This is a genomic window from Larkinella soli, from assembly GCF_003703975.1.
Lineage (GTDB): Bacteria > Bacteroidota > Bacteroidia > Cytophagales > Spirosomataceae > Larkinella > Larkinella soli.
In genome coordinates, this window is record NZ_QTJY01000001.1 from 632,885 (window position 1) to 690,555 (window position 57,671).

The 57,671-nt window shown below is 56.3% G+C and carries 53 protein-coding genes (2 of these 53 running past the window's edge); 26 read left to right on the plus strand and 27 right to left on the minus strand.

Going from position 1 to position 57,671, the window contains the following annotated elements; translation table 11 throughout:
• The 6 genes from DX909_RS04640 to DX909_RS04665 form a co-directional block, all read right to left on the minus strand.
• On the minus strand, positions 1–372 hold the 5' end (the start) of the coding sequence (locus DX909_RS04640; protein ID WP_128543939.1) for an aminotransferase class V-fold PLP-dependent enzyme. 849 nt of this gene lie to the left of the window's left edge; the window shows 372 of its 1,221 coding nt (coding positions 1–372); its start codon is at positions 370–372; its stop codon lies beyond the left edge, outside the window.
• A 19-nt stretch (positions 373–391) separates the two neighbouring features.
• The gene (locus DX909_RS04645) at positions 392–847 is read right to left on the minus strand and encodes a RidA family protein (RefSeq protein ID WP_128543940.1); all 456 of its coding nucleotides are present in this window, start codon (positions 845–847) and stop codon (positions 392–394) included.
• Positions 848–887: 40 nt separating this feature from the next.
• Entirely contained in the window at positions 888–2,423 is a 1,536-nt protein-coding gene (locus DX909_RS04650) for a SusD/RagB family nutrient-binding outer membrane lipoprotein (protein ID WP_229310952.1), read from the minus strand.
• Positions 2,423–5,812, minus strand: coding sequence for a SusC/RagA family TonB-linked outer membrane protein (locus tag DX909_RS04655; protein ID WP_229310953.1), 3,390 nt, complete (start codon positions 5,810–5,812; stop codon positions 2,423–2,425). Before DX909_RS04655 ends, DX909_RS04650 begins: the two co-directional genes overlap by 1 nt.
• 116 nt (positions 5,813–5,928) lie before the next feature.
• Positions 5,929–7,038 carry a FecR family protein gene (locus DX909_RS04660; protein ID WP_128543942.1) on the minus strand — a complete coding sequence of 370 codons (1,110 nt, stop codon included), beginning with the start codon at positions 7,036–7,038 and terminating at the stop codon, positions 5,929–5,931.
• 114 nt (positions 7,039–7,152) lie between these two features.
• Positions 7,153–7,779 (minus strand): RNA polymerase sigma factor, encoded by a 627-nt coding sequence (locus tag DX909_RS04665; protein WP_128543943.1) that lies wholly within the window; start codon positions 7,777–7,779, stop codon positions 7,153–7,155.
• 323 nt (positions 7,780–8,102) lie between these two features.
• Here DX909_RS04665 and DX909_RS04670 point away from each other — a divergent pair, with 323 nt between their 5' ends.
• A complete protein-coding gene (locus tag DX909_RS04670) occupies positions 8,103–8,504 on the plus strand; it encodes a DUF4260 domain-containing protein (protein WP_128543944.1) in 402 nt (133 codons plus the stop codon).
• Positions 8,505–8,507: 3 nt separating this feature from the next.
• On the opposite strand, the gene DX909_RS04675 is transcribed toward DX909_RS04670, so the two are convergent.
• The 4 genes from DX909_RS04675 to DX909_RS04690 all read right to left on the minus strand — a co-directional run bounded on the left by DX909_RS04675 (position 8,508) and on the right by DX909_RS04690 (position 11,633).
• Complete coding sequence (locus DX909_RS04675; protein ID WP_128543945.1) at positions 8,508–9,527, minus strand: AraC family transcriptional regulator; 1,020 nt, start codon at positions 9,525–9,527, stop codon at positions 8,508–8,510.
• Between the two features lie 34 nt (positions 9,528–9,561).
• Positions 9,562–10,146, minus strand: a complete 585-nt coding sequence (locus DX909_RS04680) for a 3-keto-alpha-glucoside-1,2-lyase-like domain-containing protein (RefSeq protein WP_164851192.1) — start codon at positions 10,144–10,146, stop codon at positions 9,562–9,564.
• A 101-nt stretch (positions 10,147–10,247) separates the two neighbouring features.
• Complete coding sequence (locus DX909_RS04685) at positions 10,248–10,763, minus strand: DUF2911 domain-containing protein (RefSeq protein WP_128543947.1); 516 nt, start codon at positions 10,761–10,763, stop codon at positions 10,248–10,250.
• A gap of 117 nt (positions 10,764–10,880) precedes the next feature.
• Positions 10,881–11,633, minus strand: coding sequence for a helical backbone metal receptor (locus tag DX909_RS04690; RefSeq protein ID WP_128543948.1), 753 nt, complete (start codon positions 11,631–11,633; stop codon positions 10,881–10,883).
• A gap of 96 nt (positions 11,634–11,729) precedes the next feature.
• On the opposite strand from DX909_RS04690, the gene DX909_RS04695 reads away from it, so the two are divergent.
• From DX909_RS04695 to DX909_RS04705, 3 genes are all read left to right on the plus strand, one after another.
• Positions 11,730–13,253, plus strand: a complete 1,524-nt coding sequence (locus tag DX909_RS04695; RefSeq protein ID WP_310589826.1) for a TolB family protein — start codon at positions 11,730–11,732, stop codon at positions 13,251–13,253.
• A gap of 196 nt (positions 13,254–13,449) precedes the next feature.
• Positions 13,450–13,677, plus strand: coding sequence for a type II toxin-antitoxin system RelE/ParE family toxin (locus DX909_RS04700; protein WP_229310954.1), 228 nt, complete (start codon positions 13,450–13,452; stop codon positions 13,675–13,677).
• Positions 13,652–13,957 (plus strand): helix-turn-helix domain-containing protein, encoded by a 306-nt coding sequence (locus DX909_RS04705; protein WP_128543950.1) that lies wholly within the window; start codon positions 13,652–13,654, stop codon positions 13,955–13,957. The genes DX909_RS04700 and DX909_RS04705 overlap by 26 nt, the downstream gene beginning before the upstream one ends.
• A 3-nt stretch (positions 13,958–13,960) precedes the next feature.
• Here the strand turns inward: DX909_RS04705 and DX909_RS04710 are convergent, their stop codons facing one another.
• The 3 genes from DX909_RS04710 to DX909_RS04720 form a co-directional block, all read right to left on the minus strand.
• On the minus strand, positions 13,961–14,638 hold the full coding sequence (locus DX909_RS04710) for a response regulator transcription factor (protein WP_128543951.1): 678 nt from the start codon (positions 14,636–14,638) through the stop codon (positions 13,961–13,963).
• A 34-nt stretch (positions 14,639–14,672) separates the two neighbouring features.
• Positions 14,673–16,148, minus strand: coding sequence for a sensor histidine kinase (locus tag DX909_RS04715; RefSeq protein WP_128543952.1), 1,476 nt, complete (start codon positions 16,146–16,148; stop codon positions 14,673–14,675).
• A 104-nt stretch (positions 16,149–16,252) separates the two neighbouring features.
• Positions 16,253–16,456: a hypothetical protein gene (locus DX909_RS04720; RefSeq protein ID WP_128543953.1), complete on the minus strand. Its 204-nt coding sequence runs from the start codon at positions 16,454–16,456 to the stop codon at positions 16,253–16,255.
• A 180-nt stretch (positions 16,457–16,636) separates the two neighbouring features.
• On the opposite strand from DX909_RS04720, the gene DX909_RS04725 reads away from it, so the two are divergent.
• Together DX909_RS04725 and DX909_RS04730 are read left to right on the plus strand one after the other, a co-directional pair.
• A complete protein-coding gene (locus tag DX909_RS04725; RefSeq protein ID WP_164851193.1) occupies positions 16,637–16,957 on the plus strand; it encodes a helix-turn-helix transcriptional regulator in 321 nt (106 codons plus the stop codon).
• A gap of 120 nt (positions 16,958–17,077) precedes the next feature.
• Positions 17,078–17,617: a cupin domain-containing protein gene (locus DX909_RS04730; RefSeq protein WP_128543955.1), complete on the plus strand. Its 540-nt coding sequence runs from the start codon at positions 17,078–17,080 to the stop codon at positions 17,615–17,617.
• 18 nt (positions 17,618–17,635) lie between these two features.
• Here the strand turns inward: DX909_RS04730 and DX909_RS04735 are convergent, their stop codons facing one another.
• From DX909_RS04735 to DX909_RS04745, 3 genes are all read right to left on the minus strand, one after another.
• A complete protein-coding gene (locus DX909_RS04735) occupies positions 17,636–18,190 on the minus strand; it encodes a hypothetical protein (RefSeq protein WP_128543956.1) in 555 nt (184 codons plus the stop codon).
• A 93-nt stretch (positions 18,191–18,283) separates the two neighbouring features.
• Positions 18,284–19,552, minus strand: coding sequence for a hypothetical protein (locus DX909_RS04740; protein WP_128543957.1), 1,269 nt, complete (start codon positions 19,550–19,552; stop codon positions 18,284–18,286).
• Between the two features lie 464 nt (positions 19,553–20,016).
• Entirely contained in the window at positions 20,017–20,238 is a 222-nt protein-coding gene (locus DX909_RS04745; protein WP_128543958.1) for a hypothetical protein, read from the minus strand.
• A 99-nt stretch (positions 20,239–20,337) separates the two neighbouring features.
• On the opposite strand from DX909_RS04745, the gene DX909_RS04750 reads away from it, so the two are divergent.
• From DX909_RS04750 to DX909_RS04765, 4 genes are all read left to right on the plus strand, one after another.
• A complete protein-coding gene (locus DX909_RS04750; RefSeq protein WP_164851194.1) occupies positions 20,338–20,985 on the plus strand; it encodes a DNRLRE domain-containing protein in 648 nt (215 codons plus the stop codon).
• 723 nt (positions 20,986–21,708) lie between these two features.
• Positions 21,709–22,140, plus strand: a complete 432-nt coding sequence (locus tag DX909_RS04755) for a hypothetical protein (protein WP_128543960.1) — start codon at positions 21,709–21,711, stop codon at positions 22,138–22,140.
• Between the two features lie 70 nt (positions 22,141–22,210).
• The gene (locus tag DX909_RS04760) at positions 22,211–23,008 is read left to right on the plus strand and encodes a GLPGLI family protein (protein ID WP_128543961.1); all 798 of its coding nucleotides are present in this window, start codon (positions 22,211–22,213) and stop codon (positions 23,006–23,008) included.
• Between the two features lie 150 nt (positions 23,009–23,158).
• Complete coding sequence (locus DX909_RS04765; protein ID WP_128543962.1) at positions 23,159–25,987, plus strand: outer membrane beta-barrel family protein; 2,829 nt, start codon at positions 23,159–23,161, stop codon at positions 25,985–25,987.
• On the opposite strand, the gene DX909_RS04770 is transcribed toward DX909_RS04765, so the two are convergent.
• The 8 genes from DX909_RS04770 to DX909_RS04805 all read right to left on the minus strand — a co-directional run bounded on the left by DX909_RS04770 (position 25,984) and on the right by DX909_RS04805 (position 36,135).
• Positions 25,984–26,601: a hypothetical protein gene (locus DX909_RS04770; RefSeq protein ID WP_128543963.1), complete on the minus strand. Its 618-nt coding sequence runs from the start codon at positions 26,599–26,601 to the stop codon at positions 25,984–25,986. The genes DX909_RS04765 and DX909_RS04770 overlap by 4 nt on opposite strands.
• 9 nt (positions 26,602–26,610) lie before the next feature.
• Complete coding sequence (locus DX909_RS04775; RefSeq protein WP_128543964.1) at positions 26,611–27,681, minus strand: M42 family metallopeptidase; 1,071 nt, start codon at positions 27,679–27,681, stop codon at positions 26,611–26,613.
• Between the two features lie 103 nt (positions 27,682–27,784).
• Positions 27,785–30,148, minus strand: a complete 2,364-nt coding sequence (locus tag DX909_RS04780) for a TonB-dependent receptor (protein ID WP_128543965.1) — start codon at positions 30,146–30,148, stop codon at positions 27,785–27,787.
• A gap of 192 nt (positions 30,149–30,340) precedes the next feature.
• On the minus strand, positions 30,341–32,329 hold the full coding sequence (locus tag DX909_RS04785) for an STN and carboxypeptidase regulatory-like domain-containing protein (protein WP_128543966.1): 1,989 nt from the start codon (positions 32,327–32,329) through the stop codon (positions 30,341–30,343).
• Positions 32,330–32,394: 65 nt separating this feature from the next.
• Positions 32,395–33,429 (minus strand): FecR family protein, encoded by a 1,035-nt coding sequence (locus tag DX909_RS04790; RefSeq protein ID WP_128543967.1) that lies wholly within the window; start codon positions 33,427–33,429, stop codon positions 32,395–32,397.
• Positions 33,430–33,479: 50 nt separating this feature from the next.
• A complete protein-coding gene (locus tag DX909_RS04795; RefSeq protein ID WP_128543968.1) occupies positions 33,480–33,860 on the minus strand; it encodes a DUF5618 family protein in 381 nt (126 codons plus the stop codon).
• A 9-nt stretch (positions 33,861–33,869) separates the two neighbouring features.
• A complete protein-coding gene (locus DX909_RS04800; protein ID WP_128543969.1) occupies positions 33,870–34,451 on the minus strand; it encodes an RNA polymerase sigma-70 factor in 582 nt (193 codons plus the stop codon).
• Positions 34,452–34,578: 127 nt separating this feature from the next.
• Positions 34,579–36,135: an acyl-CoA carboxylase subunit beta gene (locus DX909_RS04805; protein WP_128543970.1), complete on the minus strand. Its 1,557-nt coding sequence runs from the start codon at positions 36,133–36,135 to the stop codon at positions 34,579–34,581.
• Positions 36,136–36,240: 105 nt separating this feature from the next.
• On the opposite strand from DX909_RS04805, the gene DX909_RS04810 reads away from it, so the two are divergent.
• The 5 genes from DX909_RS04810 to hslU all read left to right on the plus strand — a co-directional run bounded on the left by DX909_RS04810 (position 36,241) and on the right by hslU (position 40,907).
• Complete coding sequence (locus tag DX909_RS04810; RefSeq protein ID WP_128543971.1) at positions 36,241–36,792, plus strand: LVIVD repeat-containing protein; 552 nt, start codon at positions 36,241–36,243, stop codon at positions 36,790–36,792.
• 11 nt (positions 36,793–36,803) lie between these two features.
• Positions 36,804–37,568: an LVIVD repeat-containing protein gene (locus tag DX909_RS04815; RefSeq protein ID WP_128543972.1), complete on the plus strand. Its 765-nt coding sequence runs from the start codon at positions 36,804–36,806 to the stop codon at positions 37,566–37,568.
• The gene (locus DX909_RS04820; protein ID WP_128543973.1) at positions 37,565–38,299 is read left to right on the plus strand and encodes a hypothetical protein; all 735 of its coding nucleotides are present in this window, start codon (positions 37,565–37,567) and stop codon (positions 38,297–38,299) included. The genes DX909_RS04815 and DX909_RS04820 overlap by 4 nt, the downstream gene beginning before the upstream one ends.
• A 57-nt stretch (positions 38,300–38,356) precedes the next feature.
• Positions 38,357–39,397 carry a type IX secretion system protein PorQ gene (gene porQ / locus DX909_RS04825; RefSeq protein WP_128543974.1) on the plus strand — a complete coding sequence of 347 codons (1,041 nt, stop codon included), beginning with the start codon at positions 38,357–38,359 and terminating at the stop codon, positions 39,395–39,397.
• A 115-nt stretch (positions 39,398–39,512) separates the two neighbouring features.
• A complete protein-coding gene (gene hslU, locus DX909_RS04830) occupies positions 39,513–40,907 on the plus strand; it encodes an ATP-dependent protease ATPase subunit HslU (protein WP_128543975.1) in 1,395 nt (464 codons plus the stop codon).
• An 82-nt stretch (positions 40,908–40,989) separates the two neighbouring features.
• Here hslU and DX909_RS04835 read toward each other — a convergent pair whose 3' ends face one another.
• Positions 40,990–42,546, minus strand: a complete 1,557-nt coding sequence (locus DX909_RS04835; RefSeq protein ID WP_128543976.1) for a DUF5723 family protein — start codon at positions 42,544–42,546, stop codon at positions 40,990–40,992.
• Between the two features lie 213 nt (positions 42,547–42,759).
• Between DX909_RS04835 and DX909_RS04840 the strand changes: the two genes are divergently transcribed.
• From DX909_RS04840 to DX909_RS04855, 4 genes are all read left to right on the plus strand, one after another.
• Positions 42,760–44,244 (plus strand): circularly permuted type 2 ATP-grasp protein, encoded by a 1,485-nt coding sequence (locus tag DX909_RS04840; RefSeq protein WP_128543977.1) that lies wholly within the window; start codon positions 42,760–42,762, stop codon positions 44,242–44,244.
• An 18-nt stretch (positions 44,245–44,262) separates the two neighbouring features.
• A complete protein-coding gene (locus DX909_RS04845; RefSeq protein ID WP_128543978.1) occupies positions 44,263–45,258 on the plus strand; it encodes a glycosyltransferase family 2 protein in 996 nt (331 codons plus the stop codon).
• A gap of 264 nt (positions 45,259–45,522) precedes the next feature.
• Positions 45,523–48,399 (plus strand): T9SS type B sorting domain-containing protein, encoded by a 2,877-nt coding sequence (locus DX909_RS04850; protein WP_128543979.1) that lies wholly within the window; start codon positions 45,523–45,525, stop codon positions 48,397–48,399.
• Between the two features lie 12 nt (positions 48,400–48,411).
• Positions 48,412–48,645 carry a hypothetical protein gene (locus DX909_RS04855; RefSeq protein ID WP_128543980.1) on the plus strand — a complete coding sequence of 78 codons (234 nt, stop codon included), beginning with the start codon at positions 48,412–48,414 and terminating at the stop codon, positions 48,643–48,645.
• Between the two features lie 71 nt (positions 48,646–48,716).
• On the opposite strand, the gene DX909_RS04860 is transcribed toward DX909_RS04855, so the two are convergent.
• Together DX909_RS04860 and lysA are read right to left on the minus strand one after the other, a co-directional pair.
• Positions 48,717–49,430 carry a YebC/PmpR family DNA-binding transcriptional regulator gene (locus DX909_RS04860; RefSeq protein WP_128543981.1) on the minus strand — a complete coding sequence of 238 codons (714 nt, stop codon included), beginning with the start codon at positions 49,428–49,430 and terminating at the stop codon, positions 48,717–48,719.
• Positions 49,431–49,450: 20 nt separating this feature from the next.
• On the minus strand, positions 49,451–50,710 hold the full coding sequence (lysA, locus tag DX909_RS04865; protein ID WP_128543982.1) for a diaminopimelate decarboxylase: 1,260 nt from the start codon (positions 50,708–50,710) through the stop codon (positions 49,451–49,453).
• Positions 50,711–50,859: 149 nt separating this feature from the next.
• Here lysA and DX909_RS04870 point away from each other — a divergent pair, with 149 nt between their 5' ends.
• The 7 genes from DX909_RS04870 to DX909_RS04900 all read left to right on the plus strand — a co-directional run.
• Complete coding sequence (locus DX909_RS04870; RefSeq protein WP_128543983.1) at positions 50,860–52,173, plus strand: alkaline phosphatase D family protein; 1,314 nt, start codon at positions 50,860–50,862, stop codon at positions 52,171–52,173.
• Between the two features lie 88 nt (positions 52,174–52,261).
• Positions 52,262–52,555: a hypothetical protein gene (locus DX909_RS04875; protein WP_128543984.1), complete on the plus strand. Its 294-nt coding sequence runs from the start codon at positions 52,262–52,264 to the stop codon at positions 52,553–52,555.
• A gap of 292 nt (positions 52,556–52,847) precedes the next feature.
• Complete coding sequence (locus DX909_RS04880) at positions 52,848–53,267, plus strand: RNA polymerase sigma factor (RefSeq protein ID WP_374755857.1); 420 nt, start codon at positions 52,848–52,850, stop codon at positions 53,265–53,267.
• Positions 53,264–54,094 (plus strand): anti-sigma factor, encoded by an 831-nt coding sequence (locus DX909_RS04885; protein ID WP_128543986.1) that lies wholly within the window; start codon positions 53,264–53,266, stop codon positions 54,092–54,094. The genes DX909_RS04880 and DX909_RS04885 overlap by 4 nt, the downstream gene beginning before the upstream one ends.
• Positions 54,095–54,287: 193 nt before the next feature.
• Positions 54,288–54,830 carry a fasciclin domain-containing protein gene (locus DX909_RS04890; protein WP_206512962.1) on the plus strand — a complete coding sequence of 181 codons (543 nt, stop codon included), beginning with the start codon at positions 54,288–54,290 and terminating at the stop codon, positions 54,828–54,830.
• 98 nt (positions 54,831–54,928) lie between these two features.
• Entirely contained in the window at positions 54,929–55,411 is a 483-nt protein-coding gene (gene msrB / locus DX909_RS04895) for a peptide-methionine (R)-S-oxide reductase MsrB (protein WP_128543987.1), read from the plus strand.
• 152 nt (positions 55,412–55,563) lie between these two features.
• Positions 55,564–57,671 carry the 5' portion of a penicillin-binding protein 1A gene (locus tag DX909_RS04900; protein ID WP_128543988.1) on the plus strand. Its footprint extends 457 nt past the window's final position, so only the first 2,108 of its 2,565 coding nucleotides appear in the window; its start codon is at positions 55,564–55,566; the stop codon falls past the right edge of the window.

Genomic DNA, 57,671 nt, shown 5'->3' on the forward strand with positions numbered 1-57,671 from the left:
GTCCATCCCGGTCAGGATACCGGCGAGGCCGAGGGTCATCCCGGAAAAGGCACCGGAGGTAACTACGGCGGCTTCGGAGTGAACCAGTCTGGCGATCTTCTCGCCCACCTTGTCCTGAAGTTCATCGAGGAGGCAGAACTCGGTCGCGCCGTAATTGATGGCTTCCAGCACCTCGTCGTGCATCAGCGAACCGGTCATGTAGGTGAGGGTGCCGGCGCCGTTGATGAACGTCCGGACGCCCAGCTCCCGGAACAGGTCGCGCTTCGGGGCAGCGGCTGCCAGCGCCTGCGAAAGGGGTACGCCCGAGCCGATCAGCCCGCCGACGAGCGGAAAGGACGACAGGCGCTGAATCAGTTTTCTTCTGCTTAACATGGCAGTGTCGGGTCAGGGATCAGATGTAGGCGATGCAGTCCATTTCCACGAGCGAATCGCCCGGAACCCCTCCGTAAACCGCCACCGTGGTTCGGACGGGCGGCTTGCTGCCGAACCGGCCTTTATACACTTCGTTCATCGCTTTGTAGTCGTTCAGGTCGTGCAGAAAAACACTGACCTTCAGCACCTTTTCCATGGAAGATCCGGCCTTGATCAGTTCTCTCTCCAACTCTTTCAGGACTTCGTCGGTATGGACCCGAATGTCGCCTTCCTTGTGATACCCTTTGCCGGCTACAAAAACGAGGTTGCCGAATTTAGTAGAGCCGGAAAACAGCGGTACATCCTGCATCGTCTGCACATTGAACACTTCCTTTTCGGGAGCAGCCGGTTTGGCATTAGCGGCTACGCTCAGCCCGGTTACCCCAGCCAGAGAAGAAAACAGTCGTTTCAGGATGGATCTGCGTTGTGATTTCATTGGTTATCAGGTAAGTGGTTAAAAATGAAACAGCTAAATTTTACTTATCCCACCAGACGCGGGTCATGAACGTGTTCGGCCCCTGGCGGGCAATGGCCTTGCCGTATTCGTCCGGATTCAGATTTTCCTCGGTCGGCGGATAGAGCATCCTCCTGAAAATCTGACCGCCGGTCGAATTGCCGGGATAGACGTTCGGCCTCAGCGTCGGGTACCCCGTCCGTCGCCAGTTGGAAAAAACCTCCTGGGCATTCGGAAACAGAGCGATCCAGAACTGGGTATGAATCTGTTCGAGCTGCTGCCCGGGCGTACCGCCCGACCGGAACGGGTGGGCTTTCAGGTAGGCCTCGATGCGGCTTTCCGGAATGACGCCCGCGCTGCCGTACAGCGCCCACTGCCGCAGTCCGGCGCGGGTGCCGTTCTCAAACAAACGGGCCGCCGGCGCTTCGGAATACCAGCCCCGCACCGCGGCTTCGGCCAGCAGGAGGTTCACCTCCGCCGGAGTCAGCAGCAGCATCGGCGCATCCAGCCGCAGCAGGGTGGCGGGGTTCGGCTCCGAATACGTCACGAAATCCGCCGGTTTGGAGCTGACGCTCGACGCCATGCCTTTCTGGAGAGCCGCCGTAGTATCCGGTTTCTGGTTGACGTATACCACCGACAGTACCCCGAGCCGGGGGTCTCCGGTCGTCTTCAGGAAATCGATGAAGGTCTTCTGGTACTTCCCCCCTTCCGGGTTGCTGTACCCGTCGGCCCTGATATAATCGGTATTGAGCAGGTATAGTGCCAGCGGGTTTTTGTTGATGTCCTGCCCGCCGGTCTGATAGCGGATGCGGGCGATGTCGGCCGCTTCGGTGATCAGCTCTCCCGAAACGGCTTTCCGGACCCAGGATTCGGCCAGCGCCGGGTTCACCTTCGTCAGCCGCAGGGCGAGCCGGAGCATCAGTGAATTGGCGAAACGCTTCCACTTCAGGATGTCACCCCCGTAGACTACATCGGCCCCGCCGAACGTCGGTTTGGCAGTATCGAACAGGCGGGGCGCTTCCTCCAGCTCGTTCAGCATATTCCGGTAAATCTCCTCCTGCCGGTCATATTTCGGCTTGAAGACACTTCCTGAATACCCCCGTCCGGCTTCCGAATAGGGAATTTCACCGTACAGATCCGTCATCCGATGGAAGCAGTACACCCGCCAGATGCGGGCCACGGCCAGTTTGTTGACCTGTTCGGGTGAGCCGGAAACGGCCCGGATCACCTCCCCGATCTCGTTGATTTCGTTCGGATACCCGTTGTTGAATACCGTGTAGGGCGCCGTGCCCTGGTTGAAGATGTATTTGGCCCCGAAACCGGCAATTTCATTGTAACTCGTCGTGTACTGCATGGCTCCCTGCAGTCCGTGAAGCTGGTTTGAAGCGGCATCGTACTGGGATTTGCTGAAAACGTACTCCGGTATGATCTGCGTCGACGCATCCGGATTGGTATTCACCTCCTCGAACCCCTTCTCGCAGGAGATCAGCAGGGCCACGGCAGAAACCAGGGCCAGCCGGCAATTCGGGCGGGGAATCATTTTCAGGGTCCGTTTCATCAGAGTTTGACCAGCAGGTTCAGACCGTAACTTCTCGTCCGGGGCATCCCGAACGACTCGAACCCCTGGCTCGAACTGTTGGTATACCCGGATTCCGGATCGAAATTGGGCGTTTTCCGGTAGAGGATCGCCAGATTGCGCGACACCAGCGACAGGGAGGCCGCCTGGAGTTTCAGCGCCTTCAGCCAGCTACCCGGAAACCGGTACGAAACGATCATCTGCCGGAGTTTCACGAAGCTGCCGTCGTGCAGGAACAGCTCCGAAAACGACTTCTGATTGTCGTAGTATCCCCGCAACTGCCCGACCGTAACCGTACGCGAATAGGCATCGCCCTCCGGGGTAACGCCCTGCAAAACGAGTCCGTTTTCCCGACCCGGCAGCGTGGTTTTGAGCAAACCCATCCGCATGGCGTACACTTCCATGACGGAAAAAACCTTGTTTCCGAATTTTCCGTCGACCAGGAAGCCCAGCGAGAACGGGCCGCAGCTGAACTCATTGGTCAGGCCCATCGTCAGCGGGGGCACGCCGTTGCCGAGTTCCTGCAAACCGGTTGCCAGGGCGTAGCCGGTCGTGGGATTGTAAACGGTGTTGCCCTGCGCATCCTTCCGCACCCGCGTTCCGACGATGGTACCGTACGGTTTTCCGACCATGTTATTGATGTAGGCGTAATTATTGACCGTGGTCGCCATCTGGATCGAATTGAGCCCGTCGGCCAGCCGGATCACCTGATTCCGGTTGTAGGCGACGTTGTAGGTGACGTTCCAGGTGAGGGCACCGGTTTTCACGGGGGTGCCCGTCAGCAGAACCTCGATGCCCCGGTTGCTCAGTTCACCCACGTTCAGAATGACGCTGGTATAGCCGGTCGTGGGCGAAAGCGCCGTGTTGACGATGTCGTCGGTGGTTTTGCGGTTATACAGAGTCAGGTCCAGGCCGAGCCGTCGCTTCATGAGCTGGAGGTCCAACCCGACCTCCCAGGTGGTGGAGGTCAGCGGTTTCAGCCGGGCGTTCGTGATGGAGGGGCTGGTAACGTTCTGCAGAGGCACCCCCGAACTGGGCACCATGCTGTAGGTCAGGTTGATGACGTAAGGATCGGGGGTGGCCCCGCCCACCTGCGCCCAGGAAGCGCGGATTTTGGCAAAATCCACGATCCGGGGCAACGTCAATGCCTGGGAAAGCACCAGACTTCCTCCCACGGCCGGGTAGAAAATGCTGTTGTTCTTCGGGCTGAGGGTCGAGAACCAGTCCTGGCGGCCGGTCACGGTCAGGTAGGCAAACCCTTTAAAATCCAGATCAGCCGAGCCGAAGACGGAGTTGGTCAGCGTCTGCTGGGTCGTCGGAACGGTGGAGGAGGTGGTCAGGTTGGTGGGGCTGTAAAAATACGGGATGACGAACTGGGAGCCGGTCGTACTTTGCTGGCGGTATTCATACCGGCGACGGTTCAGCCCGGCCACGGCCGTCAGCCCGAAATGGCGGGAGAGCGCCCGGCTGTAGTTGACCGTCAGCATGGAGTTGGTTTCGGCCACATCGGCCTGAAGGCCCCAATACTGCCCTTTCGGTACGTACCGGGCACCCGTCGGCAGCACGTACGAATAAGTATAGCTGTAAAAATCCCGACTGACGGTCCCCTTCACGCTGAGGTTCTTCCCCAGCCGATACCCCGCCGAAGCCTGCCCGATAAAGCGGTTTTTGAGGTCTTCCTGCCGGTATTTGGCCGATACGAAATAACTGTTGGAAGCAATGTCGGCGTCGTTCCAGCCGATCTCGTTGCCGCCGGCGTCGTAGCCCGGTGCAAACCAGCGGATATCGACGGTATTGGCCAGCATGTAGGGCATCCAGTTCGGGTTGCCGAGGGCGTCGCCGGCGGTGGGGCGGTTGCGGCCCTTTTCGATGTTGTACTGCCCCACTACCTCGAGGGACAGCCGCTCCCCGAGTTTGCCGTTGAGGTTCAGGTTGGCGGTTTTCCGGCCGAAGGTGGTGTTCGGGAGGATGCTTCGGCTGGTGAGGTCGGAAAGTGAAAACCGGTAGTTGAGATTTTCCGAACCGCCGGTGAAAGCCAGGGTGTTGGTGAACGTGGTGCCGGTCTGGTAAAAGTTGCGGAGGTTGTTTTTCCGGGCGGTATAGGAATGGATCCGGCCGTCGGCGGCCACGTACTCCGACCCGTCGATCCGGGCACCCCACGACCGACGGCCGGTCTGGATGGCTTCCCCGGGTCCGGCGGGTTTCTGGCCTCGGTCGCCCTGCCCGTATTCGTACTGCCAGTCGGGAAAAACCGCTGCGTTTTCCAGCATCAGGGTGCTGTTGTATTCGATCCCGATGCCTTTCCGGGTTTTGCCTTTTTTGGTCGTAATGAGGATGACCCCGTTGGCCGCCCGCGATCCGTAAAGAGCCGCAGCCGTGCCGCCCTTCAGCACGCTGATGGATTCGATGTCGTCCGGGTTGATGCCCGCAATGCCGTCGCCCCGGTCTACATTGCCGGCGCTGCCGTTGGTGGTGGGGCTTCCGCCCGGGGTGGTATTGTCGATGGGCATGCCGTTGACGACGTACAACGGCTGGTTGGCGCCGGTCATCGAGCCGTTGCCCCGGATGATGACCCGGCTCGACCCGCCCGGACCGGTGGACAGCCCGGTCACATTCACCCCGGCTATTTTCCCGGTCAGGGCGTTGGCGACGTTGTTTTCGCGCGCCTGCGTAAATTCATTGCCCTTCATCTCGGCTACCGAGTAGGCCAGCGCCTTTTTATCCCGGGTGATCCCGAGCGCCGTCACGACCACTTCGTTCAGTGTGCTAGTTTCCGGCTCCATCCGGATGGAGAGCAACGACCCCTTACCGGCGTCTACCTCCAGCCGTTTGTAACCCAGCGAACTGATGATCAGTATGGGGTCTTCCGCCGGAATTTCCAGGCTGAACCGGCCTTCGGCGTCGGTGGCGGTGCCGTGCCGGCTCCCTTTGATCACGACGTTGGTACCCGGCAATCCGGCCCCTTTTTCATCCAGAATGACCCCGTTCAGCCGCCGTTTCAGCGGCTCCGCCGGTACGGACGTTTCCGGTTCGAGGGGGGGATCTGTGCGTTTCAGAATGATGCGCTCGTTGACGACCTCGAAAGTTACCCGATGCGGAGCCAGCACGCGCGCCAGCACCTCCCGAAGCGGAACCTCCCGGAACCGGTACGTGCTTTTCTGATCATAACTGAAAATCTGGTAGTTATACATGAACTTTACGCGGGCAACGGATTCGAGCTTTTCAAGCACCTTTTCAATACCGGCGTCGGCAATGTGAAAGGAAATCTTCTGTTCCAGCATTTTCTGGGCGCCGGGGTTGTCGGCCCGGGCACCGGTCAGCAGGAGCAGAACAACCAGGTGGAGCAGAACCGGACCAACGAAGCGATGCAAGGCTTTCGGAAACAATAGACGTTTAGCCATATTTCGGGTCTTGTCGGGTAACTGGGCTTTTCCATCACACTCCCTTTCCGGTCGGAACCATTCGGGGCATCCCCCGGCGCTCACACTCAGGGTCTGCAACCCCGGCTGCTGATGATAATATGGGCATCGGTCTGCGTGTATTCGGCACCGATGGTCCGGCAGATCAGGTCAATTTTTTCAAACAGCGGCTCGTCCGACAGCGAAGCCGTCAGGTAGCAATCCTTCATGACCTCCCGGTCGAACACGAACTGTACGCCGTAGGACTCCTCCAGGGTGGAAAATACCTCGGCGATGGGCGTCCGGCGAAAATGAAACGACTGACGCTGGATCGGCAGGGCCAGCAGGGCCGGTTTTTCGACCAGACTCCGGACGAGCCGGGTTTCCTTCGGGCTATACACCACCTGCTGGTTCGGAGTCAGCACGACGCCCTCCGCCTTTTTTTCGTCCAGGGTTCCGGCCCCGGTTTCCTTCGGGCGGGCAAACACCGAGACGGTTCCGGTTTTCACCACCACCTTCAGCTGGGAATCGGCTTCAAAGGCCCGGACCGTAAAACTGGTTCCCAGCACTTTGGTTACGAGGCTGTTGGCGTAGACATAAAACGGTTTTTCAGGGTTTTTGGCGACCTCGAAAAAAGCCTCTCCGGAGAGATACACCTCCCGCTTTGCGCCCGAAAACCGGCGGGGAAAACCGGCGCGGCTATGGGGCTGGAGCAGAATCGTGCTACCGTCGGACAACACCACGAGACTCGGCTTTTCGGAGTCGTTGATCCGCTCTTCCAGCGGTTCCGACGCCTGCTTCACCAGATCGGCATAGGTAGCCGACGGGCCGTTTTCCGGAACCGACCGGCCCGCGAGCCAGCCGAGCAGGCCCAGCACCGCCAGAACGGAAGCGGCCACGGCGAATTTCATCCGCGACGACCAGAGCCTCCGGACGGGCGTTTCACTTTCAGCCTCCTCCAGCGAGTGTGACAGGCGGTGTATCTCCTCCCCGATCTCCCGGCTGGAAATCTGGTCGTATGCCCGGTATATATTTTCAAGCAGCTGCCCCGCTTTTTCGACAAAATCGGCTTTCTCCGGATGCGCCAGAAGCCAGGCTTCCCAGAACTTCCGGTCTTCCGGTTCGTCGAATAATTTCCATCGTCGGAAGGAAGAATCGGCGGCAAAATCCTCCGGTTCGAATTGCTGGTATGGGGGCATCAGATCATGCTTTTACTGTTCCGGCAGGAAGGATGCCGAAAGGCTTCGTTCATACTCTTTTTTCAGGTTATTTTTTGATTTTTTCATACGAGGCCCGGAACCTCCGGCAAGCCCTCAGTCGGGCCGGTTACCCACGAAAAAATACAGGAGAAACAGCAGCGTATAAAGCGAAAACAGCAGGCTGCCGCGCAGGGTGGATATGGCTTTGAAAAGCAGATTGGCGACCGACTGGCGGTTGATGTGCATAACCTCGGCGATCTGTTCGTTTTCCAGACCTTCATAAAACTTCAGAAAAACCACCTCCTGCTGTCGTTTGGGCAGCCCGCCGATTGCCTGGTGAAGCTTCCGTCGGTGTTCGCTCACGGCCTCCCCCTGTTCGATGTCGGTTTCGACGGTCCGGAAATCCGTCAGGTAACCGGCATCCTGCACGTTCACCGACCAGGCGGTGCGTTTGCTCCGGCGAAATTCCTGCAGCAGCTGGTTCCGCAAGGCCCTCAGGAAATAAATGGAAACATACTGAATCGTGATCGACTGACGGCGTTCCCAGATGTGAATGAACAGATCCTGAAGCGCATCCTTAATCACTTCCCGGTCCGCCGTGAAGTTGGTGGCGTAATTGAACAGGGTCCGATACTGCGAATCGGCCAGCCGGCAATAAGCCGCCTTGTCACCCGCCCGGGCCTGCCGCCAGAGTTCGAGAAGCGTTTCGTTTTCGTCAGAAATGCGCTGTTCCCTATTCATAAAGTCCGCCCCGGTTTTTGGGTAGTCCGTGGTTAATGCGGTAAATCTAAAAAATTTTAAAATATAATTGGGCAGTTCGGCGGGAAGACTTCCATTTTATATTACAAAGTATAGTTATTCCAATTTAAACTTTTATTTAGCACCAGCATTCCGCTTCCTAAATTGCAATTTTTCCATATTTAAATCCTCTTTCTGCTGTATTTAAATCCTCTTTCTGCTGTTCAGAATTTTTCGCCTTTCGTCACTCGGTTTTCATATTCAGTCATCCGGCTTCCGGGGCTTCCGCCCGACCTTTGTATCACACAAAAACACACAAAGACAAGATGAAAACGCTTTTAAAAACCGAAGAAATCGCCCAGTTCCTGGTATCTATCGTCCTCTTTAGCCAACTTCCTTTCGCCTGGTGGTGGTTTCCGGCTCTCATCCTGCTGCCGGATGTGGGTATGCTGGGTTACCTGGTCAATCCGAAAGTGGGCGCTTATCTCTACAACCTGTTTCACCACAAAGGCGTCGCGTTGCTGGTCGGGTCGGTCGGCCTGTTAATGAATGAACCGGTGGTGATGCTGGCCGGAGTGATCCTGTTCGGACACGCGGCCATGGACCGGATGATGGGCTACGGGCTGAAGTATACCGACAGTTTCCACCATACCCACCTCGGCGGGATCGGGAAGGAAGACCGGGCAAAAGAGAAGCCCTTCGGATCTACCCAGAAGCTAGTTGCCTGATAATCAGTGGGCAACGGCCCTGCCTTCCCGAAAAGCGCCGGGCGTCGAACCGGTCCACTTCTTAAAGGAACGGTAGAATACGCTGGGTTCGGAGAAACCGAGGAGATAGGCGATATCGATGGTGCTCAGATACGGGTCGCGCAGATGACGGACGGCCAGTTCCTGACGCACCTCATCCAGGAGCTGGCGGTAGGTTACGCCTTTCTCCTTCAGGTGCAGCTGGAGGGTCCGGACACCCACCGCCAGCCGGTCGGCCACGGTAGCCAGCGTCGGCTCCTCTCCTTTAAGCAGGCCCAGAATCTCCTTTTTGACCCGGAAAATCAGATCGGGCTGCCGAAGCCGGCGAAGCAGTTCCACGGCGTGCTGTTCGAATACCGGAAACAGACTCGGGTTGGCGTTCAGGATCGGTGTTTCCAGCCAGGCCATGTTCAGAATCAGCTGCGTCTCCTGGGCGTCGAAAATCAGGTCCGCGCCGGCAAATACCCGGTTATAAACGGACAGATCGGCCGGGCGGGGGTAGGAAAACCGGATTTCCTCCGGTGTGAACGGGCGGCCGATTAGGGTCCGGATCGTGGGAATATAAAGTGAAAGCTCCGACCCGAGGGTATAGTCGGGATACCGGATTTCGGGGCTGGTAATGGTCAGGGAAAGCACAAACCGGCCTCCCTCCTTCCGACCGGCGGTCCGGACGCCTTCACAGACAATATCCTGATACTGACAAAGTTTGTCGAAAGCATGGCCCAGAGTGGGGCAGTGCATCATGACATAGGCCAGCACCCCGAGCGACAGCGGATTGACCAGTTCGCCGAGCCGCAGCGGCAAAAACCGGTCCCCCGTCATGACGACGGATTCATGCCAGAGGTCCTGAACGGCCCGCAGGGGAATCCGGGCATCGGGGTTGGTGAGCAGGGCGGGATCGACGCCGACGGCCCGGCAAAGCGCGCCCGTATCGGCTCCGCTCTGCCCGATCGCCAGCAGAATGAGATTGAAAGAACCGGCGGAAAGTGTATCGTTCGAGGCCATGCTCACGAAGATACGCAAGCCGATCAAAAGCCGCTTACCGGGCGGAGGTAATTTTGAGGTTGGCGAAGTCACCGCCCGACTCGTTCCCGACCCAGAGTCCGATCCGGCCGGTCCGACGGTCGTTCAGTTTGGTGACGACCAGGCTCGGTGCCGCACTGCCGTCCACAAACACGCTGACCTGCTTTCCTTCCACCACGATCCGGGCGTGGAACCAGCCGTTCGGATCGGGGGCGGGTTCGACGGCTTTTTCAAACTGGTCGGTGCGTTCCTTCCGCAGCCGCTGCCAGTCGAAATCGGGCAGGGACATATACTGCACGGCATGGACCCGTCGAACGGGGTCACTGGCCCGGAAATTGAACGGCCGGAAATAAACGGCGTCGAAGGTGCGGTCGTCGGTGCCGTGAAAAGCGATGCCGACAAAGCTTTTCTGGAGCATGTCTTTCCCCCGGATGTCGACTTCGATGACCCCTTCGCCGAAGGTTTCTTTTTCGATCCAGGCTACGCCGTCCCCCGGTTTTTCGTCGAAACGGACGGCCTCTTTTCCTCCTTCCCGTATTGGGCTCAGGCTGCGGTTCTGCACCTGAAATGCCTGTTTATCAGCCAGTTCTGATAGGTTCAACGTTTTAGACCTGCCGTTCTGCGCGATCAAAACGACAGGGAGGAACAGCCCCAGGAAAGCCAGGGCCGTTCTCACATTCGGAAATCGTTTCATTTCCGGCCTTATTTTACGTTGAAATCGACCTTCGTGTCGGCCCAGAGCATGGAAACCATCCCTTTGGGTGAAACGTCGATGGTGAATTTTTCGGTAAAGTCATTCGATTTTTTGGCCGGAACGGTCACCCGCAGCACGTCCTCATCCTGCTTGTAGCTGAAAGCGCCCCATTTGATGGTCTTGTTCAGGATAACGGTCCAGTTTTTCTCTCCCGGAATCGTAAACAGGGCGTATTTCCCTTTCGGCACCGACTTGCCTTCCAGCTTCACATCGTCGGAAAATTCGATGGTGGTCGTTTCGTTGGCCCCGGTCCGCCAGACCTGGCCGTAGGGAGCCACTTTTCCGGCGGGGTCCCAGACGCTGCGGCCTTTGACGGAGGGCCGGCTGTAGTCGATGGTGACGGTTTTTCCTCCCACCGTAGCTTTAGCCTGGGCGGGCGGACTCGGGCGTTTCGATTTGTCGTCCTGGCCGAAAGCGAGTCCGGCGATCATCAGCATCGTGGTAAGAACCAGTAACTTTTTCATGTCAGTTTGCGGGGTTTTGGTAAATGGATTGAAAACCGCTCCCAATTACGGAAAAATTACCGCTTTCCGGTATAAGGTCAACTGTTCAAATCGGTTCAAGTTGAATCAGGCTGAGAATCAGCGAATCCGGAGACTGCGGAGGTAGTCCGGAGTTTTCATAAGCCGGCTGCCGTACCAGCTGAACAGCTCCCCGTCGACCAGAATCACGCGGGCGTCGGGAATGTGGGCCTGAAGTTCGGCCCGGTGGTATTCCTGAAACGGATAGGGTTCGGAGGACAGAAAGATCAGGTCGGGCCGGACGGCCTGAAGCTCGGCTTCCGAAATCTCGGGATACCGCTCCCGGCTGGAGAAAGCGTTCCGGAAACCGCCGGCCGTCAGCATGGCGTCGATGAACGTCCGACCGGCCGCCACCATCCAGGGTTTCCGCCAGATCAAATAGGCCACCGTCTGCCCGGAAGCCGGTTCCGAAAGCAGGGAATCGAATTTTTGCCGGATGGAATCGGCCAGCACTTCGCCCTCCCCCGCCCTGCCCACCAGCCCCCCAACGGTCCGAATCATCAAGAGCGCATCGCTCAGGGTTGCAATATCGGTGACGTGAACCGGATAGTGCCGTTGCAGTTCCTCGATCTGTTCGCGGGTATTCTCTTCCTTATTGGCCAGAATCAGATCCGGTTTCAGAGCGTGGATGCGGCCGAGATTCAGCGTCTTCGTGCCGCCCACCCGGGTTCTGGATTTTACCTGATCGGCCGGGTGAATGCAGAATTTAGTCACACCCACAATTTCCTGATCCAGCCCGAGATCGAACAGCAGTTCGGTCTGCGAGGGTACGACGGAAACGATGCGCCGAGGCGGCTGAGGCAGAAGGTTCATCCCTGCAAAGTTGGTAAAGAAATCGGGAACCGGCAGCCGGACGGGTTCGATATTCCCGTATCATTACCCAATTGAATTCCCTAAACCCTATAAATGATGAAAACTTCCATGATGGTAAAAGCAATAGCCGGCCTGGCTGTTGCGCTGTGCGCTCATTTCGCGGACGCCCAGCAGAAGAACCTCGGCCCCTTCGAAGGGCAGGCCGATGTGGGGAGGGTAAAGCGCCCCGGTTCAGCAGTGTACAATCCCGAAACCCAGGAATTTACCCTGGTCGGCTCCGGCACCAACATGTGGTTCGGGAAGGATGAATTTCACCTGGTCTGGAAAAAGATGAAGGGAGATTTCATTCTCCAGACCAGCGCCGAATTCGTAGGCAAAGGGGTAGACGCCCATCGAAAAATCGGATGGATCGTGCGGACGAGCCTCGATTCCAATGCCACCCATATCAATGCCGCCGTTCACGGCGACGGCCTGACTTCCCTCCAGTTCCGCCGGAAACCGGGGGCTGAGACGGAAGAGAAAAAATCCACCCTCACCTCGGCCGACGTCATTCAGCTGGCCCGCAAGGGTAACACCTACACCATGTCCGTGGCCCGGAAAGGCGAAGCGTTCGTGACTGAGCAGGTTACCGACCTGGACCTGGGCGGGGAGGTCTATGTGGGCCTGTTCGTGTGTTCGCACAACCCCGACGTTTCCGAAAAGGCGGTTTTCCGGAACGTCCGGATCATCGTTCCGGCCCGCGACAACTTCGTGCCCTACCGCGAATACATCGGCAGCAACCTCGAAATCATGGACGTGGCGACCGGGCACCGCCGGATTCTCTACCGCTCGGCCGAATCGCTCCAGGCACCGAACTGGACCCCGGACAACAAAGCGCTGATCTACAACCACAACGGCCTGCTGTACCGCTTCGATCTGGCGTCCCGAACTCCAAAAGTGATCAATACCGACTTTGCCACCCGCAACAATAACGACCACGTGCTGTCGTTCGACGGAAAAATGCTGGGAATCAGCCACCACAGCAAAGACGACGGCGGGAAGTCCATCGTTTACACGGTGCCGGTCGGGGGCGGGACGCCGAAGAAGATTACACCGGTAGGCCACTCCTATCTGCACGGCTGGTCGCCCGACAGGAAGTACCTGATCTATACCGGAGAGCGGAACGGCGAGTACGACATTTACCGGATTCCCTCAGCCGGCGGCCCCGAAACCCGCCTGACGACCTCTCCCGGCCTCGACGACGGTTCCGAATACAGCCCCGACGGCAAATTCATCTACTTCAACTCGACCCGGAGCGGGACCATGCAGATCTGGCGCATGAAGGCCGACGGCAGCGAGCAGACCCAGATGACCAACGACGAATTCAACAACTGGTTTCCGCACGTGTCGCCCGACGGCAAATGGATCGTGATCCTGTCGTTTCAGAAGGACGTCAACCCCGACGATCACCCCTTTTACAAACCCGTTTACCTGCGGCTGATGCCGGTTTCGGGCGGCACCCCGAAAGTCATCGCCTACGTCTACGGCGGTCAGGGCACGATCAACACGCCCTCCTGGTCGCCCGACAGTAAGAAGGTCGCGCTGGTCAGCAATACCGATATGAGTGGGGAGCAGTTGTGAGGTCGTTCTATCTTCCCCATGCTAACAAAAAGTTGTCCGATCGGACAACTTTTTTTAGTTTTACAGTCATTCATGTCAATCCACCGTGCGAAAAATTCTTTTCTTTAAGGATTACTTCCTTGAGTTTTACCAAAAATAGCGTCCCCAGGTAAAGGAAAAAATAAACTGGACCTTACGACTAATTCAGGAGATACCGATGGTACCGGAGACTTACCTGAAACACATAGAAAATACAGACGGCCTTTTCGAGATCAGGGTTCTGTCGCGATCTGACATCTTTCGAATCTTCTGCTTTTTCGATGAAGGAAACCTGATTATTATCGGGAACGGTTTTCAAAAGAAAAGCCAGAAAACGCCGAAAACCGAAATTGATAAAGCTCTGACAATTAAACGGGAATATGAAGAACAAAAACAAAAGTCTTAAATCACTCGACGAATTAATCAACGAGGAATACGGCCCCCGGGGTTTGGAGAAAAGGGAGAAATTCGAAGAAGGTTATGAAGCCTTCCGACTGGGCGTCCTTATTCATGAAGCCCGGTTAGAAAAGGGATTGACTCAGGAGGAACTGGCCCGACGCTGCGGGACGAACAAGTCGTTTATTTCGAAAATTGAAAATGACGCCAAAGACGTTAAAATCTCTACCCTTCGGCGGATTATCGAAAACGGGCTTGGCGGGCACCTCCATCTTTCCATTAAATTTTAACCTTCACACGATCAGCTTGTAGCCGATGCCCCGGACGTTGACGATCTGAACCTGAGGGTCGTCTTTGAGGTGACGACGAAGCCGGGTAATGAAGACGTCGAGGCTGCGGCCGTTGAAAAAGCTGTCGTCGCCCCAGAGTTCAAGCAGCACCCCGGATCGCTCCAGCACCTGATTGCGCTGCTCGTAAAGCCGCTTCAGCAGTTCCGATTCGCGGTGGGAAAGGGGGGTTTCGGTGCCGTTCAGGAACAGTTTCTGTTTTGGATAGTCGAACGCGTAGCGGCCGATGGTCAGGCGGCCCGGAGCCGTCGGTCGGGTGGGCGCGTGACGGTTCAGCAGGGCTTTGATCCGGACGATCAACTCGTCGATGCTAAACGGCTTTTTCAGGTAATCGTTGCCGCCCAGCTCGAAACCCCGGACCACATCGGCGGTCTGCGAACGGGCCGTCAGGAAGATGATGGGCACGTAGGGATGTTCCTGACGGACACGCTCGGCCAGCGTGAAGCCGTCGAGCCGCGGCATCATTACGTCGGCCACGATCAGGTCCGGGTTCTTCTCCCGGAACACGGCCAACCCCTCCTCTCCATCGGCGGCATACAGCACCTCGAACCCGCGCACTTCCAGACTGTCGCGCACGATCATTCCCAGGGCCGGTTCATCTTCGATCAGTAAAATGGTCGGCATGGTGTTTTGTATCTCAATACCTAAAATCTACCCGTCACCTCTCCCTCGGAATCCACAGTTCAAACCGGCTCCCAACGCCCGGTTCGCTGGTGACCTCGATCCGTCCGCCGTGTTTTTCAACCACCTGCCGGACATACGACAACCCCAGGCCGAAGCCCTTGACGGGGTGAAGGTTTCCGGTCGGGACGCGGAAAAACCGGTCGAAAATCGCTTCCTGGTAATTCTTCGGGATACCGATGCCGTTGTCTTCCACGGCCAGCCGCCAGCCCCGCTCGTCGGAACGGCTGTCGATCCGGATCTCGACCGACTCGCGGGAATATTTGATGGCATTGTCGATCAGGTTGTTGATGGCGTTGCCGATGTGCAACCGGTCCGCTTCGACCGGGGCCTGGGACGGCTCCGCCCGCACTTCGATGGACACCGGTTTGGGGGCTTTCAGGCGGTGAATGCCCACGAGTTCTTGGAGCAGTTCGGCCGGCTGAAGCCGTTCGCGGTGAATCTCCAGCTCCCGGTTTTCCTCAACGGCCATATTCAGCACCTTCTCGACCAGGTCGGACAGCCGCTGAAGTTCGTTTCCGGAAATGGTCAGGTAGGTCCGGGTTTTCTGCGGGTCGTCGAGCGCCCCGAAATGCTGAAGGGCTTCCACGGCCGCCGACACCGTTGCGATGGGGGTTTTCAGCTCGTGAGTCATGTTGTTGATGAAGTCGTTCTTGATCTCCGACAGCTTTTTCTGTTTCAGGATCGTCGACAGCATGTACAGGAAACACCAGGTGGTGAGGGCCAGCAGAACCACGGACCCGCCCAGCGGCCAGCCCATCCGGCGGACGACATAGCCCATCGGTCGGTCAAAAGTGGCCTGAAGAAACTGGTTTTTGACCGGGTTGATCGGCATGGGCGGGGTTTTGATCCTGCCCCCAGCCGAGACCAGGCTGTCCATCTTCATTTCATAGCGCCCGGGTCTGATGAAAACCGTATCGAGCCGGTATTCCTCGCGGATGTCGCGCAGGCGGAGTTCAGCGCGGTAGGTGGAATCGAACCGGCGGAGGTCGAACGGGTGGCGTCCGGCCCAGTCGACGATGAGCATGCGGGTCAGGCGGTGCGCCAGCGTGTCGATCAGCAGGGAGTCTCCGGCTTTCCCGGGCGCTCTGCCGACGGTGTAGTTCATCACCCGGGTTCCCTTTTGGTCTTCCTGCCGAAACCGCACTTCCATCCCGTCCCTGATCCGGCGGTTGATTACCACGCGTTCGCCGATTTCGTCGTCCAGCGGTTCGGTATTTCGGAAAAAGACGCGCCGGGGCGGTTCGCCGGGTTTCAGTTTGGCGCCCATCAGCCGCCGGGCCTCGGCAAACTGCTGCTTCTCGACGGCGGAGATGAAGGCCGTCCGGACGGTCCGACGAAACTGGAGTTCGTGGATCTGATAGGTGGAAATGAGCCAGTAGCCCTGGAAGGCGATCACTCCCAGGATGCAGACCGTCATCAGTACAAATATGGAACGGATCCGGCGTTTCATCTCTTCACAAAACTACCCCATTTCGGCGGCCGGGCAACGCGTGTTAACGTTGTTTAACACTATTTTACGCTGCTTAACACTGAAGAGGAATGTACCCAAAACCCTCACTCATACGGACCATACTTTTCCATCCATTCACATTCCAGAACGGTGGCGCGGGCGGTGCCGGCACGTTTGTGCCGGAAGGTACCCTCCTTACAGCGGTGAACTTCGCAAAACTTTTCACGGGCTTTCCGACGCAGGTTGAACGGGATTCGTTTGTAGGCTTCGCTCAGCCGGATGCTCAGATCGATGTTAGTTTTTTGCACAAGCATCTTTAATTTTACGGGAAGATTGGTAAACTTGTTCAAATTTGTGAGCGAAACAATAACAAATTAAACTTTTTGTCAAGCATACTGAATTATTTTCTTTACATATTGTAAAAATATTTTTAAACATTAGATAACAGCGTGTCGGTTTCAGTCAATGCCAGAAGAATGGAAGGGCGGATGAAAGAGTTAGAACTAACTCAGGGGTTATTTGCTGAAAAACTTGGCGTTAGCCGGCAAACGGTTGCTGCCATCCTTTCAAGGGGCAAACTACCGAAAGACAAATACCTTTCATTGATAGCAGAGATTCTTCAGGTTTCGGAGGAATACCTTCTACAAGACTCGAAGCCGGGTTACCTCTCACCAGAACCAGCCAGCGACACCGGAAAAGGCGACCTGGATGTATATATTCTTCGGCTGGAAACTGAAAACAGAATGCTGCGGGAGGAAAACGAGCGGCTGCGGGAATTGATCAGAAAGATTAAGCAGAAGCCCGAATAACTCGAAAAATAGTTACGTTTGTCTTCATTTGTCGGCTCAGCCTGCCGCTGGGACGGGTCAGCTTCGGTTAGGAGTCAACCTTCTGAATATCAATCCATAAAAGACCCCAATCTTCGTATTATGGAACGCCGAGCCTTTCTCCGGTTTCCCCTGAGTGCCTCCATCCTGGCTTTCTTCGGCCGGCCTCCGCTGGCCCCGGTGAAAGGTTTCAAGGTAGAGGCCGGAAAAGACCGATTCAGCAACAGCCTCTCCTACATCGGCGCCCGCTTCGACCTGAAGGTTTCGGGCAAGGATACCAATGGGGCCATTTCCGTCTACGAAACCACCCGATACGAGAAGAGAGGGCCGGTTCTGCACATTCACCCTGATCTCGACGAATGGTTTTATGTCCTCGACGGCGAGTTCAAGTTCCGGCTGGGAGACGAAATTCTTTACCTGAAGACCGGGGATTCGCTGTTTGGTCCGCGGGGCATACCGCATGCCTTCGTCAAAATCAGCGAAGGGCCGGCGCGGCTGCTGCTCCACCACCAGCCCGCCGGGCGGATGGAAGAACAGTTCTTTGAAGGAAGTCAGATGAAGAACCCGACCATCGCCGAACGGGAAGCCAGCATGCGGAAATACAACATCATACCGGTCGGGCCGCCCCTCAGTCCGGACTGATTTAAAGTATGAGAAATATCAAAGCGATCGAAGTGTTGTATATTCCGTTGGACTACTAAAAATATAGGTGATTTCATTCCAGACATTTCCTCCATGAATGGTTAAACCTGCTTTCCGCTTTTCGACTTTACCGTTAAAATCTTTTATGTCAAAATAGCGGTCCGGCTGATGAACGGGTCGTAAGTACAACTGCTTTCCAACTGCCTTGGATAAACAATCCAATAGTTCTTCAGAGGGACTGGCCGGTATCTTATTGCCGTTGGAATCCCCTTTATAAATTAAAACAAGGTTTCCATTTACATCGGCAAATTGTGTTGGCGGAGCCTCTTTATACCGGTCATCAATTAAGGCACTTAAGTGTATTCTACGACGGCCGGTTGTATCGACAAAGTCAATCATTTCTACGGCCCCAATATTTTCTTTAAAAAAATTTTCCCTTACACATTCGCCGGCATAATCGATAATGATTTTTCTTATCACAAGATCGGTAATTTCTACCTCGGCACAAGGTTTATTTTGTCCAAAACCCTTGAACGAAAACAAAAACATAAAGAAAATCAGAGCCTTTTTCATAGGGTTGAAGCAGTTAAAATAAGATGCTTCCCAAAAATTTAAAATGCACTAGACAAAAATTAATAGAGAAGCATCTCATTCTTGTTTAAAGGATTAATTAAGGCATGGCATTCGCTCATTGCTTACAACTCCATTCGGCGTAAACGTGAGTAAACGATTACCGGTAACTATTTGATGTCGAATTCCTGGATAACTCGCAGCGGCCTTTTTATCTTTTGGACTTGGATTTAAATGGTCATATCCGGGTTCAATGGGATGAGTGTGCACCAAAGCGGCCAACTCCCAGGTCTGACTGGTTCTTTGACTCCAATCATAATAAGTCACCTCATATTTGCTTGTCATCACATTCAAATCGACACGAAAAATAATTTGTCCACTTATATCACGCACTTCACCTGGCCAATAACAATCATGCACTTCATTTAAAGCGTATGGTAAAATAAAAACTTTCCCGTCTGTGGTAACGTAAGCACTCATCTCCCTCTGAACCATTTTCTGGTGCGCTTGCATGATTAAATACCCTCCACATGGGTTATTGCTGAATCCCATTCTCGTTTCGCTGGGAGGGCCATAGGGAAGAATCGGCTGCATCACATTTTTGGGATCGAAGATGATCCATGCCCCTGCTGATCCGGATGGCACATCGTAGGTAATACCGGTAAAAGCCGGGTCAAGTGCATATTCAGACATTACACAATTGTAGCCGGTCTGGCAATTTGTCCCGTGGACAATAAATCCCATTACATCAATCGTCCAATTTTGGCATAATGTATTGATTCCACAAATCACCCCTCTTTTTCTGGTTTGAGGATTGGAAACCGGAGTAGCTTTTTCTAAACCGCCACCGGTATCTACTTCACCTACAACGCCCGTAATTATATTATTCTTTAGGGTCAACCCAATTAAAAACTGATTTTCCCAGTTCCTGAACAGAATGACACCGGTATAATTCCTAAAATCCGTTGGCTTTTTAGCCCATTCCTTCAAGTCCTGAATGTACTCAACGACCTTAGAAACCATTTTTCCGTTTTTGTCCCGGTAGATCCATAAATGCTTAAAACCAGAATAAACACCTTCTTTTTTGTGAACTATAGGGACCACGACCATTTGGGCCTTTGTTGCGTCATTCCTATTCCTGTATTCATAAGCGTCTTTCCAAAAAAGCGTCCGGTGTAAATCTCCGGAATCCCCTAAATTTCCAGTATAGGTTCGCTCAAACCAGGATCTGGCAGTTGCCAGGTCAACGTCCAGGGAATGAGAATGATGTGTGACTTCAAAGTTGCATGTACAAGAAAATATTAGAATACAAATGAAAATACCGGAGATTGTAGGCCGAAACATGGTCAGATATGAAGCTTTCATAGAAGTAAGGAAAAAGTTTTATAACTAATTCGAAGATTTAAAACTTTTAGACCACAAAAGTCATCCTTATCCGAATACGGAAGGCATTCAGATAAAAAACCGGGCAGCCATGAAATAACCTGATATCAGGAAGGGATAGTTAAAGTTTAGTAAATAATGTGTAAGATCAAAATTCAGCCATTCATTAAGAACTTATACTTAATTTTTCCATAATTTAATACGTACTTACTATAAATCACATCCCTCATTCCCAATACAATACGAAAATCCGATGATAATTTTCACCAAAGTAACATAGCTTACAACGGCATTTGTATTCGGATGATTTTAAGAATAACTGACCTTTCCTTTATATAATGAAACGATTTTAGCACCTTTTTTTAGGAAAAAGTTAAAAACCCCCTGCAATCCAATAATTCATATTTCGTTCAAGTTTTTATTTTAAAATAAACGGTAACTTAACTTTACGGCACGGAGTCACCCGTCTTGTCTCCCTCTGCGTTTCGCTTCCGCAACCGTCGTCCGATTACCACACAGACCCGACCATCCGAAAATTGCACCAGCATACTGCCGTTGCGGCCCCGGATCGTTTTACCGTCGGTTCGTCGGACGGCCCGACAGGCAGCCCCCTTCAACTTTGGGTCCGTCATCCGGTCGCCGAGGTAGATATATTCTGCGTTTTGCATTAAATGATCAGTCTTTCAGGTATTTCAGATAATTTAGAGTCCAGGATTCCCGGAAGGCCCGGAAATCCGGGCTTCATTTTCAAACAGAAACCACCGTCGATGAACACCGCTTTCCGCTTCGCCTTCCTGGCCGTCTTGCTGATTTTTCAGGGTTGTAAAAAAGACCATCCCGTGACGGCCCGACTTGTCCTGCAGCCGGGACCGGAAGCCGGGCAGGACGCCATTCTCAGCCGGGTCGTTCCCGACCGGAACCAGAGCCTCCACCCCGACCTTCCGCTGTCGGCCATTTTCGTAGAAGGGGAACTGAACATCAACCGGGTAGCCATTCTGTTCGATCTGAGTTCCATATCGGCGAAAGCCAACGTCAAAAAAGCACTGCTAACTCTTTATTTTAACCCTAAGTCGGTTTACCTTGCCAGCAATGGGGCAACGGGGCACTACCCTGAAAACGCTTTTCAGATTCAGCGTATCACCGCGCCCTGGAAGGAAACCATCATTACCTGGAACAACCAGCCCGCCACTTCCTCCGAACTCCAGGTGCTGGTGCCGGCTGCTACCTCCCCTACCCAAAACTACACCGTCGACGTGACGGACCTGGTCAGGGAGATGGTCCGCAACCCGGCCGCCAATTACGGCTTCCTGCTGAAACACCAGAACGAAACGCCCTACCGCATCACGTTCCTGGCCTCCAGCGACCACCCCGACGCAGAACTGCGCCCGAAACTGGAAGTTGAATACGAAAACTAAAGCGCAGACAAGCCCCCCTTTTTAGAGATTGTTTGGGAGATTCCTTACGATCAAAATATCTGATTTCACTCTGAAAAACCAGAAGAAATTCGTATTTATGAAGCCATTACCGTATGAGGGAACCGGTGACCTCTATACGAGAATAGTAAAAAAACAGTCCTTCCCCAGCGGAGAAGGACTGTAACAATTACTTGTTATTTGTTTAAAAATTTCCCAAAATTCCAATTATTTCTTTCTTTAATCAAGAGAAAGAAAGCAAAAGCATTAAAACCAGCTAAACGGCTGGTTTTTTATTAGCTTATGGCCTGATTCTTCCCCATTGATTCTTTTAAGCCTTTCCTCGCAAAAAAGGTATACTTAAGTACCCGCAGAAACTTTTTCATCTTTTCCGTTGATTCGGCTTTTCGATCCATTTACTCGGAATCTCATCCTTCCTTTACCGGGATTGGTTTTTCTTTCGTTCCACTTCTGAAGTGGTATGAATAATCAATCTCCGTATTTGGTAAAGCCGAGCCTCCTGGGTTTCGGCTTTATTTTTTGCCGGAGCCTCATCAGTGACCTGATATCGGAATCCGGCCTCCTAACGGGCGAAAGTTGGAAAAGCCCTGTCCGGGGAAGAATATACGGCACTCCGGAAAAAAATAGGCCGATATATGAAGGAATGAGATTGTGAAGCGAATCGATTTTTATTTTCTTAGCACCTCTGTCCTAAAACCGAAAAAAATGCTGTCCTGGCGAAAGCCCACCCCTACCCTGGTCGGAGACGATCCCGAGGTGAAATCTGAGCCGGTCACCAATGCGGCCAAATCGGGGAAACGCGCGAAATCCGGAAAGAAAAAGGCCCGCCGACCCGGAAAACCGTATCGAATGAATCTCCCCAAAGCGCTGCTCTGGCTGCTTATTCTTCTCATTGGTTTATTGACCGCCTTCTTCTGGTACCGTCTGGCGCTTTGGATCTTTGCCAAACCCGATCACGACTCGGTGGGCTGGTTCACGGTGCTGTGCCTCCCCGCCGTCTATGTAGGCCGGCTGCTGGGCAGAATTACCCTTGCGATTCAGGCGTTGAAATCCTTTTTAAATCGCGTCCCTTCCCTGATTTCGGTGGTTAAACGGTCGCCGGAAACGACCGGGGACCGTCGATTTAACACTACTTAACACTAAATAACAGTCCTTTACAAGCCGGGTCGCCAACTTTGGGGCATCGATCAATCAACCCGTTTCGACGATGCAAACCAACCGATTCCTGGCCGGAACCCTCCTGGCCCTGACCCTGGCCGCCACAACCGCCGACGCCCAGACCACATCCCGGACTGTCAAGTCCGGAACTATCCAGTATGAGGTCAGCCGGCGCATCGATCCGTCCCAGATGCGGATCGTCATCAACGGCGCCGAAGTGAAACCCGGCAGCGCCGACTTCCCGGCCGACATCCCCGACACCCGGACCTTCTCCCAGAAACTGACCTTCGCCGGCAACTACGCCCGGGAAGAACACGACGAAGCCGTAGGCATGATCCGCCGGATCGACGGCAACGGCCCCGGCCAGGCCGTCCGGATCGAACCGCCCGTCCGGGAATGGACCTATTTCGATCTGGCCAACCGGAAACTGATTCAGGTGCTTCAGGTCAAAAAAGACTCCGTCCAAACGGAAAGTTTCCGCGCCGAATCGCCCTTCAACCAGGTGGCCGGCTGGAAAGATATCGACAAGACCAAAAAAATTGCGGGTCTCAGCTGCCGGAAAGCCACCGTCCCGTTCAAAAACGAAACCTATACGGTCTGGTACACGACCGAACTCCCCTTCACCTACTCGCCCGTCAACGGTCTGATGCCGGAAAAAGGCGTCGTGCTGGAAATTGAAGGCTCACAGGAAGCCTACAAAGCCGTTAAAATCGACACCAGTCCGGTCGCTGAAGCCGACTTGAAACCCGGCATCCAGGCCAAAACCATCACGCCCGACGAGCTGCAGGAGCAACGCCGGAAAGCCATGGCCGGCTTTCGGCAAAGGACGATGCGGAGACTTGACTAATTGTTGAATTGTTGAATGATAGAATTGTTGAATTTGCTCCGCAACGTTTGACGACAGATACTGATGAACATCCTTAAAAAATTTCGGAGGCTCCGGGCCGGCAGCGCAGCCCATTCTATCCTTCAGCAATTCATTTATTCAACAATTCTCATGCTTCCCCACCTCGCCTTCCCCCAGTCCCTCCTGCGCGGGGTGGTGCTGGATTCGGTGTCGCAAAAGCCGCTGATGGAAGCGACGGTTTCGCTGCTCTCGGCACGCGACTCCGCTCTGGTAGAGTATATCATTACCGACGGCGAGGGCGGCTATTTCTTTAAGAATGTGGCCGAAGGGCGGTATCGGGTGCTGGTTACCTACGTCGGTTACCGAAACGGGGCGCTGGCCCTCACGATCCCGAAAGGCAAACAGACCGTGGTCGCCGACACCATCCGGATGAACCCCCGTTCCATCGACCTGAACGAGGTGATCGTGAAGCAGGAAGCTCCGCCGATCACGGTAAAACAGGATACCGTCGAGTTCAATGCCGGCTCGTTCAAAACCCGGCCCAACGCCCAGGTGGAGGAAATGCTGAAGAAACTACCGGGCGTGGAGGTCGACCGCGACGGCACCATCAAGGCGCAGGGCCAGGAAGTCAAAAAGGTGCTGGTAGACGGAAAACCGTTTTTCGGAGACGACCCTAAAATGGCCACCCGCAACCTCCCCGCCGATATCATCGACAAAATTCAGCTCTACGACCAGCAGAACGACCAGTCGCAGTTTTCGGGAATCGACGACGGGAACCGGGAGAAAACCATCAACCTGACGACTAAAAAAGACAAACGCAAAGGTACCTTCGGGCAGCAGTCCATCGGCATCGGGTCAAACGAAAACGACAGGAATCAGCCCCGGTATGCAGCCCGGGTCAACCTGAACCGTTTCAACGGCAACCGCCAGTTTTCGCTCATCACCCAGGCCAACAACATCAACCAGCAGGGTTTTACCAATCAGAGCCTGTTTGGCGGAGGAGCCGGGCTGGGGGCCGGTTTCGGAGGGGGCGGGCAAGTGGTCATCGACGGGGGCCGGGGTTCAAGCCGAGGGGGCGGTAATTCAGGCGGTAACAACAACGCCATCACCCGCACACTGGCCGGGGGGCTGAACTACCACGACGAAATCGGCAAAAAAGTAGACCTGACGGCCAGCTACTTCCTGAACAATCTCAACACCCTGACCGAACAGCAAAGCCGGCGGCAATACGCCCTGCCCGATACCTCCTACCTAACCGATCAGGACAGCCGTTCGCGGAACGAAACCATGAGCCATCGGTTCAATATGCGGCTCAACTACCAGCTCGATTCGCTCACCACGCTTCGAATTGTTCCGTCGTTTACGGTCCAGAACTCGGCTTACAACAGCACCAACTTCTCCCAAACCTTTGCCGACGACCGGAGCCTGCTGAACACCAGCCGGACGGCCTACCGCTCGAACGGGGACGGCATTTCCGGAAATAACAACCTCTTGCTGATGAGGAAGTTCCGACGAAAAGGAAGAACGCTTTCGCTGAACTGGAACACGGCCGTCAATAACCAGGACACGGAGGGTTTCATCGAGTCGGCCAATGAATTTTTCGGATCGGCGGGCGGGTCGCGCAGCCAGAATTTTCGCCAGCGAAGCGAGCAGGAAAGCCGGTCGGTGACCCATACCGTCAATCTGGCCTATACCGAGCCGCTTTCACTGACCAAATCGCTGGAGTTCCATTATAATATCCAGGCCAACCGGAACCGCTCTAACCGCACAGTTGCCGATTTTAACGAACAGACGGGCCAGTTCGACCGGTTTAACCCCGCGCTGAGCAATGAGTTCCTGAACAACTTCTCGACGAACCGGGCCGGGTCCACCTTTCAGAACAAACGGCTCAAATTTACCTACGCCCTCGGGCTGGACCTTCAGGTGGCGAACCTTCGCAGCGATAACCGCTCCCGCGACAGCGTCCTGAACCGGCAGTTTACAAACCTGCTGCCCAATGCCCTGTTCACCTACACCTTCGCCCGGAATCGTTCGCTTCGGATCAATTACCGGAGCCGGATCAACGCGCCCTCGGTGTCGCAGCTCCAGCCGGTGCCCGACAATACCAATCCGCTGAACATCCGCATCGGAAACCCGAACCTGAAGCCGGAATATATCCATGCGGTTTCGCTGATGTACAATACCTTTCAGCAGACCACCTTCCGCAGCTTCTTCGCGGCCCTGAATGCCTCCCGCACGGACAACAGGATCGTGAGCGCCACGACCTTCGACAACCGGGGCGCCCAAACCACCCGGCCGGTCAACACCGACGGCAATTACAGCCTCAACGGGTTTATGGGCATCGGCCGGCGGATTCGACCCCTCAAGGCGAACCTGAACTTCAACACAAATGTCGCCTACAACCGGAACAACAGCTTCGTCAACCGCCAGTTGAACCGGTCCGACAACTGGACGGTCGGGCAGGGCGTCGGTCTGAGTTCGAACTTCAACGAAAAACTGGAGTTCAGCGTGGGCGGAAACGTCAACTACCAGACGGCCCGGTATTCCCTCCAGAGCAGCCAGAATACCGAATTTTTCAACAAATCACTGACGGCAGACGTCTATTACCAGCTTCCGTTTCGATTCTTCGTCACCTCGGATATGGTATGGAATAATTACTCGGGAAAGTCGGCCGGGGCGGTGCAGAATTTCGCGCTCTGGAACGCGGCGATCGCGCGGCAGCTGTTCAAAAACCGGCAGGGCGAACTTCGGCTTCAGGTCTACGACCTGCTGAACCAGAACCGGAGCATCAACCGAAATGTGACGGAAATTTATACGGAGGAAATCAGAAGCCGGGTCCTGAACCGGTATTTCATGATCAGTTTTACGTATAATCTGAGAAGGTTCGGCAGCCCGGCGGGCCGCAGAAACGGAGCGCCGGAAGATCGCGACCGCTTTTTCGACCAGCCGGGACTACCCCGGCCCCGGATCGGAGGTTAGGAGAGTCGAAGAACGCGTCTGACCGCGGCCAGCGCCTTTGAAAAAGCGGCCGGGTCGGCGGTTTTCACCTCCGGCTTCAGGTCGGTTTCCAGCCCGGTTTTCCGCAGTTCGGGAAGGCCGGTGTAGGCCCACATCACGAGGGTGGTGTGGGCCTTTTTTGCCAGCAGGGTATCGTCGCTCTGGAGCAAATCCCACAGGAACGCAGCGGCTTCGGGGCTGCCTTTCATTTCGATCAGGGCTAAAAATACCTCGTCGAGGCAGGTTTCCCGATGTTCTTTCAGGATTCCGACCAGTTTCGAAAAGGCCGCCGGATAGCCGGTCATCCGCCACAACTGACTGACCAGTACGGTTTTCCGCCGGGAAGAAGCCGTTTCCAGCAGGGACTCCACCTGGGGAATCAGCCCTTCGGCCTGGTGGTATTCGAGATTTTCGATGATCTGTTTCAGAATGGAGGGGCTGTCCTCCACGGAAAGCCGGTCCCGGTACTGGTCGAGGAGTTCGGCTTTCCATTGGGCTTCCTCGGCGGGGGTGGCGTTGTAGACGTCGCCGAAACCATCCTTATAAATGTAGAAGGTTTTGCCGCCGTTCATCATGTACAACTCCTTCGAAGTCACGGCGACCGGTTATTTGAGGTATCGAAAATCTTCGTTGCCTTTGAGTGCCAGCAGAGTTTCGTACATCAGCCGGATCACCGCCGTCACGTCGTCCTTGTGAACCGTTTCGACGGTAGTGTGCATGTATTTCAGCGGCAGGGAAATCAGCGCCGAAGCGATGCCCTCGGTGGCATAGGCGAACGAGTCCGTATCGGTTCCGGTCGACCGGCTCACGGCCTGTCGCTGGAACGGTATTTCCTTTTCCTGCGCCACCCGGATGATGAAATCCCGCACGTTGTTCTGGACCGCCGGGCCGTAACAGATCACCGGGCCGCCCCCGGCTTTCAGATCGCCCTGCTCCTTTTTATCATATTTGGGGGATTGGGTGTCATGGGTAACATCGGTAATGATCGCCAGATCAGGCCGTAAGCGCCGGGCAATCATCTCCGCCCCCCGCAGGCCGATCTCCTCCTGCACCGAATTGACGACATACAGGGTGAACGGAAGCCGAACGTTGTTTTCCTTCAGTTGCCGGGCCACCTCTGCGATCATGTAACCGCCCATCCGGTTGTCGAGCGCCCGGCCGACGAAATACCGGTTGTTGAGTTCGAACAGGCCGTCGGAGAAGGTGCAGACCGTTCCGACGTGAATGCCCTTCTCCTCCACCTCCTGGCGGCTGGCGGCTCCTACGTCGATGAACAGTTCATTTACTTTCGGAACGGTGTCCTTCGCCAGATCGCGGACGTGGATGGCCGGCCATCCGAACACGCCCTGCACCGGACCGTTCGGAGTGTGCAGATTGACCCGCATCGAAGGGGCAATCAGCGCATCCGAGCCGCCGTTGCGCCGGACATAAATGTAACCGTCGTCGGAGATATAATTGACGAACCAGGAGATTTCGTCGGAATGGGCTTCGATTACCACCTTATAGTTCTGCCCCGGATTGATCACCCCCACGACGGTGCCGTAGGTGTCGACGATGTATTCATCGGTGAAGGGCCTGAGGTAATCGAGCCAGATCTGCTGCCCCGACGACTCGAAACCGGTCGGGGAGGCATTGTTGAGGTACTCGTAGAGGAATTTCTTACTTTGGTCGGTCATTCTGTCCTTTGGGTTATCGAGCCATGCTTCAAACCAAACAAAAACAGCCGACAATTCCCAACTGCCGACTGTTTTTGTATGGGCTGCGGAAGTCCGGCCCGGATCAGAAAGCGATCCGGTAACTCAGGACCGGAATCAGACCGGCCATATAGCTGGTCCTGATGGTGCCGGTGTGCGGGTCGAAATACTGACCCCAGATGTTCTGGCGGTTCGTGACGTTCTGGATGTCCAGGGATAAGGTGCGGGTTGAATGCAGGCGGTTTTTCTTCCAGCTCAGCCGGATGTCGGTGCGGAAATAGTCAGGCTGCTTCTGCGTAAAGGCCAGATCTTCGACAAATACCGTTTCCCCCTTCCGGACCGACGCGTCGAGGTCGATGGGCGTTTGCCGGTAGCCGCCGTAATAGACCAGCTTGACGTTCAGCCCGATCACGCTCTTTTTGAAGAGGCCGGTTTCCCCCGTCGTAATCTCCTTCCCGGCCAGAAAGGTACTCGCGTAATTGCCGTTGAACCGCGTATCTCTCCAGACGAGGTCCGAACCCCGGTATTTCGATTCATACAGCGACGACGACCACAGGAAGTAGAAGTTGTTGTGCAGAAACTGTTCGACGGTCAGTTCCAGCCCGTAATTTTTCCCGATCCCCTTGTTTACCAGCGCCTTGTTTTCCAGACCATCGAAGCTGTTGATGAGCGCAAAGGGGTTCCGTTCGTCGGCGCTGACGGGAATGTTGAACAGGGACTGGTAGTAGGTTTCGGCTTTTACGCGCAGGTGTTCGTTCAGCAGCCAGTCGTAGGCCAGCACGAAATGATGGGACCGCGTGAATCCGAGGTTGCGGTTCGGCATGGTTTCCCGGTCGCCGACGGTTTTGGTGATGAAATAGGAGCCGATGTTCTGAAGCTGGCTGTGCAGGCCGTACCCCACGCTGAGCGACTGACCCGGCCGGAAAGCCCACTTTACCGAACCGCGCGGCTCGAGGGCCTGGCTTCCATTGAGTTGAAGCCGCAAATAATGAACTCCGGCGTTGAGGGTCAGCTTCTCGGTCGGGCGGTAGTTCCACTGGGCAAACGCCTGCATCGTGTGCGTCGAGTTGCGGTTCTGAATCCGGGTGATGAGTTGTTCCTGTTCGTTATCCCATGTTTTCTGGTTCAGGTCAAAGATCAGTTCCGTTCCGATAGCACCGGCCCGGAGCGTGTGCCGGGGGGAGAATTTGTAGGTCAGCGTCGAGGAGGCAATCCGCTTCCGGGTCGTGAAAGACTCTTTCGCACGCAGGGAGGGTTCGTAAAATTCGTTCAGCCAGTCGGAGCTATAGGCGTTGCGGAAGGCCGAATTCAAAAAAACCGTTTTCAGGAAGGCCTTCTTATTCAGGTTGATGGAGTGTGTCAGACCGACGGCTCCGGTGTTGGAAACAAAGCGGTCGGTATAGCGATCGTATTCATTTTCCCACTTTGTGGAATCCTTCTCGGCCGAAGACCGGTCGCTGCTCAGCCCGCCGAAACCGAAGACCGTGAAGCTGCCCGCTTTTCCCGCCGGAAAGAACAGATTGAACGAGAGGTCCTGGAAGGTCTGCGCGCCGGTTCCGACATCGACTCCGATCTTACCGATCAGGCCCAGGGTCGAATACCGGTAATTGAACAGGTAGGAACCTTTGTAGTTTTTGGAAAACGGTCCTTCACTGGCGACGTCGATGCCCAGCACCCCGGCCTGGATGGTGTGTTCGTGTTTGGTATTGTTGCCTTTCCGAAGCCTCAGGTCGAACACCCCCGCCAGGGCGTTTCCGTATTCGGCCGGGAACGCGCCGGTCATAAAATCGGAGTTGGTAAGAAGCTGGGCGCTCAGGATTGAAATCCCACCGCCGGCGGTGCCGAGGCCCGCAAAGTGATTGGGGTTCGGAATTTCGACCCCTTCCATTCGCCAGAGCAGGCCGTTCGGCGCGTTGCCCCGGATCACGATGGTATTGTTGCCGTCGTCCGCACCCACCACCCCGGCATACGCCGTCGCCATCCGGGCGGGGTCGTTGACCGCGGCCGCAAACTTCTGGGTCTCCTCCACCGAAAAGGTGCGGGCGCTGACGGCCGCCATCTCGTTCAGCGGCTTGTCTTTCTCGATCTGCGGTTTTACGGTCACCTCGGCCACCTGCACGACGGTTTCCTCCAGGTTGATGTTCAGGACCAGTTCCTTACCGGCGTCGACCACCATATTGGAAATAACCCGGTCCTTGTATCCCACGAAGGAAATTTTAAGGCTTTGACGGCCCACGGGCACCTGAGCGATGCGGAAACTGCCGTCGGCATCGGTGGAGACTCCTTTCAGGGGGCTGGAATTGAGCAGCACTACCGTAGCGCCGGGGATGGGCGTTTGAAGGCTCTGGTCTACGACGGTGCCCCGGATGGTCTGCGTGATGGTCTGGGCCTGGGCGTTCAGGAGAAAGATTCCGAAAATCAGGGTAAAAAGAAAGTGACGGAGGAACATGGTATGTGTGTTTCAGAGTACGTCCTAAAGACCCTCCTGGACTTCATACCCCCTATTCACATTTAAAAATTTTTCATGACAAGCCTTTGATTAACAATAAATTACCGCAAATAAAGGCAACAGGACTCCTGAGAACCGGGTCTTTCGGTGGACGGTTCCCATTGAATCCTGCAACCCGCTTCGGGTTGACGGTCAGTTTTTGTTGGTAATCCGGAGGGCGGCATGAAAACCGACCCACCCGGAGTAGAAGGTGTTGAAATAGGCGTCGGTTTTCCGGAAGATCGGCACGTCGAAACGGGTAGAGGGTTTATTCTGCGTAAAATCGCTGATGAACAGACTAACGGCCGGACCGAAAGCCAGGGCCAGGCGCCCGCCCAGTTTTTTCTCAATCGCGGTACTTAACCGAACCGTACTGCTCAGTTCATCCCAGTAAAACCGGTCGGGGGCGCTCAGGACGTGGCCGGTCAGGTCGATGTTCCACATCCAGGTGCGGCCCAGGTTGAAGGCGGTGCCGAAGCCATACCCGAGGCTCCAGAGCGGTTTCCCCGCAATGCCCAGATTGGAACCGCCCGTAAAGATGTTGTAAAAGCGCCGGACCCCGGTTTTGAAGGTCAGGTTGGCGGTCATCAGCTCATCGGTGGAGATTTCAAGCCGACGGTACCCATTGCGCTGGACATAGCTGAGCAGACCGATCGGGGTGGTTTCCGAAGCGCCCGCAATGTTGATGATGGCGATCTGGTGGCCCCGTTCGACTTCTCCCGCATAGTTCAGGAAGCCGCTGATCTGCCAGCCTGAAAGCCGTTTGATGGCCAGATTCGAAAAGCCGGACAACTGGAAGCCGCTGATATTCCCGCCGGTGATGTTGCCGAAGCCGGCCAGCTGGAAGCCGTTCATATCACTCCCCGTAAAGTTGGAAAATCCGGCCAGCTGGAAACCGCTCAGGCTCCGGACGGCGATGTTGCCGAAACCGGCCGCCTGCACGCTGTTGGGCATATCGCTCAGCGTCATGTTGTAAAATCCGGCGCCCTGAATCCCCCGAACGGTCCCGATCACCGTGTTGCCGAAACCGGCCGCCTGAATGCCCACCACGTTGCCCCGCACCCCGTTGATGAACCCGGCCGCCTGAACCCCTTTCGTGTTTTCTCCGACAATATTCGCAAAACCGGCCGCCTGCACCCCTTCCACATCCCCCCGGACCATGTTCAGAAAGCCGCCTAACTCCACCGACCGGACGCCCAGCGAATAGCCGGCCACCAGGTTGAACGAGTACTCGTTGATGACGCGGCCGCTCAGGGTGTGGTTGGTCCCTACGAACGGAAAGAGGGAGAACTGGACATACCGATGCAGGGTGTCGCCGGCGAGGTTGGCATCGTGGATGGCCTGCTTGGTGGACTTGAACCAGTCGGCGAAATCAGCGGACGTTTCCTCCACCACGGACTTGCTCCGGTCCCAGAGGGTCGGGCCGGTTTTCGGTTCCGGGACCGAATCCACCGGAACGGCTACGGCCATCGGCTGCGGAACGATCGGAGCCGGACGGGTGGTGTCCACCGACCGGCGGACGGCCATCGGCTGAAGGTCGGGCTGGAGCGGGGAGGGAGTCAGCAGAATCCGGAGCGTGTGGGTCTGCCGGTTCGGGATGGCGACGGTTTCCGGGAAATAATACTTACGCCGGACTTCCAGACGCACCGTCGGGATGTCCGTGGAGAGTTTGATGCGGTAATAGCCGTATGGGTTCGAGACGGTGGAGGCCAGGGTGGTTTTTTCGTAGATACTGACCTGGCTGACGCGCTGGCCCGTCTGCCGGTCGATGATGTAGCCGTCGAGGATAAAGCTTTTGGGCGCTTCTTCGGGTGCTTCCGCCCGCTGGAGGATGATGTGGTTCCCCCGGGACCGGAAGCTGATCGCATTCCGGAACAGCTGGGTCAGCACCTCCCGAACCGGTGTCCGGTCGACCCGCAGCGTCACGGGGCTGTTTTCGTTGATGATGTCGGAATTGTAGGAGAAGTTGAAACGGCCTTCCCGACTGATGATTTTCAGGGCATTCCCCAGCCGCTCGTTGCGCAGATCGACCGAAATGATACGCTCCAGGGGCGGCCGATCATTGGAAGAGGATTGGGCCCGGGCGGAAAAGACGGTCGAAGCGATAATTACTAAAAGCGTTACGATACGGAACGGGTACATGATTCATGGTGCGTTTGGGTAAAAGACACGCAGACGGCCCCACCCCCCTATGCACGTTGTGAGGTTTATTGGCAGGCGGTTCCGTCGAGGATCCAGCGCGACCCTTCCCGACGGGTTTTCAGATTCATGGTTTCGGCCGTAATCTGGATGACGTAGTCCAGGCTATCTTTTTCATCGAAAACAACGTCGATGGGGCAGTTGCCCAGGCGGTTGTTCCCGAGCCGGACATCGGCATGGTAGACCTGATTGATGGTTTGGATCACCTCCCGCAGCGGCTCGTTATCGAACTCCAGCCGGCCGGTTTTAAAAGACCAGATGTTGGTGTCGACGCGGGGAGCCTTCAGAATCGTATCACTTTTGGCGAGGAAGGCCGCCTGTTCGTTCTTTTCCAGCGTAACGGCCTTGTCCCGGGCCGAAAACTTCACCTTGCCGGTCCGCACCGCCACTTTGACGTCGGCATTATAAGCCTGCACGCTGAAGGAAGTCCCCAGTACCTGCACGGTCGTATTCCGGGCCCGGATGCGGAACGGTCGGGCGGCATCCGGCGTCACTTCGAAAAAGGCTTCTCCGGTGAGTGTTACCTCCCGGCGGTCGGCGGCAAAGGATTCGGGATAGGTCAGGCGGCTATTTTTGTTCAGAAGTACCCGGGTACCGTCGGGCAGGATTTTTTCGATTTTACCGGTAGTCCCGGCCACGGCCAGCTGCTCGGCGGGTTTCGTCTCCGTTTCTTTCAGGAAAAACCACATCAGGCCGGAAAGCAGCACGACCGCTGCGGCTACGCGCCAGACCATCGTCCACTCGTTCCGGCGGGGCACGGTAGGCAGCGGTTTGACGGCGGCTTCGGTGCGGCCCGGTGCGGCTGATGCCGGCTGCATCCGGCTTTTCATCTTCATCCAGGCGGCATCCGTGTCGACCGGGGCCTTTTGGGCGACCTCACCGGCGGTTTCCCAGATTTTTTCGAACCGGCCGAACTCCTGCTGTTCCGTTTCCCCCTGGCTCAACCAATGGCGGACCCGTTCCGACTCGGCAGTATCGGTCTCTCCGGCCAGGAATTTCCCCAGCAGGTTGTCGTCGATTCGGTTTTCGGGTTGGTCCGCCACGATTGATCTTTTGTTTTCCGGACTCTTAAATGTATTCTGAACCGCCCGGGTCAGGCGGCATTCTGCAGCCGCTGCTCCACCCAGTTGATAATGATTTCTGCTCGTTTCAGCCCTGCCTGAGCGACTTCCGCATCAGGATTTCCGTCATACGACATCGACAAATGCAACGTGTCGTAAACGGCGACGAACTGGCCTAACAGTTTTTTGTCGAGTTGAGACAACTGGTTTTTGTACCAGTCGACGTCTTTCCGACCTTTTTTCTTCCTGCCCAAAAGTTCGTCAAGCGCCACCAGAACTCCGGCATAAGCCGTGTGACCGGCCATTTTGACGTACTTTTTATCCTGGTAGATACCATCTTCCTTCTTCGCTTTCTCCCGAAGAATGCCTTTGGCGTTATCGATATAACGCTTCGCTTCGTGTACGGTTTTCATAGGTTAGTGTTACGGATTATTTTCCAATAACAGGAAAAACAGCAAAATCGGCAAATAATCCGCCAATTCGGTGCGCAGGATCCGTAACGCCTTCCCGATCTGATTTTCCACCGTTTTGATGGAAAGCCCCAGCCGGTCCGCGATCTCCTGGTACTTCAATTCTTCATATCGGCTCATGATGAAAATAAGCCGGCACTGTTCGGGTAGCCGCTGAATGGCCTGCTGCAGCCGGTCGGACAATTCGTCGGCAATCAGCGACTGGGCGGGCGCTTCGGCGACCTGGTACATCTCATAAGCGGCCCGCTCACGGTGTTCGGCCTGCACGGCAAGGTGCCGGATGCGATTCAGACACCGGTTATGAACGGCCCGGTAGAGATAGGACTTCAGAGAAACGTTGATTTCCAGCCCGTCCCGCTTCTCCCAAATGGTCAGAAAGACGGCCTGAACCGTTTCTTCGGCATCGTCATAATCATGCAGGAAGGTACGTGCGTACTGACATAACGGAGCGTAGTGTTGCCGAAACACGGCCTCAAACACCTGCTCGTTACCCAGTCGGATGGCATGAACCAATTCCTGATCAGTGAGTTGCACGTAGTTACGTCGATTTTTCCCAAGGCAAATCTACCAATCTTTTTTCATACGGAACTACCACAATCGATATGAAGACACCCAATTGGCACTTTCCCCCCACGAATGGTTAAAAATATTTTCTGAACGGTTACAGGGGGATGTTGCCGTGCTTCTTCTTCGGCAGCGTGGCGACCTTGTTTTCCAGCATCCGGAACGCCCGGATGAGCTTCTGGCGGGTTTGTTCGGGATAAATCACCTCGTCGATATAGCCCCGGTGGGCCGCCCGGTAGGGATTGGCGAATTTGCTGGTGTAGTCCTGTACTTTCTCCTGCAGTTTGGCCTGCGGGTCGTCGGCTTCCGCGATTTCCCGTTTGAAGATGATCTCTGCCGCCCCGCTGGCCCCCATTACGGCAATTTCGGCCGTCGGCCAGGCGTAGTTCATATCGGCTCCGATGTGTTTGGAGTTCATTACGTCGTAAGCCCCGCCATAGGCTTTCCGCGTAATGACCGTCACCCGGGGAACGGTGGCTTCACAGAAGGCGTAGAGCAGCTTGGCCCCGTTGGTAATGATGGCGTTCCACTCCTGGTCGGTGCCGGGCAGAAAACCGGGAACGTCCTCCAGCACCAGCAGCGGGATGTTGAAGCTGTCGCAGAACCGCACGAAGCGGGCGGCTTTGGTGCTGGCGTGGATGTCGAGCACCCCGGCCAGGACGGCCGGCTGGTTGCCCACCACCCCGATGCTGCGTCCCTCCAGCCGGGCGAAACCGACCACGATGTTCTCCGCGAAGTTCCTATGCACCTCGAAGAAGCTGTCGGCGTCCACCACCTCCCCGATCACCTCCCGCATGTCGTACGGCTGGTTGGGATTTTCCGGGATGAGGTTCGTCAGCTTCGGGCGGGTTTCGTCGGCCGGTGCGTAGGGCAGCCGGGCGGGTTCGTCCTCGCAGTTCTGCGGGATATAGCTCAGCAGCTTCTTGATATATTGGATACAGGTGAGTTCGTTCTCGCAGGCAAAATGAGTAACGCCCGACTTCGTGCTGTGCGTGCCGGCCCCGCCCAGTTCCTCCGCCGTGACGGTTTCGTGGGTGACGGTTTTGACCACGTTCGGGCCAGTCACGAACATATACGAGGTATTCTCGACCATCAGAATGAAGTCGGTAATGGCCGGGCTGTACACCGCTCCGCCCGCGCAGGGGCCCATGACGGCCGAAATCTGGGGAATGACGCCGGAAGCGAGCGTATTCCGGTAAAATATATCGGCGTAACCGGCCAGCGAAAGTACGCCTTCCTGAATCCGGGCACCACCCGAGTCGTTCAGGCCGATGATGGGCGCGCCGTTTTTCATGGCCAGGTCCATGATTTTGCAGATCTTCTCGGCATGGGTTTCGGAAAGGGCTCCGCCGAACACCGTAAAATCCTGGGCAAAGACGTAAACCAGCCGTCCGTCGATGGTCCCGTAGCCGGTCACCACGCCGTCACCGAGGTAGTATTCCTTATCCAGCCCGAAATCTTTGGTCCGGTGCATGACGAACTTGCCGATTTCCTCGAACGACCCTTCATCCACGAGCAGGGCGATGCGCTCCCGCGCGGTCAGCTTCCCTTTTTTATGCTGGGCGTCGATGCGTTTCTGGCCGCCACCCAGTTCGGCTTCGGCATTTTTTCGGTCCAGGGTTTCGGTTTTGGAAGACTTGATCTCGGTGTCCATGCACGGGTTGAATTGAAGTTTCGCAACAAAATTAATTTTTCCTGAACAATCCAACGGACAAACCGCATTTTGTATCCTGTTCTCAGGCAATGTTATTATAGGCCCATGAAACACCGTTTTACATTCCATCTCCCTTTCCGTCGCCTGGTGGTTCCGTTCCTGCTCCTGCTGGGGCCGGCCTGCCGGCAGAATGCCGAAGAAGAACCCGACCGCCAGGTCCAGGCCCTCCGGCCGGTTTACGCCACTTACGAGGAGGTCGCCACCATCAAAACCCTCGGTCCGCAACCGCTGAAAAGCCCCGGCAAGATTTACGTCAAAGACCGCTACCTGTTCATCAACGAGCAGGGTAAAGGCGTCCACGTCATCGACAATGCCGACCCCGCCCGTCCGCGGAAGCTCTCCTTCATTTCCGTTCCCGGGAATGTCGACATGGCCGTGAAAGGCACTATTCTCTATGTCGACAATACGGTGGACCTGGTGGCGCTGGACATCAGCGACCCGGCGCAGGTAAAGGTGGTAAAACGGATCAAAAACGCCTATCCGAATCCCTCCTACCCGCAGGAACGCGGGGTTCAGTTCGAGTGCGCCGACCCGGCCCGCGGCATCGTGGTCCGCTGGGAGACGGCGATGGTCAGCAATCCCAAGTGTTACCGTTAACCGATCCATCCATGAAAAATCTTCTGATTCTCACGATGATCGGTCTGGCGGTCCTGGCCGGCTGTTCCGAAACGGGCACGAGAGACAGTTCCGGAATGCCCAATCCGGACGGCGGTTCGGGGCAGGGCGGGTCCATGGCGCGTTTTACGGTGGCCGGCAATTACCTGTATGTGGTCAACACCCACAGCCTGAACGTGTATGACGTCACTCAGAATGCCGATCCAAAAAGCCTCGGCAAGGTTACCCTCGGCTTTGGGGTGGAAACCATCTTTCCGTATAAAAACCACCTCTTCATCGGCACCCAGACCGGCATGCACATCATGAACCTGGCGAATCCGGCCCAGCCGCAGCAAACCTCGTTTTACCGGCACATCTACAGCTGCGACCCGGTGGTGGCCCAGGGGGATTATGCCTATGTGACGCTGCGCAGCGGAACGGCCTGCAACACGGGGCCCAACCGACTGGAGGTGGTAGACATTAAGAACCTGGCTAACCCGGTGCGGGTCAGCACCATTCCGATGACGAACCCGCACGGCCTCGGCATCGACGGCAACCTGCTGTTCGTGTCCGAAGGCGACCATGGGCTGAAGGTCTTCGACGCCACCGATCCGCTGAACCTGCGTCTGTTGAAGAATTTCACCGACCTGCGCTCCTACGACGTCATCCCCGGCAACCACCTGCTGATCGTCACCGGCAGGGACGGTATTTTTCAGTATAGGTACGACGACTCCCAGGAACTCACCCTTCTCAGCAAACTCCCGATCGACAATCAATGAAACGTTTTCCTGTCCGTGCCCTGGCGCTGGTGTTGCTGGCGGCCGGCGGCCTTCACGCCCAATCCCTGGCGGTGGATACGCTGGCGCCCCAGATGCCGCGTCCGCCGAAATGGGTCGTCAAGCCGGCTCCGCTCGCGCTGTTCGATCCGCATAATACGATCCAGGCGGGGGCCGAGCGGCTCCTGGGGGGTCGTCACTCGGTGCAGGGCGAATTCGGCTACGGCTGGCAGGGCATCAACCTGTATCCGGACCTACGGGACGACTATGACCGGTTCGAGGTCTGGCGCGGCCGGGCCGAATGGCGACGGTATTCGGGCCGGTACCGCAGCCACCGGAAACCGCATTTCGCCACGGTTCCCCTCGGGCGCTATATCGCCGTGGAGGTCTTTTACAAGCAGATTTCTACGCTTCAAAATACCGCCGTCGGCCGCGAATGTGTCGACGGCACCTGCGCCTTCTTCGAGCGGGGCACTTTCCCGATCAGCCGGACGGTCTGGGGCAGCCACTTCAAAATCGGGCGGCAGTTTGTGATGACCATGCCCGGCGATAATCGGTGGGTGCTGGACTTCTACATGGGCCTGGGCTTCCGGTCGGTGAACTCGCCCCGGATCAGTGGGACGCCGGAGGAGGTGGTCCGGGACATCAGCCTGCCGCTCAACCTCTGGGACACCGGGGAGCGGGGCCTGCGGCTGAGCGGAACGCTGGGTCTTAAAGTTGGGTATATTTTGTAGGAATCGTACCTTAGGGCCGTCGCTGAACGGTCAGTGCGGGAAATCAGGCGTCACCGATTGAGAGCATTTTTATTCGTCATTCTATCCCTGTTCGTTCCTCCGGCCCTCGCCCAGCCTCCCGGCGGACAGGGCAGTTTTTCGTTTCTGAACATTCCCCCGAACGCCCGGGTTGCGGCCCTCGGAGGCACGGCGGCCACCGCCCTTTCCCCCGAGGGCCACTATTTTCTGAATAATCCGGCCCTGCTGGATTCGGCCGCCCGCCACCAGCTGACCCTGAGCTTCGTTCCTTATTTTGCCTCCACCCGGTATTATACGGTTCAATACGGTTTGCCGGTCAAAAGCCGGGGTTACTGGGCCGCCGGCCTGCAATACCTTTCTTTCGGGACCTTCGATCAGACGGACCTGCTCGGCAACCCGACCGGCACCTTCAGCGCCAATGATTTTGCTCTCAGTCTCACCCACGCCCGAACGGAGGGAAATTTTACCCTCGGGGCCACCCTGAAAGCCGTCGGTTCGTCCATCGACACCTACTCGGCCTTTGCGGTGGCCTTCGATCTCGGCGGCACCTGGAAACACCCAAAGAAAGACCTCGTGATCGGGCTCGTGGCCCGGAATGCCGGTTTTCGGCTGAAAGAATACACCCAGGGCGCCGACCCGCCCGATCTGCCGTTCGACCTACAGATGGGCGTGACGGTCAAACCGGAACACCTGCCGGTGCGCGCTACGCTCACGGCCCACCACCTCCAGCGGTTCGACATCGTCTACAACGACCCGGCCCAGAACGTCACCTACGACCTGAACGGCAACCCCCTTCCCCGGAAGGTATCCTTTCCGGAAAAGGTGCTGCGGCATCTGGCCCTGGGTCTGGAATTTCTGGTTCACCGCAACGTCCACCTGATGGCCGGTTACCATCACCTTCACCGGCAGGAAGGCAAACTCGCGACAGGTTCGGGCGCGGCCGGGTTTTCGTTCGGGGCGGCCGTGCAGGCCAAAGGCTTCCAGCTGGCCTACGCCCGATCTCTGTATACACCCGTGGCCGGCGGCAGCAGCCACCTGTCACTGCGGCTCGACCTGAACCGCATCCTGCCAAAAAAATAAACCGGCCGGGGTACATATTGCCGTTTACTGTGTTTCTTTGCTGTGAACCCAGCACCGATACAATTTTGCGTAAACCGATTTTACCGAAAGGCCCGGCTGCTTTGAAGTTAAGAGAATGACGACAACAGAATTGAAAGATTTGACCCCCCGGCAGATTGTCGCCGAACTGGATCAATATATTATTGGGCAGCACGATGCCAAGCGAAACGTTTCCATCGCCCTCCGCAACCGCTGGCGACGCATGAACAGCACGCCCGAAATGCAGCGGGAAATTACCCCGAACAACATCCTGATGATCGGGGCGACGGGAGTTGGAAAAACCGAGATTGCCCGGCGGCTGGCCAAAATTGCCGACGCCCCTTTCACCAAGGTGGAAGCCTCCAAGTTTACGGAAGTCGGCTATGTCGGCCGGGATGTGGAGAGCATGGTCCGCGACCTGGTCGAGCAATCGGTCAGCATGGTCAAGGCGGCCAAGAAGGAACAGGTTAAAACCCGGGCCCTTCAAATCGTCGAGGATATGATCCTGGACATTCTGATTCCGCCCGTCAAGCAGGCCCCCGGTTTTATGATGGAAGACCGCAACAACGACAGCATCCCGGATTCGGACGCCGAACTGAACGAACGCACCCGGGAGCGGTTCCGCGAAAAAATCCGCCTGGGCGAAATGGATGAGCGCAAGATCGAGATCGAAGTTCAGCAGAACCAGGCTCCCAACATCGGCATGATCGGCGGAACGGTGGACGAACTGTCGATGATGAATATTCAGGAAATGATCGGCGGAATGATGCCGCGCCGGGGCCGCCGGCGGAAAGTGACCATCGGGGAAGCCAAGAAGATTCTGCTCGAAGAGGAAGCCGCCAAACTCATCGACATGGACGAGGTGAAGGAGGAAGCCATCCGGAAAGCCGAAAATACCGGCATCATCTTCATCGATGAAATCGACAAAATCGCTTCCAGCCGCGGGGGCGGTTCGGGCGGACCGGACGTCAGCCGGGAGGGCGTGCAGCGCGACCTGCTGCCGATCGTCGAAGGTAGCACGGTCAACACCAAATACGGCAGCATCAATACCGACCATATTCTGTTCGTTGCCGCCGGGGCCTTCCACGTTTCCAAGCCGTCGGACCTGATTCCGGAGCTTCAGGGCCGGTTTCCGATCCGGGTGGAGCTGCAAAGCCTGTCGGAAGAGGATTTCTTCCAGATCCTGAAAGCGCCCAAAAACGCCCTCACGAAGCAGTATGTCGCCATGATGGCCGCCGAGGGGGTGGAACTGAGTTTTCAGGAAGATGCCCTGCTGGAAATCGCCCGGATTGCCTTCCAGGTGAATTCGGAGGTTGAAAATATCGGTGCCCGCCGGCTGCAGACGGTAATGAGTCAGCTGCTCAACGACTTCATGTTCGACATTCCGGACGTGATCGGCCCGAACGCTCATGTGGTGGTGACGAAGGAAATGGTGCAGGAAAAGCTGACCGAACTGGTTAAGAACCGGGACCTGAGCCAGTTTATACTGTAATTCACTCCCAACCACCCCAACCCCTCCTTGGTAAGGAGGGGCTTTTTTTGTTGAATGGACTTTCTTACCGGGGCTTTTTCTGTTACCGTCTGCGTCCGAACCGCTTCCAGTAACCGCCTTCCTGCGGTGGAAAAAAACATTTGTTCGGGTTGACGGGGCCTTTCCGGAACAGGGGGATCGCGGCCCCGGCGTACAGATTGGCCCCGCGCGGCTTGCCGATAGTGGTCAGGCCGCCGAGGTGATCGGTGCCGATGAAGACCGGCCCCAGCCGGGCGGCCAGCCCCACCGTAAACAGGGTGTAATTGTCCTGAAGGGTGAACGGTACGGCCAGCTCGACCCAGCGGCTCTCCCAGCGCGGCACCACCGCCACCATCGAGGGTACCATCATGGCCACCGATTGAGCCGGCTTCAGGCTCTGGGTCCAGAGTCCGCCCAGGTAAACCTTTTCCTGCACCCGGTAATCGACGCTGACGTTGAGGGCCGTCGGCAGGCCCGAGCGGAAAGAGGTCCGTTTTTGAGCCGGATTCAGGTCCAGCACGTCCACGATCCGGTTCTGGATTTCATCCGGCGATTTGGCGTCCCGAAACGTCGTATTGGTGATCAGTTTGTTGGCGGCATCGACGTCGTACAGGTTGACATACCCGGCGTTCCGGTAGCGAATACCGCCGATGTCGACGAGTGAGGCCGAGATTTTGTAGAGGTATTTGTTTTTGGTCGGGTCCCGGCGCAGTTCTCCTTTTTCCCGGTAGGTGTATTTCCGGATTTCCGGCCGGTACTCGTACGTCATGCCGAGGTCGAAGCCCCATCCACCTCCGGCCGACCGGCCGCCCAGAAGCCAGGCCGGAGAAAGGCCGGCGCTTTCAAAGGCGCCCTGGGACGTATATCCGTAAACCCCGTTGAACTTCCGGATCATCAGGGCCTGAAAACCGATCTGGTTCGGATCACGGACGATCTCATGCGCGCCGTCGTTGACCACCATATGGGTGTTGTACAGCCCGATGAGTCGTTTGACCGTCAGGCCGGCTTTCCAGAACCGGTCGTCGTTGTCCAGAAGGACGGCCCCGAAGGTTCCGGCCAGTTCGCCGTAGGCATTGAGGTTGGCGTAGCCGCTCTGATTCTCAAACACCTTGCGCTGCTGCTCCAGAATCTGGGTTCCGTTCAGCATCAGCCGCGCCATTTCCTCCGAGACCTGCCGCATGGAAATGCCGGTCCGAATCCGGGTCATCCCCGCAACGGCAAACCGATCGTTGAGGTTGACGAGTGCCGACGGCCCCCGCACTTCCCCCCCGATCGAAATCCGCTTGTCGCGGCCGTTGAGCTGTTCCTCCATGTAACCGGTCTGCCGCAGGCTTCGGCCCCGCTCGGCGCGGTACTGGTTCGGAATGTTCCCGGTAAGGTATCTGGGAAAGGAAAAGGGCGCCACCCAGCGGACGTAGTTATTGGCGGCATACAGATCGAAGGAAGCCAGGTTCAGATACAAACGGTACCGGGAATCCACCACCTCGGAAGGATGCCGGTACACGGACTGCGTCCCTGCATAATTACTGTTCACGATGCCCGTCAGGTACTGCCCTGCAACGGGTAAGGCCAGCCCCAGACCCATCGCCGTGGCTAACAATCGGCCAACTCTTCTAATCATTCAGCTTTCCGGAATAGATCCAACCTCTTATTGCCACGTTGAGGGGTTAAATATACATTTTGTATACGGAAATTTAGGAACTGGTATACAACGAAAATCCTGTACTTTTTCCAACATTCTTTATAAAATCGGAGAGTTCTACTCCATCCCATATTTTATTTTGTATATTATTGCATTCTAAATACTTTATTTGTTTAAAACCGCAACCCACCAATGCAATTTCAGACTCAGTCGCAGAGAGGCCAAACGCAGACCCAGTCACAAAGCCATTCGTTCTCGTTTGGCGACTATCAGACCGAAAGTTTTTACGACGAAATGTTTGCGGTCGACGGAACGGTCCGTTCCGGTTATGAGCCTTTTAAACAACGCGTTGAGCAACTGACGAAGGAGGAACTGGTCAGCCGGCAGCACGCTGCGGAACGCGCCCTGATGTCGATGGGGATTACCTTCAACGTCTATTCGGAGGGCGAAGGAACGGAGCGGATCATGCCGATCGACATTATTCCGCGCATCATCCCGTCGGAGGAGTGGAACCGGCTCGAACGGGGCCTCATCCAGCGCATTCAGGCCATCAACCTGTTCATTCACGACGTTTATAACGAGCAGAAAATCCTGAACGACGGCATCGTTCCCCGCGATCTGATTGAATCCAGCAAGTGTTTTCTCCCGGCCTGCATGGGTCTGAAGCCTCCCAAAAATATCTGGTGCCACATTACCGGAACCGACCTGATCCGGGGAGACGACGGCCAGTTCATGGTGCTGGAAGACAATCTCCGCTCCCCCTCGGGCGTATCCTACATGCTTGAAAACCGGGAACTTACGAAACAGACCTTCCCGGAAGTGCTGGCCCGCACGGGCGTCCGGCCGGTGTCCGACTACCCGACCCGCCTGCTTCAGATGCTCCAGTTCATTGCCGACCGGCCGGACCCGACGGTTGTCGTGCTGACGCCCGGTATTTACAACTCCGCCTATTTCGAACATTCCTACCTGGCCCAGCAGATGGGCGTCGAACTGGTGGATTCCCGGGATCTGGTGGTTTCGGGCGGCTACGTCAAGATGCGGACGACCAAAGGCTTCCAGACCGTCGACGTCATCTACCGCCGGATCGACGATACCTTTCTGGACCCGCACGTCTTCAATCCCGAGTCGCTGATCGGCATTCCGGGCATCTTCGAGGTCTATAAAAAAGGCCGGGTGGCGCTCGCAAACGCTCCCGGAACCGGCGTCGCCGACGACAAGGTGATCTATGCCTATGTGCCGCGGATCATCAAATACTACCTCGACGAGGAGCCGATCATCCCGAATGTGCAAACCTATATCTGCCGGGAGGAAGACGACTGCAAATACGTCCTCGAAAACATTGAACAGCTGGTGGTGAAGGAAGCCAACGAAGCGGGCGGCTACGGCATGCTGATCGGCCCGAAAGCCACGGCGGCCGAACATGAACTGTTCCGCCGGAAGATCAAGGAAAACCCGCGTAACTACATCGCCCAGCCGACGATTTCCCTCTCCCGCGTTCCCTGCATCGTGGGCGATTCGGCCGAGGGCCGGCACGTCGACCTTCGTCCGTATATTCTGTACGGCGACGGGGTGAACGTCATCCCCGGCGGTCTGACCCGCGTCGCGCTCCGCAAGGGTTCTTTAGTGGTCAACTCCTCGCAGGGCGGGGGCGGAAAGGATACGTGGGTATTGTACTGAGTTCGTATCTTTGCCGGCATGCAGCCCGTTTCCCCGCCTGACCTGTCGATCATCATAGTCAATTATAAAACCCCGCAGTTAGTTGTCGATTGCCTTCGCTCCATCGCCGAACATACCACCGGCCTGACCTACGAGGTCATCGTGGTCAACAATGATTCGGAACCGGCCAGCCGGGAAACCGTCCTGACGGCCTTTCCCGGGGTTCGGTGGTTCGAGACGGGGTACAATGCCGGGTTTTCCAGAGCCAACAACCTCGGCATCGACGAATCGAAGGGACGGCTGGTGCTGCTGCTGAACTCCGATACCCTGCTGGTCGACAATGTGCTGAAATACTGCGCCGACCTTCTCGATGCCCGGCCCGAAGTAGCGGCCGTCGGGCCGATGCAGATCAACCGGGAGGGCCAGGTCCATACGGAGGCCTACCATGGTTTCAACCAGCTCCGCCGGTATTTCTTTCTCTTTCCCGGTACCGGTTTTTTCGGTCGGCTGATCCGGCGGGCGCTCCCCGACCGCACCTACACCGACCCGGAGCAGGTCGACTGGCTGATCGGCTCCTTCATCATGACCCGCCGGGAGACGATCCGGAAAGCGGGCAGGCTCGACGGCAATTTTTTCATGTACGCCGAAGACGTGGAGTGGTCGGCCCGGCTGGGTCGGCAGGGCAAAATGCTCCTGCTCCGCGACCGGTTTTACATCCACCTCGAATACGGCAGCAGCACCGACTATCAGGAGCGAAGAGTGACGCACATCAACCGGTTCAAACCCCAGATGCAGGTATCGAACCTCCTGTGGGTCCGGAAGCAGTATGGCGTCGGTGCCTACCTCCTGCTTATTTTGCATTACCTGACCATGCTTCCCGTGGTGTTTGGGTGGAAAATGCTGGTCAACCTCCGGTCCGGCCGACCCCTCCTCTCCGACCTTGAGAATCAGCGGGAGTTTGCCCGGCACGTCGGAATTTTTCTGCGGTTCTTTTGGAAGACGCTGTTCAACCGAAGAGGGTTTTATAAAGTTTAGGAGTGGAGGGATTAAAGAGTTAAGGGGTTAGGGATCCCGTGCTTCAGCGCCCCATCAGCCGGGTCATTCAGCCGCAAGGTCTCTCCTGCGTCGGGGTGACAAATTCCGGCTATTTTTCCACTCCCAAACCCCTAATTTCTCAAACTCTTTCACTTCCTTTCCTCTTCCCTCAACTTTATTACTATTATTGCCTCAAATGGACACATTTCTTATACCTCTGCCTGCTAATTGTACGTTGTTGTAAGTATAGAAATTCTTCGGTGTATGAAAACATATTTCCTCTCGTTGCTGGGGACAATCCTGCTCGGTTTGCTGGCACTTTCCGAAGTACGGGCCACTCACCTGAGGGCGGGTGAAATCACCACCCGTCGGGTCTCCAGCACCTCGCTCACCTATGAAGTTACCCTGACCACCTACCACGACGAAATCGGCGGCAGGCAGGCCAGTGAACAACAGGACCCGTCCTATTTCTGCTTTGGAATTGGGCCGGCCGTGGCCGTAAAGCGGACCACCCGAAACTTTATCAACCGGGCCACCTCGGTGAACACCTATGTGGCCACCTTTACCTATCCGGGCCCCGGAACGTACAACATCATCTGTACGATCACGAACCGGAACGAAAACGTCCGGAACATTCCCGGCTCCATCGAAACCAGCTTTCAGCTCCGGACCACCATCGTCGTCAATGCCTCGCTCGGCCTGAACAGCACCCCGGTTCTGTTGAACCCCCCGCTGGACTCGGCCCGCGTCGGTCAGAGATGGTGCCATAACCCGGCCGCTTTCGACACCGACGGGGACAGCCTCGCCTACCGGCTTTACGTTCCTTCCGGCAAGCGCGGTGACGAGCAGGGCAACTGCAACATCCTCCGGGTAGCCGGCTATTCCGATCCGAACCGCATCGGCGCCAACCCCGTCAATGAAGCCGGCACCGCCCCGGCCACTCTGACCGTCGACCCCATCACCGGCGACGTCTGCTGGGACGCTCCCGCCGAGGTCGGGCAGTACAACATCGCCTTCATCGTGGAAGAATGGCGCGACGGCGTCAAGATTGGAGAAATCATCCGTGATATGCAGATCATCGTCACTCCCTCCCAGAACCGGCGACCGGCCATTCTGGTGCCGCCCGATATCTGCGTGCAGGCCGGCACCCTGATCCGTCAGACCATTACCGCTACCGACCCTGACAACAACCGTCTGGAAATCACCGGGTTCGGCGGGCCTTTCAACCGGAGCCCGGATAACCAGCCGCTTTCGCTGGTGGCAGCCCCGTCGGCCACCCTGACGCCCGGCGGTGCCCAGAATGCCCCGGCCACTTCCATTTTCCAGTGGCAGACCAACTGCGCTCACGTCCGCCAGGAACCGTATGACGTCGTGTTTCGGGTGGTCGACCAGCCCCGGGGAGCCGGACAAACCCAGCTCGCCACCCTGGAGTCCTTCCGCATCCGGGTGTATGCCCCGCAGCCCCAGAACCTGACCGCCCGGGCGGCCGCCGATGCCTCGGGCCGGGCCATCGCCCTCACCTGGACGCCCTACTCCTGCGGGCAGGGCTCGCTGCCGACCGGTACGGAGATGATTATTTTCCGGAAGGAAGGCTGCGCCGACGTCAATCTCGACCCCTGTGCCGCCAACGATCCTACCAGCCTCGGCTATACCCAAATCGGCAAGGTCGGGATCGGAACGAGCAACTTTACGGATAACAACAGCAACCAGGGCCTCAAGCGGGGGGTTCAGTACAGCTACGTCATCATGGTGCAATATCCGCGCCCGGGCAACGGAACGAGCGTGGTTTCCCAACAGGTCTGCGTCAACCTGCCCCAGCAGGTACCCCTGATCACGAACGTCACCGTCGATACGACCGACGCCACCCGCGGGGTGATCACCGTACGCTGGACCCGGCCTCCGGGTATCAATGCGCAGGACGGCAGCGGCCCCTTCCAGTACCGGCTGTTCCGGGCCACCGATCTGAACGGGACCAACTTTACGCAGGTGGCCTCGATCAACACGACCCTTCAGCCCACCGCTCCCGACACCGTGTATACCGACCGGGGCCTGAACACGGTCGCCAATGCTTACCGTTACCGGATCGACTTTTATTTCACCGACCCGGCTACCGGCCAGCTGCAGCGGCTCGATGCCACAGAACCGGCCTCTTCCGTACGTCTGACGGCCACGGCGGGTGTGCGTCGTGTCCAGCTGAACTGGCAGGCGAACACCCCCTGGAGCAATGAAAACCAGCAACACCGCGTCTACCGCAGTAAAAATGGCCCCAACGGTCCGTTCAACCTCGTCGCGCTGGTGAATGTGCAAGCCGCCAATACGTTTACTTATACCGACACCGGCAGCGACACTTACGCCCAGGACGGGGTAATTCCGGCCACCATGTCCATCGACAGCAATTACTGCTACCGGGTGGAAACCGTCGGGCGGTATGCGGCCCCGCTGCCGACGACGCTTCTGTACAACTTTTCGCAGGGAGTATGCGCCATGCCCATCGACACCACCCGGCCCTGCCCGCCCCAGCTGCGGGTCGACTCGCTGAACTGTGCCGCCCTGGTCCCGGACGCGTTCTGTAATTCGACCACCTTTGCCAATACGCTGACCTGGCAAAACCCCACGACGGGAACCTGTGACCGGAACATTGCCCAGTACAAGCTTTATTTCACACCCTGCCAGGGAGGGGAAATGCAGCTGCTGGCGACGATCAACGCGCCGGCCATGACCTTCCGGCAAGAAAACCTGACCTCGCTGGCGGGCTGCTATCAGGTGACGGCCGTCAGCCGCAGCGGCCAGGAGAGCGCGCCCTCGAATGTAGCCTGCAAGGACAATTGTACCTTTGTTCAGATGCCGAACGTGTTTACCCCCAACGGCGACGGCAAGAACGACGTGTTCCAGCCCACCCGCTGCCCTCGGTTCGTGGAATCGGCCGAGCTGTCGATCTTCAATCGCTGGGGGCAGAAGGTCTTTCAGACCAGCGACGTCAATATGCGGTGGGACGGCAAAACGGCCAAAGGTCAGGAACTGCCCGGCGGCCTGTATTACTACCAGGTATCGGTCAAGTTCTTCCGGCTGGATTGCAGCAGCCAGCCTGAGGTCTACAAAGGCTGGGTCGAAATGCTCCGCGAATCCGGAGGAACCAACTGATCCGGATTGACGATGTGGTATTTCATGATCAAGCAGAACGACCTGACCGCCGGGCAGTATCGAAATCTTCAGAAAAAATCCATGCTGACCGAAGTGGAGATTTTTAACGAGCCGTACGACAACTTCTGTCTCTTCGAGGTGGATGACTATGCCGGTTTCGTCGATTTTCTGGACGTCGAAGGGCTGAACTACCAGGTCCAGTCCGAGCGCCCGACCCGACGGCAACTGATGGATTCCATGCAATAAAGTGGAAACAAAAAAGCCCCTTCCGGTTGCCGGAAGGGGCTTTTTTGTGGGCGGCCGGGCCAAAGCCGGAATTACCGCATATTGTGAAAGACGTTCAGGACGTCCTCATCCTCTTCGATCTTTTCCAGCAGCTTTTCCACATCGGCCTGCTCTTCTTCGGAAAGCTCCTTCGTATCGTTCGGAATCCGCTCAAACTCGGCCTGTTTCAATTCAAAGCCTTTTTCTTCGAGGTGTTTCTGAATGGCTCCGAAAGAAGCAAACTCCCCGTAGATCACGATCTGGTTGGCCTCTTCATCGAGAGAAATGTCGTCGGCGCCGAAATCGATCAGTTCCAGTTCGAGTTCTTCCAGATCGATGTTTTCGGCCGGAATCCGGAAGACCGACTTGCGGTCGAACATAAAGTCGAGCATTCCGGAGGTGCCCAGGCTGCCGCCGTATTTGCTGAAATAGCTGCGGATGTTGGCGACCGTCCGGTTGATGTTGTCCGTGGCGGTTTCGATCACGACGGCGATGCCGTGGGGGCCGTAGCCTTCGTAGGTAATTTCCTTATAATCTTCCTGCTCTTTGGAAGAAGCTTTCTTGATGGCCCGCTCCACGTTTTCCTTGGGCATGTTGGCCGCCTTGGCGTTCTGGATGGCGGCCCGCAGGCGACCGTTGGCCGTCGGGTCGGAGCCACCGCTTTTTACAGCCAGAGCAATGTCTTTACCAATTTTGGTGAAGGTTTTGGCCATCATCCCCCACCGTTTGAATTTTCGGGCTTTTCGGTATTCGAATGCGCGTCCCATGGGTCTGACTTAAACTTTTCCTATCTGATTTTCTCGGTTATTTCTTCTTCAAAATTCACCTCGACCTGGTTCCGGATCAGGTCCTCGAAGGTTTCGCGCCGGCGGATCAGGAACGGCCGGCCTTCGTAGACGAGGACCTCGGCCGGCCGAAACCGGGAGTTGTAATTGGAACTCATGCTGTAGCCGTAGGCCCCGGCGTTGCGGAACATCAGAATGTCGCCGGGCCGTACTTCAGAGAGAGTGCGGTCCCAGCCGAAGGTGTCGGTTTCGCAAATATAGCCAACGACGCTATACGTTTTCTGCTCACCGGCCGGGTTCGAAATATTGACGATTTCGTGGTAGGCATCGTACATCATCGGCCGGATGAGGTGGTTTAGGCCGGAATCCACCCCGACAAACGTCCGATTCGGGTTCTCCTTGACCACATTGACGCCGACCAGAAGAAAACCGCTCTCGCTGACGAGGAATTTCCCGGGTTCGAACCAGAGTTCCACTTCCCGTCCATACCGCCCGCAGAAGGCCTGAAAGGCCGCCGACACGTTCCGCCCCAGGTCCTCGACATCCGTGACGTGATCCCCTTCCCGGTACGACACCTTGAAACCGCTGCCGAAATCCAGAAACTCCAGATGCGGGTACTCCATCGCCAGATCGAAAAGCACGGCGGCCCCTTTCAGGAAGGCATCGGCATTCTTGAAGTCGGAACCCGTGTGAATGTGCAGACCGATGATCCGAAGGCCGTACCGGTCGACCAGCGATTTGATCCGGTCCCGCTGTTCGACGGAGATGCCGAACTTGGAATCGGCGTGGCCGGTCTGGATCTTGATGTTGCCGCCTTCGGCAATGTGAGGATTGATGCGGATACCGACCGGAACCTCCGCCCCGTAGGTTTGTCCGATCCATTCCAGCAAAGGCAGGCTGTCCACGTTCAGGCGGACGCCCAGACCGAGGGCGTCCCGGATTTCGGAAAAGGAAACCCCGCTGGGGGTATACATGATCTGGCGGGGTTCGAAGCCGGCGAGCAGCGCCAGCCGGATCTCATTGATCGAAACCACCTCCACATCGATGCCCCGGCTCCGCATCAGTTTCAGGATCGAAACGTTGGTCAGGGCTTTGGCCGCGTATTTTATCTTAAGGTTAACTCCCGAAAAAGCCGACTGGAGCGTACCGATCTTTTCAATAATTTTGTCGGCATCATACACGTACAGGGGTAAGCCGAAATCCCCGGCCATCCCGCGCAGGTCGACGCCCTGAATGGTAAACTGATTATGGTCTGTCTGCATGAATGGGTATTCACCAAATTTGAGGTGCAAATATAAGTGAAATTATGGCTTATTCTCCAGGCCGGCGGGTTCTTCCGGCCCCATCTCACCCCTGAAAATCATTTGATTCACCCTAAATTTTCCACCGGTTTACTCAAAATTTTCATCTTATGAAAAAATTCTCCTTCCTGACCGCATTCATGGTGCTTTCCCTTTCGGCCTATTGTCAGTTGCAGTCCGGTCCGATGCTGGGTTATTCGGATATGCGGGAAGTACTGATCTGGGCGCAGACCGTGAAACCGGCCCGGGTGAAGGTCCAATACTGGGAACAGGGCGCCCCGGCCCGGAAATTCAGTACGGAGGAAGTGCTGACGTCCGCGAAAACCGCCCATACCGCCAAACTCGTGGCCGACCGGCTGCTGCCGGGCAAACGGTATGACTATGAGGTGTTTATCGACGGCAGGAAGGCCCCGGTCTCTTACCCGCTTACCTTTCAGAGCCAGCCGCTCTGGCAATGGCGCACCGACCCGCCGGCTTTCCGGTTCGCGCTCGGAAGCTGTACGTACATTTCCGAGGAGCAGTTCGACCGGCCGGGTCGGGCTTATGGAGAAGGCTATGAAATCTTCGATGCCATCGTCCGGCAGAAACCGGATTTCATGCTCTGGACCGGCGACAACATGTACCTGCGCGAGCCCGACTGGAACAGCCGCTCCGGCGTTCTGCACCGCTATACACACACCCGCTCCGTGAAGCAGATGCAGCCGCTGCTCGGGTCGGTTCATCATTACGCCACCTGGGACGACCACGATTTCGGACCCAACGATTCGGACCGCAGCTACTGGCTTAAACCCGTCACCCTCGAAGCCTTCAAGCTTTTCTGGGGCAACCCTAACTACATCTTCGACGAAGGCTGCACCGGAACATTCTTCTGGAACGACTGCCAGTTTTTCCTGATGGACGACCGGACCTGGCGCAGCCCGAACGAAGCCCGAACCGGGGATCGGGAGTATCTGGGCAAACGGCAGCTGAACTGGCTCATCGACGCCCTCACCGGCAGCAGCGCCCCCTTCAAGTTCGTGGTGATCGGCGGGCAGGTAGTGAACCCCTCCGCCATTTTCGAGAACTACGCCAACTATGCCGACGAGCGCAACCAGCTGATCCGCTCGATCACCGAAGCCCGCATTCCGGGCGTTCTTTTCATCACCGGCGACCGTCATCATACCATTCTCCATCGGATGGAACGGCCGGGAACCTACCCGCTCTACGACGTCACGATCTCCCCGCTGACCTCCGGCCCGGCCAAACCGCAGGAGGCCGAACTGAAGCAGCCGACGGTGGTGGACGGGACACTGGTGACCGAACGCAACTTCGCCACCATGGAAGTCAGCGGCCCGGCCAAAGACCGGGTGCTGAAAATCCGGGTTTTCGATACGAAGGGAGGTGAAAAATGGAACCGGGAAATCCGGGCCGCCGAACTGAAATAGGCCATTTCGGCGATCAGGTTTCGGGCCGGAAGGAAAACAATTTCGGATAGCGCTGGTTAAAAGTGAACTCAACGTTTATACGAAGACCATGAAAAAAGCAGCCATACTTTGCGGTGCCCTGCTGTGGATGTCGGTTCAGGCCCAGGCGCAGACGACACCCTCGCCCAACACCCATGCACCGGAGCAGAATTCGCAGACGTTCCCCCAGGGGGAACCCTCCGCCAATGCCGACTCGGTTCAGAGTAAACTGGTGAAAGGAACGCAGTCGAGCCGGAATGCCCGCCGTTCGGAAAGCGCCGTCCGGAACAAGAGTACCAGTGTGCAGACGAAAACCCGGAAGACGGTAAAGACCAGAAAAACGAGCGGCAATCCGCCGGAGTGACCGGGAACGATTTAGTAACCAACATTTACAAAAAAGTCACCTTAGAAGTCTGAGGTGGCTTTTTTTTCATTTTTTCCCTTAAAAAAGACCTCATTCTCTTGCCCGCTTCAATTTATTTGTATTTTTGACAGCAACCCTTTCGGTCACTTGACGTTCCGAAGCCTTGAAGCGTTCTAACCCCTCGATTACGGAAGAAGTATTGGTCAGTAGGCTCCGACAGCGGGAGGAGCCGGCTTTCCACATCTTATATGATCAATACTCCCCAGCACTTTATGGCGTTATATTAAAAATAGTGCGTGACGAGGAAGCCGCCCGTGACGTATTGCAGGATTCGTTCGTAAAAATCTGGAAAAATATTCCTTCTTACGACTCCCAGAAGGGACGGCTGTTTACCTGGCTGCTCAACATCGCAAGGAATACCGCCATCGACGCCCTGAGAACCCGGCACGCCGGTCAGTCAATCCAAACCGGGGCCGAAATCGTAGATATTATCGACCAGCAACAGCAGGCGTATCAACCGAACCCGGAAGTTATGGACCTGCCGGAAAAGGTCAGCCGGTTGAATCCGGACCGGCAAACCGTCATCGATCTCGTTTATTTTCGCGGATATACGCATGAAGAAGCGGCAGAGAAGCTGAATCTTCCTCTCGGAACCGTCAAAACGAGAGTTCGCTCGGCATTACAGGAATTGAAGAAGTTATTCGGCTCATGAATATTAAAGAATACATCGAGTCAGGGATTCTGGAGGAGTATGTGCTCGGAACGGCCAGCCCGCAGGAACGGCGGGAAGTGGAATGCCTGTCGAGCATCTACCCGGAAATCCGGCAGGAGCTGGACAGTTTGTCCGTTGCGCTGGAGCAGTATGCCCTGACTCTCCGCCGTGACCCACCCGCCGACATTAAGGAGAACCTGCTGAAAACCCTTGATTTTACCCCTCCGGCAGCATCGGAACCAAAGGGAACGCCCATTCGGCCCCTGTATCCGATCGATGATCCGGATTCGCGCCCGACTTACCGGGTGACGTGGCTGGTGGCCGCGTCCGTAGGGTTGCTGATGCTGGTCTTCGCCTTTTTCCTGTACTCCCAGCTCCAGACGGCCCGGCAAAGCGTTGCCGAGCTGCAATCGTCCAAGGAGAAACTGGAAGGGGAGGTAGAAGTCCTGCGGGAGCGACAGACGCAGTCGGACCTTACGCTGGCCATGCTGAAGGAACCGGGGATGCGGGCCATCCGCCTGAACCCGACCGATTCCACCCGGCAGGACCTGGCTACGGTTTACTGGAACACGGATACCGGTCAGGTCAGCCTGGAAGTCGATTCCCTCACCCGCCCGCCCGATACCCAGCAATACCAGTTGTGGGCCATCGTGGACGGTCAGCCGGTGGATGCCGGTGTTTTTGACATCGGGGAAGGCACCCAGCTGGTTCACCAGACGCTGAAATTCACCCGCGCCGACGCTTTCGCCATCACCCTCGAACGACGGGGCGGCAGCCCGACGCCGACGATGACGGCCATGGTCGTGATGGGAAACGTAAAGAGCTGACCCCCGCCTGAACCTTTTAAAAAGGCCCTGGATATACCTCCAGGGCCTTTTTTTATGCCGTCTCCGCAAAATTTTCAAACCGGAAAATCCAAACCGAAAATCGGGCCGTAGGTATTGTCAGTGAATCGGTTGCAACCAGGATTCCTTTACATTCCAACCTATTTTATCGTTTATGCAAACCATGAAAACCATCATGAAAAAAGGTCTTTTTGCAGCCATTCTGTGCACCTTCGTCAGCATTGCCTACGCTCAGAAACCCAAAGAAGTCGGAGGAGCCATGATGTATCCTCAGAAAAACATCATTGAAAATGCCGTCAACTCCAAAGACCATACCACCCTCGTAGCCGCCGTCAAAGCCGCCGGGCTGGTGGAAACCCTGCAGGGAGCCGGCCCGTTCACGGTGTTTGCCCCGTCTAATACGGCGTTCGGCAAACTGCCTTCCGGCACCGTCGACAACCTGCTGAAACCCGAGAACAAGGGCGCACTGACCGGTATCCTGACCTATCACGTCGTTCCGGGCCGGCTGGATGCGAAGGCACTCGCCAAACAGATCAAGGACGGAAACGGGACGGCCATGCTGAAAACCGTGGCCGGTGGTAGCCTGACCGCCAAAATGAAAGGCAAGGGCATCGAGATCGTCGATGAAAAAGGCGGTATGGCCATGGTCGATATTTCCGACGTATACCAGTCGAACGGGGTCATTCACTCGATCGACACGGTGCTGATGCCGAAATAAACCCATCGAAATTCCAACGGAAAAAGCCGCACTGAATCTGTCATGTGTGGCTTTTTCCGTTCGGAAAACTATCCCTGAAACTTAATTGTTAGTGCATTATGAACCGCAAGCTATTCCTCGGAATCCTGTGTGGGCTGGCGCTCACCGGCTCCCTCCTCTCCTTCTCCACGGCCACGGACGACCCCAAACTTCGGAAAGTGGTGAAATCCGATTCGGAATGGAAAAAGGTCCTGACGCCCCAACAGTATTACATCCTGCGCGAACAGGGTACCGAACGGCCTTATACCAGTCCGCTGGTCGATAACCACGATCATGGCGTATTTCGGTGTGCCGCCTGTAAAACGCCCCTGTTCAGTTCGGACACCAAGTTTGAATCCGGCACGGGCTGGCCGAGTTTCTATGCACCCATCGCCAAACAGAACGTGGCGGAAAAAGTGGACCGTGCCCACGGTATGATCCGGACGGAAGTGGAATGTGCCGTCTGCGGGGGGCATCTGGGGCATGTTTTCGATGACGGCCCCAAACCGACCGGACTTCGGTACTGCATGAACGGCGCTGCCCTGGAATTCGTCCGGAAGTAACTATAAAATTTAATACCTTGATTTTGAGCCAGCTGGAATACCAGTCTGGCTTTTTCCATATTACAACGTCATTATTTACGTTATATTTGTTATGTTGAACAGCCTGCACCACATCCGCAGGTTGTGATTCTCTAACCGACATTACACCTCGCATGAGTGAATTCTGGGGACGGTTCCGTGCCCTGGGGAGAGGCATCTCGGGTTTTTTCGGTCGTATAAGCGCTGGCTTTCGTCGACTGGTATACCGCCTGATGTCGGCCCTTTTCGGACCGGAGCGCGTCAATTCGTGGGGACAGCACTACCGTACCGTTCGGCAGCGTTATCGCAACTGGATTGCTGCCCGCTTTGATACCCATTCGCCGTATTTCAAAATCATCTATAAACTCTGGAAAGGCGCCCTGATCGGCCTCTTTCTGCTGGCGTTTTATGTGTTCGCCATCGAGACCAACTTTCTGTATCTCAGTGGTGAAATGCCCAGTGTAGAAAACCTTCAGAACCCGAAGGTCGCGCAGTCGTCGGAAATCTACTCCTACGACAAGGTGCTGATCGGGCGGTTCTTTACCGAAAACCGGACGCCGATCCAGTATAAAAACCTGCCGCCCCACCTGATCAACGCTCTGATCGCCACCGAAGATGTCCGGTTTTACAAACACTCCGGTATCGATACGCGCAGCCTCGGCCGCGTTCTCTTCGGCGTTCTCACCGGAAACAGCGCCGGGGGAGGCAGTACGATCACCCAGCAGCTGGCCAAAAACCTTTTCAAGACCCGCCGGAAGCAGTCCCGCGGTCTGCTGTTCAACGTCCCGGTCGTCAAGACCTTCATTCTGAAGACCAAGGAGTGGCTCATGGCCATCAAACTGGAACGAAACTTCACGAAGGAGGAAATTCTGACCATGTATTTCAATACCGTCGATTTCGGCAGCAACGCCTACGGTATTAAAACGGCCGCCCGTACCTACTTCAATAAATCCCCCGACAGCCTGAACGTGCAGGAAGCGGCCGTTCTGGTCGGGCTCCAGAAAGCGACCACGACATACAACCCGCTGATCAAACGCAACTTCCAGAAGTCGGTGAACCGGCGGAACGTGGTGCTGAGCCAGATGGCGAAATACAACTTTCTGAGCCGGAAACAGATGGACTCCATCACCGCCCTTCCGCTCAAAACCCGCTTCACTCCGGATAACCCGTATGCGGGTCCGGCCAATTACTTCAAGAACGCGGTGGTCGATTTCGTCAAAAAATGGGGTGAGGAGAACGGGTATGATCTCTATACCGATGGACTGAGGGTGTATACGACCATCGACTCCCGAATGCAGGCCTACGCCGAAAAGGCGGTTTCGGAGAAGATGAAGCAGCTTCAGCGGGTTTTCGACAACCACTGGAAAGGCCGCAAGCCCTGGACGGACGAAAACGGGGAGGAGATTCCGGATTTTCTCGACAAGGTGGCCCAGCGAACCGAGCGCTACAAAGCCCTACAGCAGAAATTTCCCAACCAGCCGGATTCGGTCCACTACTACCTCTACGAGAAAAAAGACAGCATGACGGTCTTTTCGTGGAACGGCCCGAAGAAGATGTACATGACGCCGATGGACTCCATCGCCTACTACAAACGGTTTTTACAGGCGGGCATGGTCGCCATGGACCCGCATACCGGCTTCATCCGCAGCTGGGTCGGCGGGCTGGACTATGAGTTCTTCAAATACGATCACGTCAAGCAGGGAAAACGGCAGCCCGGCTCGACGTTCAAGCCGTTCGTTTATGCCACGGTCATCGACGATTCGACCATCAACCTGGGCCCCTGCGACCGCCTGCGCGACGAGCCTTTCCGGACGGAATACATCGAAAAAGGGGAGAAAAAGGTCTGGGAACCTAAAAATTCGACCGGTACCTTCTCCTACTCGAACATGACCCTCCGCCGGGCAATGGCGCGGTCCATCAACTCCATTACCGCCCAGTTGACCAACGAGGTGGCCTCCCCCGACCGGGTGGTTTCCTACGCCCACCGGCTCGGCATTCAGAGCCCGCTGGCGGCCGTGCCCTCGGTCGGGCTGGGGTCGTCCGACGTGTCCCTGTATGAGATGGTAGCCGCCTACTGCACCTTTGCCAACAATGGAGTATTTACCGAACCTCTGCTGGTGACCCGGATCGAAGACCGGAACGGCAGGGTAATCGAGGAATTCGTGCCGGAGCGGAAACAGGCGATTCGGGAAGAAACCGCCTTCCTGATGCTGCATATGCTGCGCGGGGGGCTGGAGGAATC

What these genes read in the sequence shown, in the direction of transcription:
- DX909_RS04870 (WP_128543983.1), top strand. Translation starts at nt 50,860, where the DNA reads ATGAAAAAATTCTCCTTCCTGACCGCATTCATGGTGCTTTCCCTTTCG.
- DX909_RS04695 (WP_310589826.1), top strand. Translation starts at nt 11,730, where the DNA reads ATGAAAACTTCCATGATGGTAAAAGCAATAGCCGGCCTGGCTGTTGCG.
- DX909_RS04885 (WP_128543986.1), top strand. Translation starts at nt 53,264, where the DNA reads ATGAATATTAAAGAATACATCGAGTCAGGGATTCTGGAGGAGTATGTG.
- DX909_RS04690 (WP_128543948.1), bottom strand. Translation starts at nt 11,633, where the DNA reads ATGAACCTTCTGCCTCAGCCGCCTCGGCGCATCGTTTCCGTCGTACCC.
- DX909_RS04705 (WP_128543950.1), top strand. Translation starts at nt 13,652, where the DNA reads ATGAAGAACAAAAACAAAAGTCTTAAATCACTCGACGAATTAATCAAC.
- DX909_RS04740 (WP_128543957.1), bottom strand. Translation starts at nt 19,552, where the DNA reads ATGAAAGCTTCATATCTGACCATGTTTCGGCCTACAATCTCCGGTATT.
- msrB (WP_128543987.1), top strand. Translation starts at nt 54,929, where the DNA reads ATGAACCGCAAGCTATTCCTCGGAATCCTGTGTGGGCTGGCGCTCACC.
- DX909_RS04660 (WP_128543942.1), bottom strand. Translation starts at nt 7,038, where the DNA reads ATGCCCCCATACCAGCAATTCGAACCGGAGGATTTTGCCGCCGATTCT.
- DX909_RS04725 (WP_164851193.1), top strand. Translation starts at nt 16,637, where the DNA reads ATGAAAGAGTTAGAACTAACTCAGGGGTTATTTGCTGAAAAACTTGGC.
- DX909_RS04805 (WP_128543970.1), bottom strand. Translation starts at nt 36,135, where the DNA reads ATGGACACCGAGATCAAGTCTTCCAAAACCGAAACCCTGGACCGAAAA.
- DX909_RS04820 (WP_128543973.1), top strand. Translation starts at nt 37,565, where the DNA reads ATGAAACGTTTTCCTGTCCGTGCCCTGGCGCTGGTGTTGCTGGCGGCC.
- DX909_RS04765 (WP_128543962.1), top strand. Translation starts at nt 23,159, where the DNA reads ATGCTTCCCCACCTCGCCTTCCCCCAGTCCCTCCTGCGCGGGGTGGTG.
- DX909_RS04735 (WP_128543956.1), bottom strand. Translation starts at nt 18,190, where the DNA reads ATGAAAAAGGCTCTGATTTTCTTTATGTTTTTGTTTTCGTTCAAGGGT.
- DX909_RS04710 (WP_128543951.1), bottom strand. Translation starts at nt 14,638, where the DNA reads ATGCCGACCATTTTACTGATCGAAGATGAACCGGCCCTGGGAATGATC.
- DX909_RS04645 (WP_128543940.1), bottom strand. Translation starts at nt 847, where the DNA reads ATGAAATCACAACGCAGATCCATCCTGAAACGACTGTTTTCTTCTCTG.
- DX909_RS04665 (WP_128543943.1), bottom strand. Translation starts at nt 7,779, where the DNA reads ATGAATAGGGAACAGCGCATTTCTGACGAAAACGAAACGCTTCTCGAA.
- DX909_RS04700 (WP_229310954.1), top strand. Translation starts at nt 13,450, where the DNA reads ATGGTACCGGAGACTTACCTGAAACACATAGAAAATACAGACGGCCTT.
- DX909_RS04750 (WP_164851194.1), top strand. Translation starts at nt 20,338, where the DNA reads ATGAACACCGCTTTCCGCTTCGCCTTCCTGGCCGTCTTGCTGATTTTT.
- DX909_RS04860 (WP_128543981.1), bottom strand. Translation starts at nt 49,430, where the DNA reads ATGGGACGCGCATTCGAATACCGAAAAGCCCGAAAATTCAAACGGTGG.
- lysA (WP_128543982.1), bottom strand. Translation starts at nt 50,710, where the DNA reads ATGCAGACAGACCATAATCAGTTTACCATTCAGGGCGTCGACCTGCGC.
- DX909_RS04785 (WP_128543966.1), bottom strand. Translation starts at nt 32,329, where the DNA reads ATGTACCCGTTCCGTATCGTAACGCTTTTAGTAATTATCGCTTCGACC.
- DX909_RS04815 (WP_128543972.1), top strand. Translation starts at nt 36,804, where the DNA reads ATGAAAAATCTTCTGATTCTCACGATGATCGGTCTGGCGGTCCTGGCC.
- DX909_RS04755 (WP_128543960.1), top strand. Translation starts at nt 21,709, where the DNA reads ATGCTGTCCTGGCGAAAGCCCACCCCTACCCTGGTCGGAGACGATCCC.
- DX909_RS04650 (WP_229310952.1), bottom strand. Translation starts at nt 2,423, where the DNA reads ATGAAACGGACCCTGAAAATGATTCCCCGCCCGAATTGCCGGCTGGCC.
- DX909_RS04775 (WP_128543964.1), bottom strand. Translation starts at nt 27,681, where the DNA reads ATGACCGACCAAAGTAAGAAATTCCTCTACGAGTACCTCAACAATGCC.
- DX909_RS04685 (WP_128543947.1), bottom strand. Translation starts at nt 10,763, where the DNA reads ATGAAAAAGTTACTGGTTCTTACCACGATGCTGATGATCGCCGGACTC.
- DX909_RS04810 (WP_128543971.1), top strand. Translation starts at nt 36,241, where the DNA reads ATGAAACACCGTTTTACATTCCATCTCCCTTTCCGTCGCCTGGTGGTT.
- DX909_RS04760 (WP_128543961.1), top strand. Translation starts at nt 22,211, where the DNA reads ATGCAAACCAACCGATTCCTGGCCGGAACCCTCCTGGCCCTGACCCTG.
- DX909_RS04890 (WP_206512962.1), top strand. Translation starts at nt 54,288, where the DNA reads ATGAAAAAAGGTCTTTTTGCAGCCATTCTGTGCACCTTCGTCAGCATT.
- DX909_RS04855 (WP_128543980.1), top strand. Translation starts at nt 48,412, where the DNA reads ATGTGGTATTTCATGATCAAGCAGAACGACCTGACCGCCGGGCAGTAT.
- hslU (WP_128543975.1), top strand. Translation starts at nt 39,513, where the DNA reads ATGACGACAACAGAATTGAAAGATTTGACCCCCCGGCAGATTGTCGCC.
- DX909_RS04715 (WP_128543952.1), bottom strand. Translation starts at nt 16,148, where the DNA reads ATGAAACGCCGGATCCGTTCCATATTTGTACTGATGACGGTCTGCATC.
- DX909_RS04780 (WP_128543965.1), bottom strand. Translation starts at nt 30,148, where the DNA reads ATGTTCCTCCGTCACTTTCTTTTTACCCTGATTTTCGGAATCTTTCTC.
- DX909_RS04795 (WP_128543968.1), bottom strand. Translation starts at nt 33,860, where the DNA reads ATGAAAACCGTACACGAAGCGAAGCGTTATATCGATAACGCCAAAGGC.
- DX909_RS04850 (WP_128543979.1), top strand. Translation starts at nt 45,523, where the DNA reads ATGAAAACATATTTCCTCTCGTTGCTGGGGACAATCCTGCTCGGTTTG.
- DX909_RS04875 (WP_128543984.1), top strand. Translation starts at nt 52,262, where the DNA reads ATGAAAAAAGCAGCCATACTTTGCGGTGCCCTGCTGTGGATGTCGGTT.
- DX909_RS04845 (WP_128543978.1), top strand. Translation starts at nt 44,263, where the DNA reads ATGCAGCCCGTTTCCCCGCCTGACCTGTCGATCATCATAGTCAATTAT.
- DX909_RS04675 (WP_128543945.1), bottom strand. Translation starts at nt 9,527, where the DNA reads ATGGCCTCGAACGATACACTTTCCGCCGGTTCTTTCAATCTCATTCTG.
- DX909_RS04840 (WP_128543977.1), top strand. Translation starts at nt 42,760, where the DNA reads ATGCAATTTCAGACTCAGTCGCAGAGAGGCCAAACGCAGACCCAGTCA.
- DX909_RS04835 (WP_128543976.1), bottom strand. Translation starts at nt 42,546, where the DNA reads ATGATTAGAAGAGTTGGCCGATTGTTAGCCACGGCGATGGGTCTGGGG.
- DX909_RS04670 (WP_128543944.1), top strand. Translation starts at nt 8,103, where the DNA reads ATGAAAACGCTTTTAAAAACCGAAGAAATCGCCCAGTTCCTGGTATCT.
- DX909_RS04745 (WP_128543958.1), bottom strand. Translation starts at nt 20,238, where the DNA reads ATGCAAAACGCAGAATATATCTACCTCGGCGACCGGATGACGGACCCA.
- DX909_RS04730 (WP_128543955.1), top strand. Translation starts at nt 17,078, where the DNA reads ATGGAACGCCGAGCCTTTCTCCGGTTTCCCCTGAGTGCCTCCATCCTG.